48 protein-coding genes and 1 pseudogene (1 of these 49 cut by a window edge) are annotated in these 57139 nt (G+C 65.5%); 19 read left to right on the forward strand and 30 right to left on the reverse strand.

The window, feature by feature from the left end; genetic code table 11:
- Nucleotides 1-234 precede the first annotated feature (234 nt).
- The 3 genes from IQ16_RS27605 (at nucleotide 235) to IQ16_RS27615 (ending at nucleotide 6088) form a co-directional block, all read left to right on the forward strand.
- Nucleotides 235-1440: an efflux RND transporter periplasmic adaptor subunit gene (locus tag IQ16_RS27605; RefSeq protein ID WP_018644419.1), complete on the forward strand. Its 1206-nt coding sequence runs from the start codon at nucleotides 235-237 to the stop codon at nucleotides 1438-1440.
- Nucleotides 1437-4604: an efflux RND transporter permease subunit gene (locus IQ16_RS27610; RefSeq protein ID WP_018644420.1), complete on the forward strand. Its 3168-nt coding sequence runs from the start codon at nucleotides 1437-1439 to the stop codon at nucleotides 4602-4604. Before IQ16_RS27605 ends, IQ16_RS27610 begins: the two co-directional genes overlap by 4 nt.
- Nucleotides 4605-4894: 290 nt before the next feature.
- On the forward strand, nucleotides 4895-6088 hold the full coding sequence (locus IQ16_RS27615; protein ID WP_018644421.1) for an ABC transporter substrate-binding protein: 1194 nt from the start codon (nucleotides 4895-4897) through the stop codon (nucleotides 6086-6088).
- 116 nt (nucleotides 6089-6204) lie between these two features.
- Here IQ16_RS27615 and IQ16_RS27620 read toward each other — a convergent pair whose 3' ends face one another.
- The 4 genes from IQ16_RS27620 to IQ16_RS27635 form a co-directional block, all read right to left on the reverse strand.
- Nucleotides 6205-6591 (reverse strand): MAPEG family protein, encoded by a 387-nt coding sequence (locus IQ16_RS27620; protein WP_018644422.1) that lies wholly within the window; start codon nucleotides 6589-6591, stop codon nucleotides 6205-6207.
- Between the two features lie 86 nt (nucleotides 6592-6677).
- Nucleotides 6678-7760 carry a lipocalin-like domain-containing protein gene (locus IQ16_RS27625; RefSeq protein WP_018644423.1) on the reverse strand — a complete coding sequence of 361 codons (1083 nt, stop codon included), beginning with the start codon at nucleotides 7758-7760 and terminating at the stop codon, nucleotides 6678-6680.
- The gene (locus IQ16_RS27630; protein ID WP_145831859.1) at nucleotides 7750-10212 is read right to left on the reverse strand and encodes an ABC transporter permease; all 2463 of its coding nucleotides are present in this window, start codon (nucleotides 10210-10212) and stop codon (nucleotides 7750-7752) included. Before IQ16_RS27630 ends, IQ16_RS27625 begins: the two co-directional genes overlap by 11 nt.
- Complete coding sequence (locus IQ16_RS27635; protein WP_026312208.1) at nucleotides 10209-10862, reverse strand: ABC transporter ATP-binding protein; 654 nt, start codon at nucleotides 10860-10862, stop codon at nucleotides 10209-10211. Before IQ16_RS27635 ends, IQ16_RS27630 begins: the two co-directional genes overlap by 4 nt.
- Before the next feature lie 147 nt (nucleotides 10863-11009).
- Between IQ16_RS27635 and IQ16_RS27640 the strand changes: the two genes are divergently transcribed.
- Nucleotides 11010-12356, forward strand: coding sequence for an MFS transporter (locus IQ16_RS27640; protein WP_026312209.1), 1347 nt, complete (start codon nucleotides 11010-11012; stop codon nucleotides 12354-12356).
- Between the two features lie 201 nt (nucleotides 12357-12557).
- Here IQ16_RS27640 and IQ16_RS27645 read toward each other — a convergent pair whose 3' ends face one another.
- The 11 genes from IQ16_RS27645 to soxX all read right to left on the reverse strand — a co-directional run bounded on the left by IQ16_RS27645 (nucleotide 12558) and on the right by soxX (nucleotide 22183).
- A complete protein-coding gene (locus tag IQ16_RS27645; RefSeq protein WP_018644427.1) occupies nucleotides 12558-14276 on the reverse strand; it encodes an N-acyl-D-amino-acid deacylase family protein in 1719 nt (572 codons plus the stop codon).
- A 201-nt stretch (nucleotides 14277-14477) separates the two neighbouring features.
- A complete protein-coding gene (locus IQ16_RS27650; RefSeq protein WP_018644428.1) occupies nucleotides 14478-15686 on the reverse strand; it encodes an MFS transporter in 1209 nt (402 codons plus the stop codon).
- Nucleotides 15687-15969: 283 nt separating this feature from the next.
- A complete protein-coding gene (locus IQ16_RS27655) occupies nucleotides 15970-16140 on the reverse strand; it encodes a hypothetical protein (protein WP_035666839.1) in 171 nt (56 codons plus the stop codon).
- Nucleotides 16141-16228: 88 nt separating this feature from the next.
- Nucleotides 16229-17266 (reverse strand): MBL fold metallo-hydrolase, encoded by a 1038-nt coding sequence (locus tag IQ16_RS27660; RefSeq protein WP_026312210.1) that lies wholly within the window; start codon nucleotides 17264-17266, stop codon nucleotides 16229-16231.
- 287 nt (nucleotides 17267-17553) lie between these two features.
- Entirely contained in the window at nucleotides 17554-18012 is a 459-nt protein-coding gene (locus IQ16_RS27665; RefSeq protein ID WP_018644431.1) for a DsrE family protein, read from the reverse strand.
- A gap of 1 nt (nucleotide 18013) precedes the next feature.
- Nucleotides 18014-19759 (reverse strand): thiosulfohydrolase SoxB, encoded by a 1746-nt coding sequence (gene soxB, locus IQ16_RS27670; protein WP_018644432.1) that lies wholly within the window; start codon nucleotides 19757-19759, stop codon nucleotides 18014-18016.
- Nucleotides 19760-19820: 61 nt separating this feature from the next.
- Nucleotides 19821-20126: a hypothetical protein gene (locus IQ16_RS27675; RefSeq protein WP_018644433.1), complete on the reverse strand. Its 306-nt coding sequence runs from the start codon at nucleotides 20124-20126 to the stop codon at nucleotides 19821-19823.
- On the reverse strand, nucleotides 20123-20986 hold the full coding sequence (gene soxA, locus IQ16_RS27680) for a sulfur oxidation c-type cytochrome SoxA (RefSeq protein ID WP_026312211.1): 864 nt from the start codon (nucleotides 20984-20986) through the stop codon (nucleotides 20123-20125). The genes IQ16_RS27675 and soxA overlap by 4 nt, the downstream gene beginning before the upstream one ends.
- Nucleotides 20986-21297, reverse strand: coding sequence for a thiosulfate oxidation carrier complex protein SoxZ (gene soxZ / locus IQ16_RS27685; protein ID WP_018644435.1), 312 nt, complete (start codon nucleotides 21295-21297; stop codon nucleotides 20986-20988). Before soxZ ends, soxA begins: the two co-directional genes overlap by 1 nt.
- A gap of 15 nt (nucleotides 21298-21312) precedes the next feature.
- The gene (soxY, locus tag IQ16_RS27690; RefSeq protein WP_018644436.1) at nucleotides 21313-21804 is read right to left on the reverse strand and encodes a thiosulfate oxidation carrier protein SoxY; all 492 of its coding nucleotides are present in this window, start codon (nucleotides 21802-21804) and stop codon (nucleotides 21313-21315) included.
- Between the two features lie 25 nt (nucleotides 21805-21829).
- Nucleotides 21830-22183 (reverse strand): sulfur oxidation c-type cytochrome SoxX, encoded by a 354-nt coding sequence (soxX, locus tag IQ16_RS27695; protein WP_018644437.1) that lies wholly within the window; start codon nucleotides 22181-22183, stop codon nucleotides 21830-21832.
- Nucleotides 22184-22454: 271 nt separating this feature from the next.
- Between soxX and IQ16_RS27700 the strand changes: the two genes are divergently transcribed.
- A complete protein-coding gene (locus tag IQ16_RS27700; RefSeq protein ID WP_018644438.1) occupies nucleotides 22455-23129 on the forward strand; it encodes a DUF938 domain-containing protein in 675 nt (224 codons plus the stop codon).
- 160 nt (nucleotides 23130-23289) lie between these two features.
- Here IQ16_RS27700 and IQ16_RS27710 read toward each other — a convergent pair whose 3' ends face one another.
- Both IQ16_RS27710 and IQ16_RS27715 read right to left on the reverse strand, forming a co-directional pair.
- Nucleotides 23290-24096 carry an alpha/beta fold hydrolase gene (locus IQ16_RS27710; RefSeq protein WP_018644439.1) on the reverse strand — a complete coding sequence of 269 codons (807 nt, stop codon included), beginning with the start codon at nucleotides 24094-24096 and terminating at the stop codon, nucleotides 23290-23292.
- Nucleotides 24097-24106: 10 nt separating this feature from the next.
- The gene (locus tag IQ16_RS27715; protein WP_018644441.1) at nucleotides 24107-26176 is read right to left on the reverse strand and encodes a prolyl oligopeptidase family serine peptidase; all 2070 of its coding nucleotides are present in this window, start codon (nucleotides 26174-26176) and stop codon (nucleotides 24107-24109) included.
- Between the two features lie 206 nt (nucleotides 26177-26382).
- Here IQ16_RS27715 and IQ16_RS27720 point away from each other — a divergent pair, with 206 nt between their 5' ends.
- Both IQ16_RS27720 and IQ16_RS27725 read left to right on the forward strand, forming a co-directional pair.
- On the forward strand, nucleotides 26383-27630 hold the full coding sequence (locus IQ16_RS27720) for an MFS transporter (RefSeq protein WP_026312212.1): 1248 nt from the start codon (nucleotides 26383-26385) through the stop codon (nucleotides 27628-27630).
- A 141-nt stretch (nucleotides 27631-27771) separates the two neighbouring features.
- On the forward strand, nucleotides 27772-29010 hold the full coding sequence (locus tag IQ16_RS27725; protein WP_018644444.1) for an MFS transporter: 1239 nt from the start codon (nucleotides 27772-27774) through the stop codon (nucleotides 29008-29010).
- A gap of 225 nt (nucleotides 29011-29235) precedes the next feature.
- Here the strand turns inward: IQ16_RS27725 and IQ16_RS27730 are convergent, their stop codons facing one another.
- Nucleotides 29236-29730 carry a VOC family protein gene (locus IQ16_RS27730; RefSeq protein ID WP_018644445.1) on the reverse strand — a complete coding sequence of 165 codons (495 nt, stop codon included), beginning with the start codon at nucleotides 29728-29730 and terminating at the stop codon, nucleotides 29236-29238.
- 90 nt (nucleotides 29731-29820) lie between these two features.
- Nucleotides 29821-30366 (reverse strand): carboxymuconolactone decarboxylase family protein, encoded by a 546-nt coding sequence (locus IQ16_RS27735; protein WP_026312213.1) that lies wholly within the window; start codon nucleotides 30364-30366, stop codon nucleotides 29821-29823.
- A gap of 139 nt (nucleotides 30367-30505) precedes the next feature.
- On the opposite strand from IQ16_RS27735, the gene IQ16_RS27740 reads away from it, so the two are divergent.
- Entirely contained in the window at nucleotides 30506-31720 is a 1215-nt protein-coding gene (locus tag IQ16_RS27740) for an acyl-CoA dehydrogenase family protein (RefSeq protein WP_018644447.1), read from the forward strand.
- Between the two features lie 155 nt (nucleotides 31721-31875).
- Nucleotides 31876-33015 (forward strand): acyl-CoA dehydrogenase family protein, encoded by a 1140-nt coding sequence (locus IQ16_RS27745; RefSeq protein ID WP_018644448.1) that lies wholly within the window; start codon nucleotides 31876-31878, stop codon nucleotides 33013-33015.
- A gap of 228 nt (nucleotides 33016-33243) precedes the next feature.
- Here IQ16_RS27745 and IQ16_RS27755 read toward each other — a convergent pair whose 3' ends face one another.
- From IQ16_RS27755 to IQ16_RS27805, 11 genes are all read right to left on the reverse strand, one after another.
- Nucleotides 33244-34281 (reverse strand): amino acid ABC transporter substrate-binding protein, encoded by a 1038-nt coding sequence (locus IQ16_RS27755; RefSeq protein WP_018644449.1) that lies wholly within the window; start codon nucleotides 34279-34281, stop codon nucleotides 33244-33246.
- 86 nt (nucleotides 34282-34367) lie between these two features.
- The gene (locus tag IQ16_RS27760; RefSeq protein ID WP_018644450.1) at nucleotides 34368-34961 is read right to left on the reverse strand and encodes a L,D-transpeptidase; all 594 of its coding nucleotides are present in this window, start codon (nucleotides 34959-34961) and stop codon (nucleotides 34368-34370) included.
- A gap of 367 nt (nucleotides 34962-35328) precedes the next feature.
- Nucleotides 35329-36303 (reverse strand): hypothetical protein, encoded by a 975-nt coding sequence (locus tag IQ16_RS27765; RefSeq protein WP_018644451.1) that lies wholly within the window; start codon nucleotides 36301-36303, stop codon nucleotides 35329-35331.
- 92 nt (nucleotides 36304-36395) lie between these two features.
- Entirely contained in the window at nucleotides 36396-37355 is a 960-nt protein-coding gene (locus tag IQ16_RS27770) for a hypothetical protein (protein WP_018644452.1), read from the reverse strand.
- Between the two features lie 80 nt (nucleotides 37356-37435).
- Nucleotides 37436-37999, reverse strand: coding sequence for a thioredoxin family protein (locus IQ16_RS27775; RefSeq protein ID WP_018644453.1), 564 nt, complete (start codon nucleotides 37997-37999; stop codon nucleotides 37436-37438).
- Between the two features lie 31 nt (nucleotides 38000-38030).
- Nucleotides 38031-38729 (reverse strand): cytochrome c biogenesis CcdA family protein, encoded by a 699-nt coding sequence (locus IQ16_RS27780; RefSeq protein WP_018644454.1) that lies wholly within the window; start codon nucleotides 38727-38729, stop codon nucleotides 38031-38033.
- Between the two features lie 459 nt (nucleotides 38730-39188).
- Nucleotides 39189-39800: a sigma-70 family RNA polymerase sigma factor gene (locus IQ16_RS27785; RefSeq protein WP_018644455.1), complete on the reverse strand. Its 612-nt coding sequence runs from the start codon at nucleotides 39798-39800 to the stop codon at nucleotides 39189-39191.
- Between the two features lie 436 nt (nucleotides 39801-40236).
- Nucleotides 40237-40971, reverse strand: coding sequence for a response regulator (locus IQ16_RS27790; RefSeq protein ID WP_018644456.1), 735 nt, complete (start codon nucleotides 40969-40971; stop codon nucleotides 40237-40239).
- 10 nt (nucleotides 40972-40981) lie between these two features.
- Nucleotides 40982-42727 carry an ATP-binding response regulator gene (locus IQ16_RS27795; RefSeq protein ID WP_018644457.1) on the reverse strand — a complete coding sequence of 582 codons (1746 nt, stop codon included), beginning with the start codon at nucleotides 42725-42727 and terminating at the stop codon, nucleotides 40982-40984.
- The gene (locus tag IQ16_RS27800; RefSeq protein ID WP_026312215.1) at nucleotides 42697-44727 is read right to left on the reverse strand and encodes a sensor histidine kinase; all 2031 of its coding nucleotides are present in this window, start codon (nucleotides 44725-44727) and stop codon (nucleotides 42697-42699) included. The genes IQ16_RS27795 and IQ16_RS27800 overlap by 31 nt, the downstream gene beginning before the upstream one ends.
- A 54-nt stretch (nucleotides 44728-44781) precedes the next feature.
- Entirely contained in the window at nucleotides 44782-45777 is a 996-nt protein-coding gene (locus IQ16_RS27805) for a TRAP transporter substrate-binding protein (protein WP_018644459.1), read from the reverse strand.
- Between the two features lie 202 nt (nucleotides 45778-45979).
- On the opposite strand from IQ16_RS27805, the gene ugpB reads away from it, so the two are divergent.
- From ugpB to IQ16_RS27855, 10 genes and pseudogenes are all read left to right on the forward strand, one after another.
- Nucleotides 45980-47305: a sn-glycerol-3-phosphate ABC transporter substrate-binding protein UgpB gene (gene ugpB / locus IQ16_RS27810; protein WP_018644460.1), complete on the forward strand. Its 1326-nt coding sequence runs from the start codon at nucleotides 45980-45982 to the stop codon at nucleotides 47303-47305.
- A gap of 182 nt (nucleotides 47306-47487) precedes the next feature.
- Nucleotides 47488-48446 (forward strand): annotated as a pseudogene (locus IQ16_RS27815) (aminoglycoside phosphotransferase family protein).
- A gap of 355 nt (nucleotides 48447-48801) precedes the next feature.
- Nucleotides 48802-50424, forward strand: a complete 1623-nt coding sequence (locus tag IQ16_RS27820) for an ABC transporter substrate-binding protein (protein ID WP_018644463.1) — start codon at nucleotides 48802-48804, stop codon at nucleotides 50422-50424.
- 257 nt (nucleotides 50425-50681) lie between these two features.
- Nucleotides 50682-51695: an ABC transporter permease gene (locus IQ16_RS27825; RefSeq protein WP_011083857.1), complete on the forward strand. Its 1014-nt coding sequence runs from the start codon at nucleotides 50682-50684 to the stop codon at nucleotides 51693-51695.
- A gap of 9 nt (nucleotides 51696-51704) precedes the next feature.
- Nucleotides 51705-52604, forward strand: a complete 900-nt coding sequence (locus IQ16_RS27830) for an ABC transporter permease (RefSeq protein WP_018644464.1) — start codon at nucleotides 51705-51707, stop codon at nucleotides 52602-52604.
- Between the two features lie 91 nt (nucleotides 52605-52695).
- Entirely contained in the window at nucleotides 52696-54435 is a 1740-nt protein-coding gene (locus tag IQ16_RS27835) for a dipeptide ABC transporter ATP-binding protein (RefSeq protein ID WP_018644465.1), read from the forward strand.
- A 19-nt stretch (nucleotides 54436-54454) separates the two neighbouring features.
- Entirely contained in the window at nucleotides 54455-54634 is a 180-nt protein-coding gene (locus IQ16_RS27840; protein ID WP_018644466.1) for a DUF4089 domain-containing protein, read from the forward strand.
- 7 nt (nucleotides 54635-54641) lie between these two features.
- Nucleotides 54642-56036 carry an AtzE family amidohydrolase gene (locus IQ16_RS27845; protein ID WP_018644467.1) on the forward strand — a complete coding sequence of 465 codons (1395 nt, stop codon included), beginning with the start codon at nucleotides 54642-54644 and terminating at the stop codon, nucleotides 56034-56036.
- Nucleotide 56037: 1 nt separating this feature from the next.
- On the forward strand, nucleotides 56038-56430 hold the full coding sequence (gene hpxZ / locus IQ16_RS27850; protein WP_018644468.1) for an oxalurate catabolism protein HpxZ: 393 nt from the start codon (nucleotides 56038-56040) through the stop codon (nucleotides 56428-56430).
- 4 nt (nucleotides 56431-56434) lie between these two features.
- Nucleotides 56435-57139: the 5' portion of a GntR family transcriptional regulator gene (locus tag IQ16_RS27855; RefSeq protein WP_026312216.1), read on the forward strand. It continues 18 nt past the right edge of the window; the window shows 705 of its 723 coding nt (coding positions 1-705); its start codon is at nucleotides 56435-56437; its stop codon lies off the right edge, out of view.

Here is a 57139-nt window from a genome sequence, read left to right on the forward strand (position 1 = left end):
GAATCATGCGCGCCATTCATGAGCCCCGCGCATAAGTCCAATCGAGTCTTGCCCACTAATCGGTGCGCGCGCGGCCGGCTAACTCCCCTGTCAACCCGCCATCCGGCCAGGGCGCTCGTGCGGGCATTGCGCGCGCATTGGTCTTGAAGTGTTCATCATTGCCGCCCATCCTGTGGGGCCCGCGCGATGGCGAACACCCTGCTTTTTCCGCGGTTTTTTGAGTGAGGACCTGGGATGACTGGACCGGACGGAAGCGAGCGATTTGTCAAAAAGCACGATTTCGTTCAGATGCGGCATTACGCAATAGCGGGCGTCCTCGCGGCTTCATTCGCCCTCGCCGGTTGCGGACAGCCGACCTCGCAGGCCGCCGCGCCGCCGCCCGCGCCGGTGACGGTCGCCCAGCCGGTCAAGCGCACCGTCACCGATTGGGATGAGTTCACCGGCCGCTTCGAGGCGGTCGAGGAGGTCCAGGTGCGCCCGCGCGTCGGCGGCTTCGTCAACTCCGTCGAATTCCAGGACGGCGCCATCGTGCGTCAGGGCGACTTGCTCTACGTGATCGACCCGCGCCCGTTCGAGGCGGTGGCCGAGCAGGCCGACGGCCAGCTCTCCGACGCACGCGCCAAGGTCGAGCTTGCCAAGCGCGAGCTCGACCGTGGCCTGAACCTGGTTCAGACCAGTGCTGTCTCCGAGCAGGCCGTCGACCAGCGCCGCCAGGCCTTGCAGGCCGCGCACGCTGCGGAGACGCAGGCCGCGGGTGCGCTGAAGGCCGCGCGGCTCAATATCGAGTTCACGCATGTAACCGCGCCGCTCACCGGCCGCGTCAGCCGCCATCTCGTCAGCCCCGGCAACCTCGTGCAGGGCAGCGATACCGGCACCTCGACGTTGCTCACCTCGATCGTCGCGCTCGACCCGATCTACGTCTATTTCGACATGGATGAGGCGACCTTCATCAAATACAGCAAATTGTGGTTCGCAGGTAAGCGCCCGAGCTCGCGCGATACGGCAAACCCGGTGCAGGTGACTCTCGCCGGCGAGACCAAGCCGTCGCATGAAGGCACCATCAACTTCCTCGACAACCGCCTCGACGTCTCCACCGGCACGCTGCGCAGCCGCGCCGTGATCAAGAATACCGACCTGTCGATCCTGCCCGGCCAGTTCGGTCGCGTCCGCCTGATCGGCAGCGCGCCCTACGAGGCGCTGCTGATCCCCGACGTCGCCGTTGCGACGGACCAGTCCCGCAAGATCGTGTTCGTGGTCAAGCCGGACGACACGGTCGAAGCGCGCCCCGTCGTGCTCGGGCCGCTCGACGAAGGCCTGCGCGTGATCCGCGAAGGACTGAAGGCCGACGACCGCGTCATCGTCAACGGCATCCAGCGCGCCCGCGTCGGCGCCAAGGTCGCCCCGCAGACCGCGCAAGCCCCGGCTGGTGGCAAGTCATGAATCTCGGCCGTCTCTCCATCAATCAGCCCATCCTGGCGATGGTGCTGTCGATCGTGCTCTTGATCGTCGGCGCGCTCGCCTACACCACCTTGCCGGTCTCCGAATATCCGCAAGTGGTGCCGCCCACCGTCGTCGTCACCACGCAATATCCCGGCGCCTCCGCGCAGACCGTGTCCGACACGGTCGCAGCTCCCATCGAGCAGGAGATCAACGGCGTCGAGGACATGCTGTATCTCTACAGCCAGGCGACCTCGAACGGCCAGCTCACCATCACCGTCACCTTCAAGCTCGGCACCGATCTCGACAAGGCCCAGGTGCTGGTGCAGAACCGCGTCGCGATCGCGCAGCCGCGCCTGCCTGAGGAGGTCCAGCGCAACGGCGTCACGACGCGCAAGAACTCGCCCGACATCCTGATGGTCGTGTTCATGCTGTCGCCCGACGACACGTTCGACCAGCTCTACATCTCCAACTACGCGTTGCTCCAGGTCCGCGACCAGCTCTTGCGCATCGACGGCGTCGGCGACATCCAGATCTTCGGCGCGCGCGATTATTCGATGCGGCTGTGGCTCGATCCCGACCGCATCGCCAATCTCGGCCTGACCTCGACCGAGGTGCTGGCGGCGATCCGTGCCCAGAACGTGCAGATCGCGGGCGGACAGATCGCCGAGCCGCCGATCGCGGACCGTGCCTTCCAGCCGAACCTCACGTTCACGGGGCGGCTCAAGGACCAGAAGCAGTTCGAGGACATCCTGATCAAGGCCGGCTCCGACGGCCGCACGGTGCGGCTGCGCGACGTCGCCCGTATCGAGCTCGGTGCGCTCGCTTACTCCACCAACAGCTTCCTGCTTCGCAAATCGGCGGTGGCCATGCTGGTGACGCAGCGGCCCGGCTCGAACGCGCTCGCGACCGCGAAGCACATCTCCGACACCATGACGAAGCTGAAGGAGAGCTTTCCGAAGGGCCTCGACTACAATATCGGCTACAACCCGACCGAGTTCATCGCACAGTCGGTCCACGAGTTGATCAAGACGATCTACGAAGCGATGCTGCTCGTGGTCATCGTCGTGCTGGTGTTCCTGCAGGGCTGGCGGCCGGCGATCATTCCGATCATCGCAATCCCGGTCTCGCTGGTCGGCACCTTCGCGGTGATGGCGGCGCTCGGCTTCTCCATCAACAATCTCACGCTGTTCGGCCTCGTGCTCGCGGTCGGCATTGTGGTCGACGACGCCATCGTGGTGGTCGAGAATGTCGAACGCCATCTCGAGCACGGCCTCAGCCGGCGCGATGCCGCGCTGAAGACCATGGAGGAGGTCGGCGGCGCGCTGGTCTCGATTGCGCTGGTGCTGTGCGCGGTGTTCGTGCCGACCGCGTTCATCGGCGGCATTTCCGGGCAATTTTTCCAGCAATTCGCCGTCACCATTGCGGTCGCGACCGCGATCTCCTGCTTCTGCTCGCTGACGCTGTCGCCGGCGCTGGCCTCGCAGATTCTCACCCCGCATGAGGAGAAGCGGCCGCCGGCGAGCTGGAATGTCATCGCGCGGGCGTGGGGTGCCTTCACCGGCGTGTTCAACCGCGTGTTCGACCGGCTCTCGCACGGCTATGCCGGCCTTGCCAATTTCGTGATCCGGCATTCGGTGGTGATGCTCCTGATCTATGTCGTGCTGATCGGCAGCGCCGGTTGGCTGATCGTGACCACGCCGCAAGGCTTCATCCCGGCGCAGGATCGCGGCTACGTCATCATCTCCGTGCAATTGCCGGGCGCGGCTTCGCTGGCGCGCACCACGGAAGTCGTGCGCGAGATCGAGCGGATCTCGCTGGATACGCCCGGCATCGTCCGCGTCGCCGCCTTCGCCGGCTTCTCCGGTGCGACGCGCACGCAGGCCGGCAACGCGGCGGCGCTGTTCCCGGTGTTCGACGAGCCCGAGGTGCGGATCAAGAAGGGATTGACTGCGAACGCCATCACGGTCGAGCTGCGCAAGCGCCTGTCCGCGATCCAGGGCGCCTTCATTATCGTGATTCCGCCGCCGGCCGTGCCTGGCATCGGCACCGGCGGCGGCTTCACCATCCGCATCCAGGACCGTCAGGGCCGCGGGCCTGAGCTGCTCGCCGCGGCCACCGACGAGCTTGTCGCCGCGGCGCGCAAATCGCCGTCGCTGCTCGGCCCCACGGTGTTCTCCCCGTTCTCGGCCAACACGCCGCAGCTCTTCGTCGACATCGATCGCACCAAGGCGCAGAAGCTCGGCGTGCCCATCGCCAACATCAACGACACGATCCAGACCTATTTCGGATCGACCTATGTCAACGACTTCAACCTGTTCGGCCGCACCTATCACGTCACCGCGCAGGCTGATTTCCCGTTCCGGAAAGAGCCAAGCGACCTCTCGCGCCTGCGCACGCGCAACGCCTCCGGCGACATGGTGATGCTCGGCAGCGTGGTCGAGTTCAAGGACGTGTCGGGTCCGGACCGCGTTGCGCGCTACAATCTCTATGCGGCGTCCGAGCTGCAGGGCGAGCCGGCGCCGGGCACCAGCTCGACCACCGCGCTCAACACCATCAAGAAGCTCGCCGACGACACTCTGCCGAGCGGCTTCACCTTCGAATGGACGGATCTGTCCTATCAGCAGATCACCGGCGGCAATGCCGGCCTGCTCGTGTTCCCGATCTGCGTGCTGTTCGTCTATCTCGTGCTCGCCGCACAATATGGCAGCTGGACCCTGCCGTTCGCGGTGATCCTGATCGTGCCGATGTGCCTGCTGGCGGCCACCATCGGCGTCCGCATCATGGGACAGGACGTCAACATCCTGACCCAGATCGGCTTCGTCGTGCTGGTGGGACTGGCGGCGAAGAACGCGATCCTGATCGTCGAATTCGCGCGCGACATCGAGAACGAAGGCAAGCCGCGGCTGGAGGCCGTGATCGAAGCCTGCCGCTTGCGCCTGCGGCCGATCCTGATGACCTCCTTCGCCTTCATCCTCGGCGTGCTGCCGCTGGTGATCTCAACCGGCTCCGGCTCCGAGATGCGCCAGGCCGTCGGCGTCGCCGTGTTCTTCGGCATGATCGGCGTCACCCTGTTCGGGCTTCTGTTCACCCCAATCTTCTATGTGGTGGTGCGGAACCTGGCCGAAGGGCGGCGGGACAAGAAGCCGGAGGTGGTGGCTCCTTAAGTGCAAGTGGTGGCCACCGGCATATCCTCACTCGGCGCTGTCGTCCCCGCGCAGGCGGGGACCCATAACCACAGGGCGGAGTTTGGGGCGAAGCTGGTAACTCCTAGTCTTCGTCAAACCTCTCCCTGTGGTTATGGGTCCCGGGCTCGCGTTGCGCGCGCCCCGGGACGACACCATTTTTGTCGCCCCACCTTCATACTAACGACCAACATGCAATGGGTGGGCACGCGCGGGGTTCTTCCCTAATATCCGCGCGATTTCAAAACAGAACACTGCTGGGAGCTAACAGAATGAAATCACCCCTTTTGGCCGCCGTCGCAACCTCGGCCCTGCTGCTGGCAGCGCCGGCCTCTGCGCAAGGCGTCAAGATCGGCATCCTCAACGACCAATCCGGCGTCTATGCCGATTACGGCGGCAAATGGTCGGTCGAAGCGGCCAAGATGGCGATCGAGGATTTTGGCGGCGAGGTGCTCGGCCAGAAGATCGAGCTCGTCACCGCCGATCACCAGAACAAGCCGGACCTGGCGAGCTCGATCGCGCGGCGCTGGTACGACGTCGAGAACGTCGACATGATCACGGAGCTGACGACCTCATCGGTCGCGCTCGCGATCCACGAGCTCTCCAAGGAAAAGAAGAAGGTCGACATCGTCGTCGGCGCGGCAACCTCGCGCCTCACCGGTGACGCGTGCCAGCCCTACGGCTTCCACTGGGCCTACGACACCCGCGCGCTCGGCGTCGGCACCGGCGGCGCGCTGACCAAGGCCGGCGGCGACACCTGGTTCTTCCTCACCGCCGACTACGCGTTCGGCTACGCGCTGGAGAAGGACACCAGCGAGATCGTCACGGCCAATGGCGGCAAGGTGGTCGGCTCAGTGCGCGTGCCGCTCAACTCGTCGGACTTCTCCTCCTTCCTGCTGCAGGCGCAGAGCTCGAAGGCGAAGATCGTCGGCCTCGCCAATGCCGGCCTCGACACCACCAACTCGATCAAGCAGGCGTCCGAATTCGGCATCGTCGCCAGCGGTCAGAAGCTCGCCGGCCTCCTGATGACGCTCGCCGAGGTGAACGGCCTCGGCCTGCAGGCCGCGCAAGGCCTGGTGCTGACCGAGGGCTATTACTGGGATCTCAACGACAAGACCCGCAATCTCGGCGAACGCTTCCTCAAGCGCACCGGCCGGATGCCGAGCATGATCCACGCCGGCACCTATTCGGCGACGCTGAGCTACCTGAAGGCGGTCAAGGCCGCCGGCACCAAGGATCCGGAGGCCGTCGCCAAGAAGCTGAAGGAACTCCCGGTCAACGATGACTTCGCGCAAGGCGGCAAGGTGCTCGAGAACGGCCGCATGGTCCACGACATGTATCTGTTCGAAGTCAAGAAGCCCTCGGAGTCGAAGAAGCCCTGGGACTATTACAAGCTGCTCGCCACCGTCCCCGGCGACAAGGCCTTCTTCACCGCCAAGGAAAGCGGCTGCCCGCTGACGAAGTGACGCGTAGCGTCATTCCGGGGCGATGCGAAGCATCGAACCCGGAATCTCGAGATTCCGGGTTCGGCGCCAATGCGCCGCCCCGGAATGACGGCGCGATTTGGAGCCGCAGCCGCCCCTCACACCAACCGCAACACCACCGCACCCAGCGCCCCCGCCCACAGCGTAATCGCGGCGAGCGCCTGGATCGCAAATCCGGGGCCGCGTTTTGCTGCGGCCTGCGAATACCCAATGAAATAGACGATGCGGCCGACGATCCACACCGCGCCGATCGCCGCTGCAATGGCATCGCTGATATAGATCGCGAACAGCCAGAGCGCCGGCAGGACAATCGGCATCCATTCCAGCGTATTCGCCTGGATGCGGAAGGCGCGCTCGAAATCCGGATGTCCCGATGTCGCCGGCACCTTGATCCCCGTCCTCGACCGCGCGCGCGAGACGTTGATGGTGACGAAGAAATAAAATGCGATCGCCAGCAGCGTGACGAGGGCAGTGAGGTGATACATCGCGAATTTCCCCAGAGCGTTTTCGAGCGAAGTGGATACAGGTTCGCGTAAAGAAAACGCGTCAAAACTAGAATCCAGACCGCGCCTCAATACCCGGTCAGCTCGAGATAGCCAACGCCGTCATGCGTGCCGGCAAAGCTGATCGGCCCTTCCCAATAGGAGAAGCCAGTCCCCATCCAGGCGTCCGGATTGAGCGGCTTGCACAGGATCGAGAACGAGCGCGAGGGGATCGCGATCTGCCACTCCACCGGCAGCTTGCGCCCCGCAACCTCCGCTGTTGCCTTAGGCATCATCTGGATATCGCCACCCGCAATCATCTGCGTCTCGCCCGTGGCGCTGATCCAGTTGCCGAACGGATAATCCTTGCCGTCCTTCTGCCGCAGCCGGTACAGCATCAGCTTGTCGCCGGATGCAAGATGCAGCGACAGCCAGTCCCAGCCGGTCTGGTCGGCGTCGAGCGGCTGGCTGCTCCATTCGCGGTCCATCCAGGCCTGGCCTGTGACATCGACCGGCTTGTCATCGATGCTGAGCGTGCCGCGCGCGCGGTAGAACGGCTGGCTGTAATAGTACGACGCTTGCCCGCGCTCCGACTTGCGGCTGTAGCCGCGATCGCCCTGGAGCACCACCGGACGATCGGCCTCCAGCGTCAGCGCGTAGCTGAAGTCGGTGCCGGAAGCTTTCAGCGTCAGCGGTGCCAACGTGCGATCGTCAGTCCGCTCAATGCCCTTCATCTCCCAATCGTCGATCCAGGCCGCAAACGGCTTTGCCGTGACGCCGGCCTGCCCGATGCCGCCGCGCGAAAACACTTCGCTGAAGCGATGCGTGCCGGCGCGCGTCACCGCCGCATGCGCCATCCAGATCTGCTGATTGGCCCAGCCCTCGCCCTGCGGCCCCGGCTGGGCCGCCTGGCGAAACAGCGTCCATTGCAGGCCGCAGGCCGCGCCGCTGGCATCGACGAGATTCGCCGTGAGATACCACCACTCGATGCGAAACTCCGGATGCGGCCCGTGATCTCCGGGGAAGGTGAATGTCTTTCCCGGCGTCACCTTGGCAAAGCCGTCGGCGGTCTCGCCGAGCCCGGCGTAGCCTTGCGCGCCGGCGCGGCGTGCCACGGCGAGTGCGGCGATGCCGCCGGCAAAAGCGCGCCGCGAGATCTTGTCAGCGCTCATTGGCAAACACCTTGACGAGGCTCGCCGGCTGCATCCGCGCCAGCCGCAGCATCGGCAGCAGCGCCGCAAGCAGCGAGGCCAGCAGCGCGACCGCGACCAGCTCGATCAGCTGCAGCGGAAACACATGGAACGGCAGCCGCCAGCCGAACGCTTTCACGTTCACGATGGCGATCAGGCACCACGCCACCAACAGTCCGAGCGGCACGGCCAGCAGCGCCGTGAACAACGCGACCGACAGCGTCTTGGTCAATTCGATCGCGGCAAGGCGCGGCCGCGTCAGGCCGATCGCCCACAGCGGGGCAAGCTGCGGCAGCCGGGAATTCGCCAGCGTCAGCAGGCTCGTCAGCAGCGCGATGCCGGCGACGCCGAGCGTGAACGCATTGAGGGCCGAGGTCACCGCAAAGGTGCGGTTGAAGATGCGAATCGATTCCGCCTTCACCGTCGCCTGGTCCGCGACGCTGCGGTCGTCGAGCGCAAACTGCTTCTGCAACGCCGCGATCAGGCCCGGGATCTTGTCGTGCGCGACGACCAAGCCGATCCGTGTCTGCGGCGTTTGCGGAAAATGCCGAATCAGCGCCGCGACATTGACGGCGAGCTGGCCCTTTGGATTGCCGTAATCGGCATAGATGCCGACGATGTCGAGCTCCCAGGTCCCGCCCGGTGCCGGCACCTCGATCACGTCGCCGACGCGGACGTTGAGGCGGCGGCTCAGCTGCTCACTGATGAAGGCGGCATTGCCCGGTACGAGTTGCGTCCATGCGCGCGGCGCGGTCTCCAGCAGAGGCCAGCGCTCGCGATAGAGCGCGTGATCGGGCAGGCCGAGCAGCTCCACCGGCTGGCCCTGAACGTGAGTCTCGGCGCGCCCGCCCGACAGGATCGCCTGCACGTCGCTGCGCTCCTTCAGCCAGTTTCGGATCGCGACGCCTTGCGCGTTATCGGAGGCGCTGATGTAGACGTCGGCCGCGAGCCGCCCGTTGAGCCAGCCGATGAAGGTGCGGCTGAAGGTTTCCACCATGGTGGACACCCCGACATTGACGGCGAGCGCCAGTAGCAGTGCCATCAGCGCAAGCGACAGCCCCGAGAGCTGCTGCCGGCTGTCCGCCCAGAACCACAGCGCGATCGGCCCGCGCGCGCTGCGCTGGCCCAGGAGCAGGATGATGTCGAGGAACGCCGGCAGCAATAGCGCCGCGCCGAGCATTAGTGCCGCAAGCACGCCAAAACCCGCGATCAGCGATTGACCGTAGTGAAGCAGCAGCAGCGCGACCGCGAACACGGCGCAGGCCGCACAGCTCTGCAGCACCAGCCAGCGGCGCTGCCGCTGCTGCCAGGCGCGCGGCTGGGCGGTGGCCAGCACCGGCATCCGGATCGCCTTGATCAGGCTGGTCGCCGCCGCAACAAGCGCGCCCGCAACGCTGATGCCGATGCCAGCGAGCCACCATTCAGGCCGCAAGCTGAGTTGCCCGGGGATTTGCGCGCCATAGAGTCCCCGCAGCGATGCCGCGACATCGGGCAGCAGCGCGGCCGCGATGAAATAGCCGCAGACGAGGCCGATCAGGCCTGCGACCAGCGCCAGTGCCACCAGCTCGATCACCAGCACGGTGTTGACCAGCCGCGCCGAGGCGCCGCAGGCCCGCAATGTGCGCAGCATCGGCAGCCGCTGCTCGAAGGCAAGGCCCACGGCCGAATTGACGATGAAGAGGCCGACGAAGAACGAGAGCAGGCCGAAAGCGGTGAGGTTGAGATGGAAACTGTCGGTGAGACGCTCCAGCTCCGTCTCTGCGTTCGGCTCGACCCGCTGCAGCTGGTCGCCGACGACGCTCGCGAGCGGCGCCTGCCTGCCCTTTGGCTTGCCGATCAAGAGCCGCGAGACCTGATCCGGCTTGTTCAGCAGTCGCTGTGCCACGCCGATATCGACCACAAGCACGTCGGGGACCAGCTGCGGCAGCACGCGCAGCGGCGGCAGTTTTGCGCCGCTGCTGATCGGAGGTGCCGCGCCTTCCGTTTCCTGCAAATCGCTCAGCGTCTCCTTCGCCACCAATGTCTGGCCGGGAGGCGCAACAAAGCTGCGCAAATCCGAGGCACCAAGGCGCGGCGCATTGCCGACATCGACCGGCATCGTCACCGGCTCGATGCCGAGCAGCCGCACCGAGCGTCCGCCCACCTGGACGCGTCCCTCCAGCACCGGCGACACCGGCCAGCCGGCGCGGCGGAGTTTTACGAACAGCTCCTGCGGGAAGATTGCCGCATTCGGCGCCACCAGCATCGCCGTGCGCACGCCGCCGAAGGTCGCCGCGGCACGGTCATAGGCATTGCGGGCCTGCTGGTTGATGGCCTGCACGCCGCTCCACAGCGCGGTCGCCGCGATCAGCCCGATCAGCAGCGTCGCGAACTGCATGCCGTGGCGCCGCCAATGGCTCAGGAGCACCGCGAGCACCCAGAGCGCGCGCCTCATGCGATTCGTCCCGCGTGCAAGGTGAGGTGCCGGTCGAGCGTGCCGGCCAGATGCAGGCTGTGCGTCACCATCAGGAAGCCGCAGCCGGTGCGCGCGACGAGGTCGCGCGTCAGCGCCAGCACGTCCTCGGCGGTGTCCTCATCGAGATTGCCGGTCGGCTCGTCCGCGAGCAGCAGCGACGGCTTCGTCGCCAGCGCCCGGCCGATCGCGACGCGCTGCTGCTGGCCGCCTGACAATTGCTCGGGATAACGCTTGAGCAGGCCGCCGAGCCCGAGCCGCTCGGCCAGCTCCTCGCTCCAGGCCGCATCGTGCCGGCCGGCGATCCGCGCCTGGAAGGCCAGATTGTCGGCGACCGACAGGCTCGGGATCAGGTTGAACTGCTGGAAAACCAGGCCGATCCGGTCGCGCCGGAGCTCTGCGCGCCCCGCGTCCGATAGCTTGGTGACCTCGACGTCCTCCAGCCGGATCGAGCCGCCATCGGCGGCGTCCAGCCCCGCAATCAGGTGCAGCAGCGTGCTCTTGCCGCTGCCGGATTCCCCGGTCAGCGCGACGCGTTCGCCGGCCCTGAGGTCGAGGTCGACGCCGCGCAGCACGTGGACCGGCTCGCCGGCCGAGGAGAAGGTCTTTGAGAGGTTTCGGATGCTCAGCAAGATCAATGCGCCGTACGGAATTTAACTCAATGCTGCGTAGCACACCTGCCGTGGAATTGCCGGGGTTGCGTTGGCTTTCAAGCCGTTGTTAGCTCCCAAGACGGCCAAATCAAAAAGTGCCGACAATAAAGACATACGGGGAGAATGATGAGCGCTCAGGGAACGCCCGAAATGGGCAGGACGGCAGGGGACTCCAAGGGTTTGGCAAAGCCAACGCCAAAGGGCGCCTGGACCGTCACATTTCTCCTCTTTCTCTTCATGGTGGTGAACTTCGCCGACAAGATCGTGGTCGGTCTCGCCGGCGTGCCGATCATGACGGACATGAAGCTCAGCGCCGAGCAGTTCGGCCTGCTCGGGTCGTCGTTCTTCTTCCTGTTCTCGATCTCGGCCATCGTGGTCGGCTTCATCGTCAACAAGGTGCCGACGCGCTGGGTGCTGTTGACGCTGGCGGTGATCTGGGCGCTGGCGCAGTTCCCGATGGTCGGCACCGTCTCCTTCACCACGCTCCTGATCTGCCGCATCGTGCTGGGCGCCGGCGAAGGCCCGGCCTTCTCGGTCGCTGCGCACGCGATCTACAAATGGTTCCCCGACGAGAAGCGCACGCTGCCGACCGCGATTCTGTCGCAGGGCTCGGCCTTCGGCGTGATCCTGGCGGTGCCGGCGCTGAACTGGGTCATCGTCAATCACTCCTGGCACTACGCCTTCGGCGCGCTCGGCGTCGTCGGCCTGATCTGGGTCGCGGCCTGGCTCGCGCTCGGCAAGGAAGGCCCGCTGGAGGACACCCAGGTTCTCGCCGTCACCGAGCCGAAGATTCCCTATGTGCAGCTTCTGACCTCGCGCACCTTCCTCGGCTGCGTGATCGCGACGTTTGGCGCCTATTGGGCGCTGTCGCTCGGCCTCACCTGGTTCACGCCCTTCATCGTCAAGGGGCTCGGCTTCTCGCAGAGCCAGGCCGGCTTCATCTCGATCCTGCCCTGGGTGTTCGGTGCCACCATCGTCATCCTCACCGGATGGATCTCGCAGGTGATGATGGCGCGCGGCTACACCACGCGCATCTCGCGCGGCGTGCTCGGCTCGGTGCCGCTGATCATCGGCGGCCTGATCCTCGCCATGATGGGGCATGTCGAGGGCGCCGGCCTGCAGATCGCATCGCTCGTCGTCGGCTCCGGCCTGTGCGGCGCGATCTACGTGGTCTGCCCGCCGATGCTCGGCGAGTTCACCCCGGCCTCGCAGCGCGGCGCGGTGATCGCCATCTACGGCGCGCTCTACACGCTCTCGGGCATCATCGCGCCCAGTGTGATGGGCACCGTGATCCAGCGCTCCGGCAGCATGCTCGACGGCTACCTGACCGGCTTCACCATCAACGCGGTGGTGATGGTCGGCTCCGGCGTCATCGGCCTGCTGCTGCTCTGGCCGAACACGGAAAAGGCGAGGTTGACCCGTGGTGCGGCAGCGCAAGGCACGGCGCTAAAGGGCGCGGTGTCGCCGACGTAAGGGGCGCTTAAGAAGCCTGCCACAAATACAATCGTCGTCCCGGCGAAGGCCGGGACCCCTACGCCGCAGCAATCGTTTTGCGAAGACTCGGAGTTACGAGCTTCGCCCCAAACCACTTCCTGTGGTTATGGGTCCCGGCCTTCGCCGGGACGACACTGAAAGTGAGGCGCGGCTTTCGCGCCTCACATGTATCCCACAGCCCTAGCTCGCCACCCCCTGCGCCCCACGAATCAACTTCCCCGGCCGCCGTCCCGTCGCCTCGCCGTGCCGCCGCGTCACGACGCCCGACACGATCGTCGCCTCGTAGCCGTCGACATCCTGCAACAGCCTGCGACCGCCGACCGGCAGGTCGTAATGCACCTTTGGCGGATGCAGGTGCAGCCGGTCGTAGTCGATCAAATTGACGTCGGCCTTGTAGCCCGGCGCGATCAGCCCGCGGTCGGTGAGGCCGACCGAAAGCGCGGTCTTGCGCGACTGCGCGGCGACGACGAACGGGATCGACAGCTTCTCGCCGCGCGTGCGGTCGCGCGTCCAGTGCGTCAGCAGATAGGTCGGGAAGCTCGCATCGCAGATGATGCCGCAATGCGCGCCGCCGTCGGACAGGCCCGGCACCGATTGCGGATCGATCAGCATCTCGCGCGTCGCATCGAGATTGCCGTCGGAATAGTTGAGGAAGGGCACGTAGAGCATGCCGCGGCCCTCGTCGGACAGCATCGCGTCGTAAGCGAGCTCTTCCGGCTGCCTTCCCTGCTTGCGCGCCTGCGGCCCGAGCGCGTTCTCAGGCGGCTGCTCATAGTCCGGGGGATCGCCGAGCAGGAACATCTTGTCGTAATTGGGCCGGAAGAACAGCGGATCGTCGGTCGCGGTCGCCGTCTCGCTCAGGATCGCCTTGCGGATCTCAGGTTGGTGCAGCCGCGCCAGCCGCTCGTGCAGCGGCAGATGCGCGATCGCCTTGTAGCTCGGATGGGTCTGGAACGGATTGCGCGACAGCTCGAGCCCGAGCAGCAGGCCCACAGGGCGCGCCGCAATCTGCGCCGTAATGGAGAGGCCGCGCTTGGCCGCCGCATTGATCTCGTCCAGCGTCTGGCGCCAGCGGTTTGGCGATTTGTCGTTCTGCGTGATCGAGAACGAGATCGGACACTTCGTGCTGTCGGCGACCCGCAGCATCATCGGCAAATCTTCGTGGATGGTCGAGAGATCGAGCACGAATTGCAGCACGCTCCGGCCCTGCCGATGCATGGCGCCGGCAATCGCGGTGAGCTCGTCCTCGCCGGCCTTCAGGGTCGGCGTGAAATCGCCGGTCGAGGTGCGGTGGTTGAGCGTGCGCGAGGTCGAGAAGCCGAGCGCGCCGGAGCGCACCGCCTCGCCCGCGAGCTTGGCCATCGCCGCGTTGTCTTCCGCCGTCGAGGGATCGCGGCGCGCGCCGCGCTCGCCCATGACATAGACCCGCAGCGCCGCATGCGGCAGCTGCGCGCCGACATCGATGTCGAAATCGCGCCTGGAGAGCCAGTCCATGTAATCGGGAAAGCTCTCCCAGGCCCAGGGAATGCCGGCGCTCAAGACCGGCTCGGGAATGTCCTCGACGCCTTCCATCAGCTGGATCAGCCGGGTGTGGTCGGCCGGCTTGCACGGCGCGAAGCCGACGCCGCAATTGCCCATGATCGCGGTGGTGACGCCGTTCTGCGAGGACGGCGTGATGTCCTGGCTCCAGGTCACCTGCCCGTCGTAATGGGTGTGCACGTCCACGAAGCCCGGCGTCACCAGTTTTCCGCGCGCGTCGATCTCTTCTTGTCCCTTCGCGGAGACCTTGCCGACCTCGCTGATCCTGCCGCCGGTGATGGCGACGTCAGCCTCGAACAGCTCGCCGCCACCGCCGTCCGCAACAGTGCCGCCGCGGATTACGAGATCAGGATTGCTCATGGTGTTTCTTCCCGTTTTGTTGTTCTTGCGCGTTTTATTTTACTCGTCGTCCCGGACAAGCGCGCCCTAAGCGCGCGCAGATCCGGGACCCATAACCACAGGGAGACGTTTGGCGAAGACTCGGAGTTATCAGCTCGCCCTAAAACCACTCCCTGGGGTAATGGGTCCCGGCCTTCGCCGGGACGACGATTGAGTTTGTGGCTACGACTCGGCTTGCCGCTTCCGCTCCGTGAACGGCGAAAGCACCACCGTCGCCAGCATGAAGATCACCGACGCGCCGAACACCCAGTGCGGCGCGCTCTGGTCCATGATCCAGCCGAACAGCAGCGGTGAGACGATGCCGCCGAGATTGAAGCCGGTCGAGACGATGCCGAAGGCGCGCCCCGCTGCACCCGCAGGCGCGGCATTGCGCACCAGCATGTCCCGCGACGGCGCGATCACGCCGGAGAGGAAGCCTGCCGTCGCCATCGCGGCGGTGAGAGCCCAGCCCGGCAGCGTGACCAGCGCGATCAGCAGCACGAGCGCTGCGTTCACGGCAAAGCAGGCGGCGGCGACATAGCCGTGGCGCTCGGTGTGGTCGGCGAGGAAGCCGCCGGCGAGCACGCCCGCGGCGCTGCAGCCGAGGAACGCCGTCAGCATGACGTTGGCCGAGGAATAGGAAGCGCCATAACCGCTCATCAGCGCGACCACGCCGAAATTGTTGATGCCGGCGACCGACAGGCTGAGCAGCATGAACAGCACGGTCAGCATCATCAGTGCCGGCGTGATGACGGCCTGCTTCGGTGCGTTCTCCGCGCCCGGTTTCTTCTTGTGCGCGCCGGCATCGGGAATGTTCATGGCAATCAGCAGCAACGCCACCAGCACGGCGATCGCCCCCGACGCGATCAAAGCACCGGTGCCGCCGGATATCGTGACGAGCGCTGCGACGATCGCCGGAGCCACCGCGCCGCCGAGAAAACCCGCAAAGGTGTGGACCGAGAAGGCGCGGCCCATCCGCGCCTCGTCCATGTGCTCGGCCAGGATGGCGTAATCGGCGGGGTGATAGACGCTGTTGGCGAGCCCGAGCAGCACGGCGCAGGCGATCAGCGAGGCGTAGCTCAGATGCAGGCCGAGCAGGATCAGCGCAAAGCCGCCGAGCGTCAGCCCGGCCAGCAGGATCTTGCGCGCGCCAAAATGGTCGACGAGATAGCCGGTCGGCGCCTGCGTCAGGCCGGACACCACCGCGAACACGGTCAGCGACAAGCCGAGCTCGACATAGCCGACGCCGAGCTTGTCCTTCAGGAACGGGAACAGCATCGGCAGGACCAGCAGATGGAAATGGCTGACCCAATGCGCGATCGAGATCCCCGTCAGCGTGCGCAGCGCACTGTCCGCCTTGCCTTGCTGCGGTGCGGCGAGAACGTCGACCATTGCAGTTCCGTTTCACTCCCGATGGACGCGCAAACTATCGGGGAGGGCGGTTATTTGTCCATGAACGCAGGCGCATGGCAGGTAGCGCGGGCGGGGATTCCATCCCCGCTGTCGTCCCTGCGAACGCAGGGACCCATACCGCGTGATATCTCGATTGTGACAGGTCGCAGTACCGAACGGCGATCCCCCGCCAAACTTCTCCCTGGGGTTATGGGTCCCTGCGTTCGCAGGGACGACAGCGGAGAGTGGGGCGCTAGCGTCGGATCAGAACCAGTAGTCCCCCTCACAACGGCTCGTCATCCGCCCCATACCGATCACGCTTCGGCGTTGCGATGTCGCCGTCCTCGTAATCGTCGTCGTCGATGGCGCGCGGCGGCGGTGGCTTCTTCGCCTTGTCGTCCGCTGATTTGGGCGGCTCGCCCGGCTTGGCGGTCTTGTTGGCAGTCTTGGCCATGGCTGGTCCCGGATGGTGATGCTGCATCCGAATCTACCTGCACAATATGTGCGGTTCCTGACTTATCTCAAGGGACGCGCCGAGCCCGTCAGTGCACGATCGGCCCGCCCGCCTTCTTCCAGGCATCGATGCCGCCGGCGATATGGGCGGTGTTGAGCAAGCCAGCGTCCTTGGCAGCCGCGACCGCCATCGCCGAGCGTTCGCCGAAGGCGCAGAAGAACACCACGCGGCGCCCCGTGGCGGCCGCGACCTCGCGCAGCATGCCGCCGGGCTTCAGGCTTTCCTCGACCGAGGGATAGGGCGTGTGCAGCGCGCCTTCGAGCATGCCGTGCTTCATCCGCTCATTGGTCTCGCGCAGATCCACCAGCAGGATGTCGGGCCGGTGGAGCGAGCGGATCGCCTCGACCGCGCTGAGCGCGCGGCCCTCCTTCTCCAGCTCCTCCTGATGCAGGCCGACCCGCATGTTGGCGGGCACGGCCACGTCCATCATCTTCGGATTGGGCAGCTTCAGGTTCGCCATCAGCTCGATGTATTCGTCGACCGAGCGCACCTGGAGCCGCGGGTTGTAGCGCTTCTCCTCGCCGATGGTGGAGACGGTGTCGCCCTTGTAGTCATGCGCCGGAAACACCATCGTCTCGTCGGGCAGCTTGAGCAGGCGATTGAAGATCGACTCGTACTGCGCGCGCGACGAGCCGTTCTGGAAATCGGTGCGGCCGGTGCCGCGGATCAGTAGCGTGTCGCCAGTGAAGACGCGGTCGCCCATCAAATAGGAATAGGAATCGTCGGTGTGGCCCGGCGTGTACATCACGTCGAGCGACAGGCCCTCGATCGTCACCTTGTCGCCGTCCGCGACCCGCATCGCCACCACGTCGGCCTTGGTCTGGTCGCCCATCACGGTCATGCAATGAGTGCGGTCGCGCAACTCGCCGAGCCCGGTGACGTGGTCGGCATGCAGATGCGTGTCGACGGCCTTGACCAGCTTGAGGTCGAGCTCGCGCAGCAGCTGGCAATAGCGATCGACCTTCTCCAGCACGGGATCGAGGATCAGCGCCTCGCCGCCGGGGCGGCTGGCGAGGACGTAGCTGTAGGTGCCCGAAACGCTGTCGAAGAGCTGGCGGAAGATCATGGCAGGACCCGGCTTGGAACTGATGTCCAAGATTCTACTACGGCATGGGTCGGAAAGAGAAGCAATTCACTGTGTGAATGGTAATATTTGGAAGATTTTTGTTTCGAGTGATGGGTGGGGGCTGTTGCCCCCAATCTCGGTGTCGTCCCGGCGAAGGCCGGGACCCATACCGCGTGATCCTTCGGGAGGGGCGGTGGGAGTACCGAACGACGGATCTTCGCCAAACTCCTGCCTGGGAGTATGGGTCCCGGCCTGCGCCGGGACGACAGGGGAGGGTGTGGCTCAGATTACGGCCGCACCACCGTGTACCCGTTCTCCGCCAGGAACAGGATCTGCCCGACCCCCACCTGCACCGGCGTCGCGCCCGGGATGAACTCCGGCCGCTTGCCGGTCTCGCGCTCGAGCGTGTCCACCGTGTTGAGGCAGATGTCGAAGCGCACGCCCTGGGCGATCAGGCTTTCGACCTGCTTGCGGCGCTCGCTGCCAGCGAGCAGCAAATCGATGCCGGGGCCGAACGCCACCACCTCGATCGCGACCTTGTCGGGATCGTAGGCCTTCAGCAGATTGTTGGCGACGCTCAACACCAGCGCCTGCTTTTTCGCATCGCCGTCGGAGAGCTGGAGCACGATCTTGTGCTCGGCGAACGGCTTGTCCTGGAGCGGCACCTGCTGCGCCGACGCCGGCAGCATCGCGGCCCAGCCCAGCAGCGCCAGCAGCATCGCGCGAAACACCTGCAACCGCATCATTCTATCCCGCAATGCCTGGGTTGCCGTCGACGCCTTTCAGCGCGATGCCGGTGCCGAGCCGCTCCTGAAGCATCCGGCCCGAGCGCAGATATTTGCCGACGACGTCCCACACCGGTGCGCCCTGCCGGCCGTTGACCGAGGCCCAGCCTGCCACCTTGTAGCGGTGGCTGGCGCTGATCGCCTTGCCGCCATCGAGCCTCAGCTCCGAGATGCGGCTGCCGATCGCATCCGTCGGCGTGCAGGTGTAGCTGAGCCCGCCGGCGCGCACCATGTCGCCGCCCTGCTGGTAATAGGGATCGGCGTTGAAGAGATTGTCGCAGACATCTTCCAGCACGGTCTTGATCTCTGCGCCGGTCATCTCCTGCACGTAGGTCTCGGGATAGGTGATCGCGGTTTCCGCGAGCAGGTCCTCCATGGTCAGCGCCTGGCCCGACAGCGCGGTGACGCCCCAGCGGAAGCCCGGCGACAGCGCGATCTCGGCATCGAGCTCGGTGCGCAGCGCGGTGCAGATCACCTCGTCCATGGGACCGGTGAAATTGCCGCGGCGATAGAGCAGGCGGTCGGGCGTCGCGATCTTCTCCGACCAGTCGGAGACATGCGGCGCGCGAACCCGCCCGATCAGCTCGGCCATCGCGGGATCGGGCTTCAGGAGCTCCGAATAGACCGGCAACAGGCGATACCTGACGTCGCTGACCTTGCCCTTGTCGAGCGCGAGATCGAGCACGCCCAAAAATTTTCCGTTGGAGCCGGCATTGGTGACGAGCGTGGTGCCGCCCGCGTTCTTCACCGCAATCGGCTGCGGCACGGCATCATGGGTGTGTCCGCCGAGGATGACGTCGATGCCGCTGACGCGGCTGGCGAGCTTGAGGTCGACGTCCATGCCGTTGTGCGACAGCAGAATGACGGCATCGACCTTGTCGGTGCCGCGCAAGGCATCGACATGCTTCTGCAGCTCCTCCTCGCGGATGCCGAAGGTCCAGTCCGGCGTGAAACGCTTGGGATGCGCGATCGGGACGTAAGGGAAGGCCTGGCCGACGATCGCGACGCGATGACCGCCGAGCTCCTTGATGAACGAAGGCTTGAACACGCGCCCGGTCGCGGGGTCGAAGGCGCGGGCGTCGTTGAACGCGGCTTCCTCGGTCAGGAACACGTTCTGAGCCAGAAACTCGCCCTTGAAGCGCTCGAGATTGTCGCGCAGCACCTGCTCGCCATAGGTGAATTCCCAATGCCCGGTCATCGCCTCGATGCCGAGCAGATTGGCGACCTCCACCATGTCGCGGCCCTGCATGACGTTGGCAAGCCCGGTGCCCTGCCAGAGGTCGCCGCCGTCGACGAGCACGGAATCCTTCTCGCCGACATCGCCGCGCAGGCGGTCGACCAGGGTCTTCAGATGGGCAAAGCCGCCGAGCTTGCCGAAGCGGCCCGCGGACTTCTCGAACTCGAAGCAGGTGAAGGCATAGGCATCGGCGCTGTCGGGCCTGATGCCGAACCGTTCCAGGAAGGCGCGTCCGACCAGATGCGGCGGCCGTCCCGCCATCTCACCGATGCCGATATTGACGCTGGGTTCGCGGAAATAGACCGGGTTGAGCTGCGCATGCGCGTCGGTGATGTGCAGGATCCGCGCATTGCCGAACCGTTCGAGCTCGTAAATGCTTGCGGTCTCAGTGCCGCGCGCAAGCCGGGGCAGGCTGAGCGATGCGGCGGCAAGACCTGCCCCCTTCAGGAAATCGCGGCGGCGGATGGCCATCTCGAATCTCGAATTCTCCGCGCCCCTTCAACGACGGTCCGACAGTTCCAATAGGCCCAGTCTAGCGGATTTCCATCGCCTTCCAGGCTTCTTTTTCGGACGTCGCCTGGAAGATCGACGCCTTCGCCAGCGCTTCGGCTTCCTTGGCTGCGGCCAGCGCGCGGTCGAAATCGCCGCCGTCGGCCGCCTTCTTGGCGGCTGCCAGCGCAGATACGGTCACGGTCCACTGGTTGCGCATCCCGGCTGCCTCCTTGGAGGCGGCCTCGGCGGCGGCATAGGCCGCCTTGTAGTCCGCCTCGTTTGCCGCGCGCGCGGATGGCGCAAGGCTCAGGGCGAGCAGCATGGCGAGAGGAAGTGACAGCTTCATGGCCGCGCTCCCGGTCCCGAAATCGGCAGGCCGTTGGCGACGTAGGACAGGAAATATTCGACGTCACGATATTCATCCGCCTGCGGCTCCAGCGGAACCGCGCGGGTCTGGCTGTTGCAGGTGACGAAGCGGCGGCTGGTCGTGCCCATGCCGCTCCATTCGGAGCGGTAGATCGGCATCGCGTTCAAGATGCCGAGCGCCGGCGCCAGGATCTCGGCGCGGATGCGCTCGCCCGGGCTCTGCACATGGCAGCTCGCGCAGGAGAAATTCATCTGGCCGCGGCGTGTGTAGAAATAGCGCTTGCCGTTCTCGAACGCCGCGAGCGCACGGGGATCATCGGGGATCTTGATGTCCATCAGCTTGCCGCGCGAGGTGTAGGCCATGTAGGCGGTCAGTGAGGCCATCTCGTCCTTGACGTAGGAGTAGGGTGCTTCGCCATTGGCCTCGCGGCAGCGGTTGAGCGCGAGCTCCAGCGTGACGACCTTGCCTTCCTTCTCGTCGAAATAGGGATAATTCTGGCGGATGCCGATGCCGCCGTTCGGGAAGCAGTCGGCATAGGACTTGCCGTTCTTGAACGGGGTCGAGAACATCTCCTTGCCGGCATCGAGCGCGAACTCGTAAGGCGGGAATTCCTCCTTCTCCTGCCACTGCCGCTTCATGTCCTCGTTCATGGAATAAGGACCGTTGACGAAATCCTCGTGCTTCACGTTCGGAAACTTCTGGAAGAAGAAATTCTGAAACGCTTTTGCGTCGGCGACAGGGTCGACCTTGTCGGCCGCAACCACGCCTGGAGAAGTCAGCACGAACGCGACCAGCGCGGCGCTGAGCGAGCCAAGCAGGAGGGGGATGCGGGGCTTCATCACGCGATCTTCGCGGTGGTCGTGTCCGAGCCGCCCTTGTTGTCGGTCCAGGAGATCTTGAGCTCGTCGCCCTTCTTGGCGCCCTTGAAGCTGAACTTGACATAGGGGTCCTTGGAGACCGCGGTGCCCCAATCGGCGACGAACACGTCCTTGCCGTTACATTCGAACTTCAGCTGCTGGATGAAATGCGCAGGGATCACCTCGCCCTTGGAATCCTTGACGAGGCCGGTGTCCATGGGGTGCTGGATCAGCGCCTGTACCTCGGTGATGTCGCCGTTGGATGTTGCGCGCACGCGAATGCTGGATGCCATGTCGAACTGCCTCGCTTAACCGCCGCAACCGCCGACGGTGACCTTCACTTCCTTGGTCGCGCTGTAGAGCTTGCCGTCGGCTTCCACGAGCGCAGTCACGTTGGTGGTCTTGGCCATCTTCAGCCGGTTGGCAACGCTCGGCAGCGTACCGTCCGGAATCCTGTAGCTTGCTGCGAGCGCGAACGGGTTCTCGGCGACGAAGAACGAGATCGAGGTCACCTTGTCGAGCGTCGTCGTCACCGAGATCGGCACCACGCCGCCATTCTCGGCAATCTCGGGTGCGTCGAGCTTGACCTTGTCCGAGGGCTCGGCGGTCTTGCCGTAGAGCGCCTTGATCGCGTCGGCTTCGTTCTTCTGCTTGAACGCCTCGTCCGGATATTTGTCGTTGGCTGCGGCGCGCGCAGGCGCGGCTGTGAACGGCAGATTGCCGAGGCCCAGCAGCGCGACGGAGGCCGCACCTTGAAGGATCAGGCGCCGCGTCGGATGAGGGCCGGTGGTCGTGGTCATCTCGGGTCTCCTGGGCCGCCGGCCGTTACAGGGTCTGCAGGAAATCAACGATCGCGCTGATCTCCTGTTCGGTCAAAATCCGGTTCCGGCCGAACGGCGGCATCATGGTCTGGGGATTGCGCTTGGTCTCGTCGAAGATGATCGCCACCAGCTCGTTGCGATCAGGGTATTTTGATTTGATGTCCTTCAGCTCGGGGCCGATCGTTCCCGGCAGGTCTCCGCCCTTGATGACATGGCAGGTCAGGCAATTGCCCTTGCCGCGGTCGAAGGCGAGCTTTTGACCCTCAGTCACGGCGGATTGCGCCCGCGCCGGGCTGGCGAGGCCGGCGGCGATGGCCAACAGGATGAACAGGACGGGCGTCCGGACAAGAGCGGTCAAGGCGTCATTCCGAGGCGTTATGGCGATGATCTCGATCGCGGAAATAGGAGCGTTCCAAAGCACAAAGGGCCGCCCCTGACAATCAGGACTATGCACGCGGCTAAATGGAGTTAATATCTTCCGCATTGCAACTGAAGAGATTATTTGTTCGGTCGATTTGGCCCCAGGAGTCCCCAGGCGTTAAAGATCGTGGGTGCGGGCCGGCTGTTTCGAGGCGTTTGGGCGCTCATCCTGTTTTCATCGCGTTCTCGTTTTTTCAAGGGGACCTCACTTGGCTGAATATGTCGTCGAATTTGGCAGGGACGGCGGACGGGTCGAGCCCGACGGCCGGCTCGATGCGCCGGCCTTTCATCGCAATCACGAGCCGATCTGGGCGGCGCTGGAGAAGCATCTGGCCGGGCTGACCGGCAATGTGGTCGAGGTCGGCAGCGGAACCGGCCAGCACGTGGTCCATTTTGCCCGGCACACGCCCGGCCTGATCTGGTGGCCCAGCGACCTCAACCAGCGGCATGTGAAGAGCATCGAGGCCTGGCGCGTCCATTCGGGCCTGCAGAACATCCGCTCGCCGTTGCGGATCGACCTCACCGATCCCGACTGGTGTCCGGAGATGAAGAGCGGACAGGGGCCGAGCAGCCTTGCCGCCGTGTTCTGCGCCAATGTCATCCACATCGCGCCGTGGACCGTGGCCGAAGGCCTGTTCGCCGGCGCCGGACGATACCTGCGCGCCGACGGCAAGCTGTTCCTCTATGGCCCGTTCAAGCGCGACGGCAAGCACACCGCGCTCAGCAACGCCGTGTTCGACACCTCGTTGCGCGAAGGCAATCCCGACTGGGGCGTCCGCGACGTCGTCGATGTCGAGAAGCTGGCGAAGGCGGCGGGCCTTCGCCTCGTCGACACGATCGAGATGCCCGCGAACAATCTGACGCTGGTGTTCGCGCGAAGCTGAGGAGGCGGTGCGCTCCCTCCCCCGCTTGCGGGGGAGGGTTGGGGAGAGGGTGCTTCCGCAAGCGAGAACCCCCAAGAGGAGAAAGCCCTCACCCGCCGCGCGGGACGATGCTACGCAACGCCCGGGCGCGTCGACCTCTCCCGCAAGCGGGAGAGGTAACTCATCCCGCATGCCGTGCGACGAATTCGGCAATGAGAGCTGTGGTCTCTGCCGGGCGCTCCAGGCTCGGCAGATGCGCTACGCCGGGCAATTCACGCCCTTCCGCGCCCGGCACGACCGCCGCAACATGGCGGCAGCGGTCCTGAACGTAGGGGAAGTCGAGGTCGCCCCACGCCACGAGTGTCGGCACCGCGACATCGCCGAGCCGGTCGAAGAAGGGCCGAATGTCGACATCCGTTCCGAACGGCGGCGAGCGAAGCGCGATGCCGTTCATGTCGAGGAACAGATCGCGCGCGGGACCTGTGACGCGGCCTTCGTTCGCCAGCGCTCCATCCAGCAGGAGGCGCGCCTTCAACGCGTTCAACCGATCGAGATCGCCGGATGCCTCCGCCTCTTTCGACTGCGCCATCAGACTTGCGATGTCGGGCGTGTAGGTCGGATCGGGCGCGCCGGCGACATTGGGCGCGATCAGGACGAGCGCACGAACGCGCGACTTGTGACGGATGGCGGCATCGAGCGCGATGCGGCCGCCGAGGGAGCAGCCGACGAGAATTGCGGGCTTGCCGTCTGCGGTCGCCTCCAGCACCGCCATCAGGTCCGACAGGGCGGAAAAGTCCTCCGGCTCGGCGCGCGTTTCGCCGAACCCGCGCCGGTCATAAGCGACCGCCTTGTGAGTGGCGCCGATCGCATCCAGTTGGGCGCGCCACATGCGCCGGTCGCACACATTGGCATGAAGAAAGACAATTGCGGTGCCGTCGCCCACGATTTCGGTCGCGAGCCCGGCGCGACCGGACGCAATGAATGGCATATTCGTCCCCTCAGCCTTCGCCGTCCTTCCAGCCGATCTTCTCTTTCAAGAACCGGAAGCCGAGCACCTCGAAACCGGCGCGCTCCCTGTTGTCCTTGCCGTAGCCATGGCCGCCTGCGGCCGGCTCGTAGAACCAGGCCTCATAGCCCATCGCCTGGAGCTTGGCCGCCATCTTGCGCGCATGGCCGGGGTGGACGCGGTCGTCGCGCCGCGTCGTCGCGATCAGGATCGGCGGATAGGCCTGGCCGGCGTTGACGTTGTGATAGGCGGAGTAGGTCTTCAGCCACTCCCACTCCTCCGGCTTGTCGGGATCGCCATATTCCGCGATCCAGCTCGCGCCGGCGAGCAGCTTTGTGTAGCGGCGCATGTCGATCAGCGGGATGGTGCAGAACAATGCGCCGAAGTGCTCGGGGTAGCGCACCAGCATGTTGGTGATGAGAATGCCGCCGTTCGATCCGCCTTGCGCGGCGATGCGCTTCGCGCTCGTCACGCCGCGGCGGACGAGGTCGGCGGCGACGGCCGCGAAATCGTCATGCGACAGCTTCTTGCCCGCGAGGCGCCCGGCATCGTGCCAGCGCGTGCCGAACTCGCCGCCGCCGCGCAGATTCGCCTGCACCGTGGTGCCGCCGCGCTCCAGCCACAGCTTGCCGAGCGAGGCGTTGTAGTACGGCTTCACGGCGACGGCGAAGCCGCCATAGGCGCTCATGAAGACCGGCGCATCGCCGGTCTCTTTTGCGGGGCCGGTCAGCACATAGGGAATGCGCTCGCCGTCAACAGAGATCGCCTCGTGCTGCGTCACCACGAGGCCGTCGGCGGTGAACGTCTTCGGCGCCTGCTTCAGCACGGTCGGACTTGCGACGCCGCGCGCGATCAGCAGCAGCGACGGCGGCGTCAGCGGGTCCTGCACATTGGCGAGCAGATCGCCGTTGCTTTCGGACGGATGGCGATCGAGCGCCCAGACGTCGACGACGCCGATCTGCGGCAGGCCGGGAAGCGTCTCGCGGCTCCAGCCCGTAGCGGATGGCGTCCAGATCTCGAATTGCGGTTTGAGCTCGTCGAGAATCGACAGCACCAGCTTTCCTGCGGCCCAGAACAGGCCTTGCAAGGCGCGCCGCGGTGCAGGTTCGAACAGGACGACAAAATCGCGGCTGCCGGCGAGGAAGGCGGAGAGCGAGATGCCGAGCACGGTGTCGGTGGCATAGGCGCGGCCTCCGGCCGTCCAGTCCTTGCGCAGCTTGATCGCGAACCAGTCGCCATGCGCCTGCATCCAGACGCCGGTCGGCAGGTCGAGCTTCGTCATCGTGCCGGCGGCATCGCGCAGCCAGATGGCGTGATTGAAGAAGTCGATCTGATCGATGATCCAGGTGCGCGGCGCAGGTCCCGTGTCATCGACGCCGCCGTAGATCACCATGTGATCTTCCGTGGTCTCCGCGATCACCTCGGCCTGTTCGACCTTCCGGCCGCGCCGCCACAGGCGAACCGTTCGCGCATAGCCCGAGCTCGTCGCCATGCCCTCGCCATGCGCGCTCGACAGCAGCAGCGTGTCGGCATTGAGCCAGTCCGCGCCGCCCTTGGCCTCCGGCAGCGTAAAGCCGTCCGCAACGAAGCTCTTGGTGGCGAGGTCGAACTCCCGCAGGGTAACGGCGTCGCTGCCGCCGCGCGACAGGCTCAGGATGGCGCGCGAGCTTCCGGGCGTCGTGGCGATCCCGCTCAGCAGCCAGTCCTCGCCTTCCTTTGCCGCGAGCTGGTCGATATCCAGCATGGTCTCCCACACTGGTGCGGCTTTGCGAAATTCCGTCAGCGTCGTCCGCCGCCACAGGCCGCGCGGATTGCTGGCGTCCTTCCAGAGATTGTGCAGGTCGGTGCCGCGGCGGCTGACATAGGGAATGTTGTCGGGACGATCATAGATCGCCGCGAGGGTATCGCGATCGCGCGCGAAGGCCGCGCCGCCGAAGGCTTGAAGCGTCAGCTCGTTCTGCCGCTCGACGAAATCGAGCGCCTGCCGCCCTTCGATCTCCTCCAGCCACAGCCAGGGATCGTCGTCGGGAGCGCTGAGCGTGGGCCTGTCGTCGACGGACATGAACGAAACTCCGTAAAATTCGCGGCGGATAGGATTTGATCGAGCGCAAGCCGTCAAGGGCGCGCGTCGCTATCATCCAACTGATTGCGTCAGAGGCATGGCCCGCGCCCGTTTGCGTCGGTTGCCCGTCCTTCCGCGCCCCTCCATAGTGCCGGGAATCAACAAGGCCCTCGAAAGCCTCAAATGCCCTTGGGGCGGAAGTGCCGATGCTGGACGTAACTGCAGCCAATGAGATCGCCGCCGATGCCCGCGTGCGTGCCAATGTGGTGCGCCTTGCCGCCGCGCAGGCGCTGACCGGCGCCAATTCGGCGGTCATCTTCGCCACTGGCGCGATCGTCGGCGCCACGCTTGCGCCCGACATGTCGTTCGCCACCGTGCCGATCTCGATGTATGTGGTGGGGCTTGCCGCCGGCACGCTGCCGACCGGCGCGATCTCGCGCCGCTTCGGCCGCCGCGCCGCCTTCATCACCGGCACGGGTCTCGGCACGCTCACCGGCTTGCTCGGCTCGTTCGCGATCCTGCGCGGCTCGTTCGCGCTGTTTTGTCTGGCGACCTTCCTCGGCGGCCTCTACGGCGCGGTGGCGCAGTCCTATCGCTTCGCGGCCGCCGATGGCGCCAGCGCCGCGTATCGCCCGAAGGCGGTGTCCTGGGTCATGGCCGGCGGCGTGTTCGCCGGCGTGCTCGGTCCGCAGCTCGTGCAATGGACCATGGATGTCTGGCAGCCTTATCTGTTCGCCTTCAGCTTCCTGGTGCAGGCCGCCGTAGCCTTGGTCGCGATGGGCATCGTCGCCGGCGTCGATATGCCGAGGCCCGCTCCCGCCGATCTGCACGGCGGCCGGCCGCTGCTCACCATCGTCAGCCAGCCGCGCTTCATCGCGGCGGCGCTGTGCGGCGTGATCGCCTATCCCATGATGAATCTGGTGATGACCTCGGCGCCGCTCGCCATGAAGATGTGCGGCCTCAGCCTTTCCGATTCCAATTTCGGCATTCAGTGGCACATCGTCGCGATGTACGGTCCGAGCTTCTTCACCGGCGCGTTGATCGCGCGCTTCGGCGCCCCGAAGATCGTCGCCGCCGGATTGCTGCTGGAAGCGGCCGCCGCCACCATCGGTCTCTCCGGCGTCACGGCGATGCATTTCTGGGCCACGCTGATCGTGCTCGGCGTGGGCTGGAATTTCTCCTTCATCGGCGCCTCCGCGCTGGTGCTGGAGACGCACCGCCCGCAGGAGCGCAACAAGGTGCAGGCCTTCAACGATTTCCTGGTGTTCGGCATGATGGCGATCGGCTCGTTCTCCTCCGGGCAATTGCTCGCCAATTACGGCTGGTCCGCGGTGAACATGGTGGTGTTCCCGCCGGTCGTGCTCGGCCTTGCCGTGCTCTCGCTGGTCTCCTGGGCGAAGCGCCGCAAGGCGCGGCTCGAGGCGGCGATGGGTGAGTTCCCGGACGCGGTCTAGATTGGCGGGAGGCTGTCAGCAGTGTCGATGCTTCGATCGCCGTCGAAGTGATTTTCGGAAGTCGCGTTGTTACATGATGCTCGTCAGCGACAGGCGAGCGTGAAGCCAGGCGCTTGCGGGGGAACCTCAAGGAGAAGCGCAATGCTCGACAACCCCCGCCATACGGTTCCCGTCGACGAATCCTCGCTCCGCTACGAAGGCTGGCGCATCGTCGCGGTCTGCTTCCTGCTCGCCACCTTCGGCTGGGGGCTCGGCTTCTACGGCCAGAGCGTCTATGTCGCCGAGCTGCAGCGCGCGCGGGGCTGGCCGGCCTCGCTGATCTCCTCCGGCACGACGTTCTTCTATCTGTTCGGCGCGCTGCTGGTCGTCTTCGTCGGCGAGGCCGTGCGAAAATACGGTCCGCGGCTCAGCCTGATCGCCGGCACGCTGGCGATGGCGGCTGCCGCGGTCGCGATCGGCGCGGTGCGCGAGCCCTGGCAGCTCTATCTCGCCGACGCCGTGCTCGCCTTCGGCTGGGCCGGTACCAGCCTTGCCATGATCACCAACACGATCAGCCTGTGGTTCGACCAAAAGCGCGGCATGGCGATCAGCCTCGCGCTCAACGGCGCGAGCTTCGGGGGGATCGTCGGTGTGCCGCTGCTGGTGACGCTGATCGGTCATGTCGGCTTCGCCGGCGCGATGTACGCCGCCGCCGGCGCCATGCTCGTGCTGCTCGTGCCGGTGATCCTGCTTCTCGTCGGCCGCCCGCCCGATCTTCACGCCTGGCAGGCGGCAGCGGAGGCAAAGCCGCAATCGTCGACGCAGATCCGCGCCTGGGCGCTGCGCGACGTCGGCTTCCTCACGGTGACCATTGCATTCGCCCTGGTGCTGTTCTCGCAGGTCGGCTTCATCGTGCACCTGATCTCGTTCCTCGATCCCGTGATCGGTCGCGAGCGCGCCGCGGTTGCCGTCGCAGTGCTGACCGCGATGGCGGTGGTCGGCCGCGTGCTGTTCTCGCTGGTGATCGACCGCCTCAACCAGCGCCTCGCATCGGCGCTCTCGTTCCTCAGCCAGGCCGCAGCGCTCCTCGTCGTCATCAACCTGCACAACGACTATGTGCTGATCGCGGCCTGCGCGGTGTTCGGCTTCTCGGTCGGCAACCTCATCACGCTGCCGTCGCTGATCGTGCAGCAGGAGTTCGACAGCGCCGCGTTCGGCGTGCTGATCAGCCTCAACACCGCGATCAACCAGGTGACCTATGCGTTCGGCCCCGGAATCGTCGGGGCCTTGCGCGATTGGTCCGGCAGCTACGTGCTGCCATTCTATCTCTGCATCGCGCTGGAGGTGATCGCTGCGGCGCTGATCATGGTGCGGGGGAAGCCCAAAGCGAAGCTCTCGTAGGGTGGGCAAAGGCGCAAAGCGCCGTGCCCACGCATCTGTCTCTATATCGCGAGATTTGGTGGGCACGCTTCGCTTTGCCCACCCTACGGCATCGCGCCTGGCGCCGTCGCGACACCGCCTCGACACACTCCGTCATTGCGAGCGCAGCGAAGCAATCCAGACTGCCTCCGCGGAAAGATTCTGGATTGCTTCGCTGCGCTCGCAATGACGGGGAGAGAGCGGAGTTTAACCCTCCCGCTGCCGCAACAACGCCTCCACATCCAGCCGCTTGGTGAACATCGCGAGCTTGCCATCCGGCCCGAACGGCCATTGTTCGCGCGGCTTGTCCCAATACAGCTCCACGCCGTTCTCGTCGGGATCGCGCAAGTACAGCGCCTCGCTGACGCCATGGTCGCTCGCGCCATCCAGCGCAATCCCCGCCGAGAGCACCCGGTGCAGCGCATCCGCCAGCGCGGGGCGCGTCGGATACAGGATCGCGGTGTGGAACAGTCCCGTCGTGCCCGGCGGCGGCGGCGAGCCGCCCTTGCTCTCCCAGGTGTTGAGCCCGATGTGGTGATGATAGCCGCCGGCCGAGATGAAGGCCGCGCCCGAGCCCATCCGCTGCATCAGCTCGAAGCCGAGCACGCCGCAATAAAAGCCGAGCGCGCGATCGAGGTCGGCGACCTTGAGGTGGACGTGGCCGATTCGGGTGCCGGCGGCGACGGCCTGGGTTTGCGACATGGGAATGCTCCGTTGAAACCATCCACATAACGCCGGCTCCGGGGCCGCGCTATGGGCCGATCCCGAAACCCATCGTTTCCGGATGGGAAACTAGGCGAGTTCCGACACCTCGCCCTCGGGCAGGCCGAATTCAAACGTGTTCAGCGTCATCGACACCAGCGTGTAATAGCCGCACAGCCCGATCACCTCGACGACGCCGCGTTCGCCGAGCAGCTTCACCGCCTCATCATACAAACCCTTCTCGACGCCGTGTCCTTCATGCAGCGACTTCGCGACGTCGTAGATCATCTTCCCCTTGGCATCGTCGAACTCAGGCGTGCGGCGATCGCGGATCGCTTCGATGATCTCCGGCCTCATGCCGCCCGCAAGCGCCAGGCGCTTATGCGCATACCATTCGTAATGCGCGGTCCAGTGCCGCGCCGTCACCAGGATCGCGATCTCCGAAAGCCTTGCCGGGAAGATCGTGTCGAAGCGCAGCACCTCGCCGAGCCGCGTCGCGTGGCGCGCCATCTCCGGGCTGTTCAGCCAGGCCATCATCGGCGCCGGCGGCTTGCCGCGCTTGCCGGCAATCGACTCGTCATAGGTCTGCCGCTGGCTCTCGTTCATTTCGCCAGGCGAAAGAAGTTTCAGGCGCATTCTGGTTTCCTCTTTGTTTTCAAGCACCGTCGTGAGCTGCGACTATAGCCGAATGCGGCTCGCGGAAGTGGTTGAATTCCGCCGGAGCTTGGCCCAGAGTCGCCGCCAACAAGTCGATTTTGAGTGATGGAAACGACCAATGACTGACTCTCAAACCAGCGATTCTGAAACCGCCGAACTCGAAACATTCCGCGTTGAGACGCGCGCCTGGCTGGAAGCCAATTGCCCGCCGGAGATGCGCAAGCCCGCGACGTCGGACGCCGACGTGTTCTGGGGTGGGCGCAACGCAAAGTTCTCGTCCGAGCCGCAGCGCATCTGGTTCGAGCGCATGCGCGACAAGGGCTGGACCGTGCCGGACTGGCCGAAGGAGTATGGCGGCGGTGGCCTCAGCGCCGCCGAGCACAAGGTGCTGCGCGCCGAAATGGCCAAGATGGGCGCTCGCCCGCCGCTGTCGAGCTTCGGCATCTGGATGCTCGGGCCGGCTTTGCTCAAGTATGGCAATGAGGCGCAGAAAAAGGAGCATCTACCAAAAATCGCCGCGGGCGAAATTCGCTGGTGCCAGGGCTATTCCGAGCCGAACGCCGGCTCCGATCTCGCTTCGCTGCAGACCCGCGCCGAGAGCGACGGCGATGATTTCCTCATCACGGGCTCGAAGATCTGGACGTCCTACGCCAATTACGCCGACTGGATCTTCTGTCTCGTCCGCACCGATCCCGCTGCCAAGAAGCACGACGGCATCAGCTTCATCCTGTTCGACATGGCCTCGAAGGGCGTGACGACCAAGCCGATCCTGCTGATCTCCGGCTATTCGCCGTTCTGCGAAACATTCTTCGACGGCGTCCGCGTGCCGAAGTCGCATGTGGTCGGCACCGTCAACCGCGGCTGGGATGTCGCAAAGTATCTGCTCCAGCACGAGCGCGCGATGATCTCAGGGATGGGCGAACGCGGCGTCGGCCGTCCGCTCGGCCAGATCGCGGCCGATTCCGTCGGCTCCGATGCGCTGGGGCGGCTCGATGATGCCATGCTGCGCGGCCAGATCGCGACGTTCGACGTCGATGAGGCCGCCCTTGCCGCTTGTGCCGAGCGCGCGGTCGATCTCGCCAAGGCGGGGCAGGCGCATCCGGCGTTCTCCTCGGCGATGAAATATTACGGCACCGAGCTCAACAAGCGCCGCTACGAGATCCTGATGTCGGCCGGCGGCGTCGACGCGCTGGAATGGGAGAGCGAGCGCTCGAAGCAGGGCGCCCGCCCTCGCGCCTGGCTGCGCACCAAGGCCAACTCGATCGAGGGCGGCACGTCCGAGGTCATGCTCGGCATCGTCGCCAAGCGCATCCTGGATCTGCCGGGGGCGTGAGGCACGCTCTCACAACCCGTCATTCCGGGGCGCGCGTAGCGCGAGCCCGGAATCCATCTTACCGCGGAAAAGCCGCCTGATGGATTCCGGGCCTGGCCCTTCGGGCCATCCCGGAATGACGACGACAAATAGATTTCGAATCGGAAGCAAAGCACATGGCCCTCGTCCTCACCGAAGAACAATCGATGCTCCGCGACTCCGCGCGCGGGCTGATCAGCGACAAGGCGCCGGTGTCGCACCTGCGCCATCTGCGCGACTCCAAGGATCCCACGGGCTTCTCGAAAGAGCTGTGGCAATCCTTCGCCGAGATGGGCTTCGCCGGCCTGCTCGTGCCGGAAGAATTCGGCGGCAGCGGCCTCGGCTTCATGGAAGCCGGTGTGCTCATGGAGGAGATCGGCCGCACCTTGATGCCGTCGCCCTTCCTCGCCACCAGCGTGGTGGCGGCCTCCGCGCTGAACCGCGGCGGCAGCGCCGCGCAGAAGTCGGAATACCTGCCGAAGATTGCAAACGGCTCGCTGCTCGCGACGCTGGCCATCGACGAGGGTGCCAAGCATCGGCCGCTGCAGACCAGCCTGCAGGCCGTGCGCGCCGGCAACGGTTTCAAGCTTTCCGGCGCCAAGGCACTGGTCGTCGACGGCCATGTCGCTGACTTGCTCATCGTCGCCGCACGCACCGCAGGCGCGGCCGGCGAGCGCGACGGCTTGACGCTGTTCCTGGTCAACCCCAAGGCCAAGGGCGTTGCGATCGAGCGCACCATCATGGTCGACGCCCACAACGCGGCGCGGATCGAGCTTGCCAATGTCGAGGTTACCGCCGACAGCGTGCTCGGCGAGGTCGATCAGGCAGCCAGCCTGCTCGACGGCGTGCTCGATATCGGCCGCGGTGCGGTCGCTGCCGAAATGGTCGGCCTCAGCGACGAAGTCTTTGGCCGCACCGTCGAGTATCTCAAGAGCAGAAAACAGTTCGGCAAGCTGATCGGCGAATTCCAGGCGCTGCAGCACCGCGCCGCCGAGCTCTATGTCGACATCGAGATCACCCGCGCCGCCACCATGAAGGCGCTTCAGGCGCTGGATGCGGACGTCGCCAAGGCCGCCTCAGCCGTCGCAGTCGCAAAAGCCCGCGCCGGCACCACCGCCACGCGCGCGGTGCAGGAAGGCGTACAGATGCACGGCGGCATGGGCATGACCGACCAGTTCGACATCGGCTTCTTCATGAAGCGCGCCCGGGTGTGCGAGGAGCTGTTCGGCGATGCCAACTACCACACCGAGCAGCTGGCGCTGGCGCGGGGGTATTGATTGATCCTGTAGCTCGGATGGAGCGTAGCGAAGTCCGGGTTCTGTCCGCGCGGTGAGACCGCCCCGGATTGCGCTACGCTCCATCCGGGCTACGGCAGTTGAGAGTGTGGAAAGCGCTCGCCCCAAGCTCGTCATTGCGAGGAGCGCAGCGACGAAGCAATCCAGACTGCCTCAGCGGAAAGACTCTGGATTGCTTCGCTTCGCTCGCAATGACGGCGGAGGGACCCCCTACCGCATCGGCGGCGCGTACTGCACGCCGCCCGCGTTCCACAGCTGGTTCATGCCGCGCGGGATCTTCAGCTTGGACTTCTCGCCGATGTTGCGCTCGTACATCTCGCCGTAATTGCCGACGGTGCGGATGATGCGGACGACCCAGTCCTTGGTGAGGCCGAGCTGCTCGCCGTAATTGCCCTCGGTGCCGACGAGGCGCATCACTTCCGGCTTTTTCGACTTCAGGGCCTCGTCGATGTTCTCCGAGGAGACGCCGAGCTCCTCGGCGTTGATCATGGCGTAGAGCGTCCACTTCACGATCATCATCCAGTCGTCGTCGCGCTGGCGCACGACGGGGGCGAGCGGCTCCTTGGAGATCATGTCCGGCAGGATCATGTGCTCGCCGGGCTTCGACAGGTTCAGCCGCAGCGCGTAGAGCTGGGAGACGTCGGCTGAGAGCGTATCGCACTTGCCGGTGTCGTAGGCCTTCACCACGTCGTCGAGCTTGTCGAACTTTACCTCCTCATACTTCATGTTGTTGGCACGGAAGTAGTCGGAGACGTTGAGCGCCGTCGTGGTTCCGGTCTGCACGCAGACCTTGCTGCCGGTCAGGTCCAGCGAGGTATCCTTGTTGCGCGAACGCGGCAGCATGAAGCCCGCGCCGTCGTAATAGGCGACCGCCGGGAAATAGAGGTCGTAGTCGAGCTCGCGCGCCATGCTCCAGGTCGAGTTGCGCGAGAGGATGTCCACCTTCCGGCTCTGCAGCTCCTTGAAGCGCTCGCTGGCGTCGAGCGCGACGAACTTCGCCTTGTTCGGATCGTTGAAGATCGCCGCCGCCACCGCGCGGCAGAAATCGACGTCGAAGCCGGTCCAATTGCCCTTGTCGTCGGGGATCGAGAAGCCCGGCAGGCCCTTGTTGACGCCGCACAGCACCTCGCCGCGGCGAACCGTGCGCTTCAGGGTGCGGGTGTCATAGAACTCGTAGATGATGGCGAGGACGCCGACCAGTACGGCGACCGCGAGCCCGATCAGCAGGCCGCCTCGAAAAGTGCGCATGATGTCTCTCTCTCGAAATAATCGGGAAAAGGAAATGGGAGGAGGGGCAGAGCATGATCGGTGCGATCATGCTCGAATCATAGCCCTTAGAGCTCGGGCTTCTGCCGGATCACGACCTTGGTGCCGACAGGGACGCGATCGTAGAGATCGGCGACGTCATTGTTGACGAGACGGAAGCAGCCCGAGGACACCTTGGTGCCGATCGTGTCGGGCCGGTTGGTGCCGTGGATGCGGTAGACCGTGGTGCCGAGATACATCGCGCGGGCGCCCAGCGGATTGCCGGGGCCGCCGGCCATGAAGCGCGGCAGATAGGGCTGGCGCTGGATCATCTCCGCCGGCGGCGTCCAGTCCGGCCATTCCTTCTTGTTGGTAATGGTCACCAGCCCCTGCCACTGAAAACCGTCGCGGCCGACGCCGATGCCGTAGCGGATCGCACGGCCGCCGGGCTGCACCAGGTAGAGATGCCGTTCGGCGGTCGAGACGATGATCGTGCCCGGCGCTTCAGTGGTGCGGAAGTACACGACCTGCTTCTGCCATTCCGGCTCGAGCTGGTAGGCATCGTCCGCGATCAGGCCCGGCTCGTCGCCGCGGTCCGGCTGCTGGGCGGAGGCGTATGAGGTGGTCAGAACCAGGCTCAGGGCCGTGATGAACGCCCCGGTCAGGCGACGATAATCCGTCATTTCAAGCTCTCCCCGCTGCCACAGCGCAAATCATTCGGAACCATCAAATCTCAGGGGCATGTTCATGGCAAGTTAATGGCGCGCGCGGCTGATATGTCACGAGAATGCTTTGGTTTTTTGACGGGGCCGGGGCAATGCCACAAACAGGGGATGGCGCGAAAAGCTTAGACCGGTACCGCCGTGGTGGTGGTGGGCTCCCTTTCCCGCTTGCGGGAGAGGGTTGGGGAGAGGGTGCTTCCGCAATGGGACACTCCCCAAGAGGAAAGAGCCCTCACCCGGCGCTACGCGCCGACCTCTCCCGCAAGCGGGAGAGGCTCAGACCGAACTCGCGGTGAGATCAACTTCGGCAATTGAAGCTGGTTGCCTGTCAGATCTTGTTGCTCTCCGCCCCAATCCCGAGCCGCCGCACGATTTCGGTCCCCACGGCGCGGGCCTCGGGCCGCGAGCCGATCCGGGGGCTGCGAAACCGCCGCCCCGAGCGCAGGCGGATCGTGACGATGCAGTGCTCGTCCTCGGAACGACCGCGGCGGTCGACGGTGATCGTCTTCACCTCGTGTCCCCTGATGTGGTCCGTGCGCGGCGTGCCGTCGCCCCACAGGCGCTCGACGCGGATATCGCCCTGCCGGATCACCCAGAACGCGCCGGTCGCGAGGTTGGCGTATCTGTAGACGGCGAACGCCGCGAGCGCGCCGAGCGGCAGCAGCAGGATATCGACATGGCTGGGCGGCCATCCGCGCCAGAGCTTGTAGGCGTAGGGCACGGCCGACAACGCGATGGCGATCAGCGCGACGATGCGGATGTCCCGCGCGGAAAACGCCTCGAGCGGCTCGCCCAGATGCATCTCGGGATTGCTGGCATCGAGCGGATTGCTGGGGGCCTCGACATTGGGGACGTCGAACTGCGCGGCGATGCGCGCCACGGTGTCATGAACATGCGTGACGTCGGAGATCGGCGGCGACGTCAGGCGCTCGCCCGAAACAAGCGTGAAGGCGAGTTGAAAGCGGGCCTTCACCCTCTTGCTGCCGGGAACCTGCAGTCCGCTGATTTCGTCCTTCCCGACCACCCGCGTCTGCAGTTTCCCGAAGGGACGCTGATGCCCGATCAGGATCTCGTCAGGCGTGATGATCCACACCACCGCCGGCGCCATCATGATGCCGCCGACGAACCCGGCTCCCACCAGCAGCGCCACCACCGATATGACGATCTCCAGGGTGTCGTGCGTGAACAGTCCCGGCGTGAAGCACAGCGCAACGGCCGCCGCAAAGGCGGACATGACCAGCCGCTGCGCGATCGAGGAGCCTTCACGAAGGCGGATGTCGGTGCTGGTGTGCGCGTCGGCCATTGCGGGCGGCTGATTCCGATGGCGCGAAACTCCACGGACGGGTCCGCGGAGTCAAGCAACAAGGGCGCGACCCGGGCTGGGATGAAGCGGACTCATCGGCGCACTTTCTCCGGCGCGATCCCCAGCCGCCGGACAATCTCATCGCTGACGGCTCGCGCCTGAGCCTGCGTCCCTATTTCGGGACTCCAGAGTTTCTTCCCGCTACGAAGTTCGATCCTGACAAGACAGTTTCCTTCAGGCGGGCACTCGATCGAGATGGCTTCGACATCGGAACCTGAAATGGTGTCGGCAGTGGGCACGGCACCACGGGACATCCGCTCGATGCGAAGCTCGCCCTGACGGACGATCCACGATGTCCCGGCAAGGGCGTAGGCGTATCGGAAGACCGCGAAAGCGATGACGAGGCCGACCGCAGGGAAGATCATTTCGCCGGTCGAAAGAGGCAGGCCACTCCAGAATTTGTATGCGTAAGGAATGGTGCAGAGGCCAGCGATGATCAGTGCGAGAATTCGCGTCCGGGAACCGGCCGCTTTCCGGACCGGATTGCCGATCCGCATCTCCGTGTTCGCGGCGTCCATGGGATTGGCCGGAGGATTGCCGTGAGGCAGCCGGAGTAGGTCGGCAATCATATTATTCGTCTCGCTGACGCGCGTGACCTCTGCAATTGGTGGCGACAGCAGGCAATCGCCGGATGAAAGCCTGAGCAAGATGCGGAAGTCCGTGGCGTCCGTCTTGTCGCTCTGAACCTGCATCGCCGCGATGTCGTCGCGCCTGATGACCCGCGTTTGAGGTCGGCCAAACGGGCGCATCCTTCCGATCACGATCCCATTGGCCGAAATGCTCCAGAGCACGTCGGTCGCGAGTGCGGCGTAGCCGAGGATCGCCGCGCCAATCGCAATCGACACGAATGTCGAGACGCCTGACTCCGCGTCCGCGAAAAACAGCGCCGCAATCCCAAAACCCGCACCGAGCAGGCGCTCCTGGAGCGAGGGGCCGCCGCGAAGATGAATCTTGTCCCCTCGTGTTGCCTCGTCCATCGCATTCACGTCCATTGACGCCAAACTCCACGGAGGGCCCCGTGGAGTCAAGCGGCAAGCGCGCGAGGGCTTGTCGGCAACTTAAGGTAAGTCGCCTAGCTGCTGGCGTTCAGCAGCTTGGCCACGGTGCGGTCGATCTCGTCGTAGCGGCCTTCGCCTGCGTGCTGGAACACGATCTTGCCGGTCTGGTCGATGATGTATTGCGCTGGCCAATACTGGTTGCTGTAGGCGTTCCAGGTCCTGGAATCGTTGTCCTGCGCCACCGGATAGGTGATGCCGTGACGCTTCAGCGCGGCCTGCACGTTGGAGGCCGAGCGCTCGAACGGAAACTCCGGCGTGTGCACGCCGACCACGACCAGACCCCGGTCCTTGTACTTGGCGTAGAGGTCGGTGACGTGCGGCAGCGTGTTGACGCAGTTGACGCAGCCATAGGTCCAGAAGTCGACCAGCACGACCTTGCCGCGCAGGTCGGAAAGGCTCAGCGGCTTCGAATTGAACCAGTTGGTGATGCCGGTGAAGTCAGGCGCGGTCTGCTGGCTCGCGGCGGCGGTGACGATGGGCGTCGCGCGCGCGGTCTCGTCGCAGATGCCGGGGATGACGGCGCCGGTGACGGTGATGCCGATCAGTGCAGCAGACATTGCGAGCAGTTTGAGAGTCATGGAAGCGTCCTCCGGTGAAGTTTTGGGATGATCACAGGCCGATCTGGCCGGTGGGGTAGAATCCGGTGAGCCACGCCACGATCAGCGTGTCGTACTGGAAATAGGCGGCGACCGCGAAGGCGATCACGACGACGCCAAAGCCCTGCTGCAGCCGCGGCGAGATGCGCGCGAGGCTGCGCACGCGCGTGGTCGCGGCCTGTCCGCCATAGGCTATTGCCAGCATCGGGATCGCGGCACCGATGGCGTAGGCGACCAGCAGCGTGCCGGCCCAGGCCAGGTTCCTCGAGGTCGCCACCAGCGTCAGGATCGAGCCGAGCACGGGGCCTGCACAGGGCGTCCAGACCAGGCCGAGCGTGGTGCCCAGCACAAGCCCGCCGAGCGCGCCCTCGCGCTGCACGCCGCTCGAGCTGCCGAGATCGAGCCAGCCATTGAGCCGGATCGACAGCCACTCGAACGGCGCCGGCCACAGCATCAGCAGACCGAAGCCGAGCAGCAGGATTGACGCCGCCTCGCGCAGCACGTTCGGATCGAAATCGAACAGGCGCGTCAGCGCACCGAGCAGCAGCGCGACCACGGAGAAGGAGACGACGAAGCCGAGCGCGATCATCGCGGGGCGCAAGTGCCCCGCGCGCCCGATCGAGGCGCCGAGCAGGATCGGCAGCATCGGCAGCGTGCAGGGCGCGGCGATGGTGAGGATGCCGGCAAGGACGGCGAAGAGAAGCTCGAGCATGGCGCACTCGTGATGGAGGTCACGAGGCAGTTCGGAACGGATGCGGCGGTCGTTACGCGACGTCACGGCTTCGTGACGAAGTGTCGTCGAGACGGCAGTGCGCTCCCTCCCCCGCGAGCGGGGGAGGGCTGGGGAGAGGGTGCATCCACAACGGGGCAATCCCCCAGAGGAAAGAACCCTCACCCGCCGCATTCTGCGAGTGCGTCGGCCTCTCCCGCAAGCGGGAGAGGCGGGGCCGCGGCGAGAGCCTGGGCCCCAAATACAAAACGACCCGGACGGGGGCATCGTCCGGGTCGCTGGAGGTCTTGGGAGGTTTAACGAAACCGTATGAGAGCTTTATAGGGGGGAAGTTTTTCCGCCTGATGTTGTCGTTTGTTTCAATTGTTTCATCGGTGGTAACGCTTCCGTGTCCAGGGATAGGGCCGAAATTGAGGTCCTATCCCTTTGAAATCATTGTCCTTACGCGGCGAAACGGTCGACGCCGGCGCCCTTAAGCAAGTCGGCGAGTTGCTTGCGGGCGTAGAACATCCGGGTCTTCACCGTGCTCTGGGGGATGCCGATGATCTGCCCGACCTCCTCCACCGACTTCTCGTGGTAGTAGACGAGGTTGATGATCTCGCGATGCGCGGGCGACAGCTTGGCGACGCAGGCGCGCAGGATGGCGCTGGTGTCGCTGCGGTCGAGTGAGGTCTCGGGCGTGTCGCAATCATCGGGGATCTGGCGCACGTCCTCCTGGTCGATGTCCTCGAAGCGGCGCTGGCGCATCGCGGTCAGCGCCTTGAAGCGGGCGATCGAGAGCAGCCAGGTCGAGACCTGCGAGCGGCCCTGGAATTGGCCGGCGGTGCGCCACACGTCGAGGAACACCTGGCTGACCAGATCTTCCGCCGTGGTGGCGTCGCGCACGATGCGCAGGATGAAACGGTAGACCCGCACATTGTGCCGGCAATACAGGATGTGCATCGCGGTCCGGTTGCCGTCGGCAATGCTTTCGAGAAGCATGTCGTCCGAAGTCGCCTGAGCGGCAATGATGCTCTGGCTGGCCTGGGCGTTGATGGCGATGACGTTCGGCATGGACTTGGCTCCCCGTAGCGCCGCAACCGAGCGGCGTTTCCTTGGACCAAAGTGTTAATCAGCCACCGTTTCGGGACGTCTGCGCGAAAAGCGGAAAATGGTTTCGTGCGCGGCCAATTTGTTTCGTCGGACAGGGCGCGACGAAACATTCGGGGCAAAAAGTCGTGGAATTTCAATATACGGGAAATACGGGGTGGGGGATTTTGACGCGGACGGAGCCGAGGGGAACGTATTTCGGGGGATTGCGTTCGGTCGGGCCGCGCCCACCACTGTCGTCCCGGGGCGCGCGCAGCGCGAGCCCGGGACCCATAGCCACAGGATGCAGTTTGACGAAGACTCTGAGTTGCCGGCTCGGCGTCATAACCACTCCCTGTGGTTATGGGTCCCGGGCTCGCTTCGCGCCCCGGGACGACGGCGGTGGGTGCGGCCCGCGCCCCTACGCCTTCTCGCCACCCGGCGAGAACAGATAGCCGCCGCCGCGGATGGTGCGGATCACGGCGGGCTTGGCCGGATCGGGCTCGATCTTGCGGCGGATGCGCATGATGCGCAGATCGACCGCGCGGTCGAAGGCTTCGGCGTCGCGCGCATTGGCGAGCTCCAGCAGGCGCTCGCGCGACAGCACGCGCTTGGGATTGGCCGCGAACACCTTGAGCAGCCCGAATTCGGATGCGGTCAGCGGATGCTCGTTGCCCTCGTCGTCGCGCAGCGCCTGCGCTTCGAGGTCGAGCCATTTGGTGCCGAAGCGCACCAGCTGGTCCTTGTCGGATTTCGCCGCGGCCTCTGCCGCGGCGGCCTTCACCGGCGTGCTCCGCCGCAGCACCGAGCGGATGCGCGCCATCAATTCGCGCAGCTCGCAGGGCTTTGCCACGTAGTCGTCGGCGCCAAGCTCGAGGCCGACGACGCGGTCGATCGGGCTCGCGGTCGCCGTCAGCATGATCACGGGCACGTTGATGCGGCTCTTGAGGTCGCGGATGATCGAGAGCCCGTCTTCCTCGGGCATGTTGAGATCGAGCACGACGAGATCGGGCATGCCGCCCTGGATCGCGGCGCGGAGCGACTTGCCGCCGTCGCACAGCGTCACGGTGAAGCCGTGCATCTTGAGGTAATCGCCGACCATCTCCCGGGCCGGGGCCTCGTCGTCGACAATCATGATGTGCTGGCTTTGGGTCATGGTCTCTAGATCACGGCATCTCGGTCGCAGGGAGGGTGATGGTGAAGGTCGAGCCCTTGCCGGGGCCCTCGCTGTCGGCGGTCACCTCGCCGCCGTGCATGTCGATGATACGCTTGACGATGGATAACCCAAGCCCCGTCGAGCTCTCGCCGGCGGTCGGCTTGGCGGACAGTCGCTGGAACCGGCCGAACAGGCGGCCGAGATCCTCCGGCGACAGGCCGGCGCCCTCGTCGCTGACGCGGACGATGGTGTCGCTGCCCTCATGGAGGACCGCAACGCCGATCTTGCCGCCGATTGGCGAGTATTTGATGGCATTGCTGATGAGATTGTCGATCGCCTCGCGGATGCGGTCGGTGTCGCACATGGTGACGATGTTGGGCGGCGCGGTGACGCTGATCGCCTGCTGCTTGTTGACGGCGAGCGGCTGGTTGGCCTCGGCGACCTCCTTCACCAGCGCCGCGACGTCGACCGGCTCGCGGCGGATGGTGATGTCGAAGGCATCCGCCATCGCGTCCGAGATCAGATGGTCGACCATCGTGGTCAGGCGCTTGGTGGCGTCGCGGATGTGGTCGACCTGGGCGACCACGCCGCTTGCCGACGCGCCGGTCGAGATCAGCTCCTTCAGCATCTCGGTGCGGCCGAGAATGACGCCGAGCGGGTTCTTCAGGTCGTGCGCGACGGTGCCCAGGATCTCGTTCTTGAAGCCGTTGGCGCGCTGCAGCCGCAGCCATTGCGCCGACAGGCGGCGGTTGGCCTGCATCAGGGCGCGGGTGCGCTGGGCGACGCGGTCTTCCAGCTGGGTGTTGGCGTCCTGCAGTTGCTGGTAGAGGATGACGTTGTCGAAGGCGATCGAGAGCCTAGAGGAGAAGATCTCGACCAGCGAGCGGTCGGTCTCCGACAGCTCGCGCTCGGCCTGCAGCAGCACCACCACCTCGCGGCCGGAGCCGGTGCGCAAATAGATCACGCTGCGATGGTCGGCGAATTCGTTCTTGCGGCGCTGGAACGCGGCCTCCACCATCTCGCGCAGCTCGGGGTCGAGCGCCTTCGACGACGTAGTGCCGATGAAGCGGCTGTAGCAGCCGCTGCCGGCGAGCACCGACAGCTCGGGGTCGATGCCGCCATTGTCGCGCAGGACCAGTATACCGGCGCAGTCGACGTTGAGCAGCGAGGCGAGCTGGGTCAGCACGCCCTCGGCGAGCCGCTGCATCGACTTGAAGTCGTACAGCGTGGACGCGGCATCGATGATGATCTCGAGCCCGCGCCGCGTCTGCACCATGCGCTCGAGCTGCTGATAGGAGCGCAGCGCCGCGGTCAGCGAGGTGAACAGCTTGTCGGCGGTGAGCTCGGTCTTGGCCTTGTAGTCGTTGATGTCGTACTGCACGATCACGCGCCGCTCGGGCGCCTGGCCGGGCTGGCCGGTGCGCAGGATGATGCGCACGGTCTCGTTCCTGATCTCGTTGCGGATGAACTCGACCAGCTCGAGGCCGGCCACATCCGTCTCCATGATGACGTCGAGCAGCACCGCGGCGATGTCGCTGTGCGCGGCCATCAGCTTGCGGCCTTCGGCGGCGGAATAGGCGGAGAGAATCTCCAGGCTCTGGCCGTTGAGGCTGTAGTCGGACAGCGCGAAGCGGGTGCCGTCATGCACGGCCGGATCGTCGTCGATGACGGCGATCTTCCATTTCCGTGCGTTCTGGTCCTCCGACGCGGTACCGGTGTCGTCGATCAGGTGGAGGACATCGTCCTGTTCGGCCATTGAGAAGTCCCGTCAATCTCTGTGCTTTGCGCGCCGCCCTTGGCGACCCGGGGCATGATAATGCGAAAAGTGGTGCCTTGTCCCAGCTTGGATTCCAGCATCATGCGACCGCCGAGCTGCTGGGTGACGAGGTTATAGACGATATGAAGCCCGAGTCCCGTGCCACCTTCATTGCGCCGGGTGGTAAAGAATGGGTCAAAGGCCTGGCGCTGCACGTCCGGGGTCATGCCGGCCCCGTCGTCGGTGAAGATGATCTCGATGTCGTCGGCCCCGCGCGGCCGCGCCGAGATCGTGATGGTGCCGGCGCGCCCGTCGGCGAAGGCATGGTTGGCGGCGTTGAGGAAGAGGTTGGTCAGGATCTGGCCGTAGGAGCCGGGATAGCCGTCCAGCAGCAGCCCCTCGGGCACGTCGACCTCGAGCGTGATCGGCGAGCGCTTCAGCACGGGCCGCAGGCTCGCGATGATCTGGTCGGTGGCTTCGCTGAGTGAGAACTGCCGCCGCTCGGCATGGGAGCGGTCGACCGCGACCTGCTTGAACGACTGGATCAGCTCGCCGGCGCGGGTGAGGTTGGCGACGAGCTGCTGCGAGGCGTCGCGCGAGGACTGCACGAACTCCTCGAGCTGCGAGCGGCGCAGGCCGCCGTCGCCCCTGAGCTGGGCCTCGAAGATCTCGGTCCGCCGGGCAAAGCTGGAGGCAACCGTGAGGCTGATGCCGATGGGGTTGTTGACCTCGTGGGCAACGCCGGCGACGAGACCGCCGAGCGCGGCGAGCCGCTCGGCGTCGATCAGGTTCTGCTGTGCGGTATTGAGCTCGAGCAGCGCGCTCTCGGCCTTCTCCTTGGAGGCGCGCAGCTCGTCCTCGGTCTCGCGCTTGGCGATGGCGTTCTCGCGGAACACCTCCACCGCGCGTGCCATGGCGCCGACCTCGTCACGTGCCTTGGTGCCCTGCACCTCGCGGTCGAGGTTGCCGAGCGTGATCGCGCGCATCGCCGCCATGATCTGCTGCAGCGGCAGCCGGATCGACAGCGCGATCAGCACGCCGGCGGTGAGGATGATGCCGAGGAAGATCACCGCGATCGACAGCACCCGCCGCGAGATATCGGCCAGCGTGCGGTCGAAGGTCTCCTGCGCCTTCTGCTCGCGCTGGCGCATCTTGGTGGAGAGATCGTCGATGGCGCCGATCGCCTCGGCCTGGCTGGCGTCGATGGAGTTGCGCAAGAGCTCGGTGCGGCTCGTCAGCTGCTCGGAGAGTTTTGCGAAGCCCTCGCGTAAGGACGCGGTGCGGGCCCCGAGCCGTTGCAGCGCCATGCGCTGGAGATCGTTGTCGGCGAGATCGATCATGACGGGAATGGTCTTCTCGATCGTCTCGGTATGGCGGCGCGCATCGTCGGCGGCGCCCGCCGACTGCGACAGATAGTAGGAATTGGCCGCGACCAGCATCGCAGTGAAGGCCTCGCGCGACTTGCCGAGCGAGGGCCAGATCAGCGCGTCGCGATGGCCGGTGGCGCCCTCGATGATGGAATAGAGCCCGGCCATGTCCCTGGCCGGGCCCTGCACCTGATCCTCATAGGTCTTCGCGATCGTGGCCTGCACGCTGCGCAGCTCGCCGAAGCCGTTGAGGAAGCGCTCGGTGGTGCGCTCCAGCTCCTCGACCGAGCCCGACAGCATCGGGTCCTTGGCGGCGCGGTTGCTCAGCGTGCCCAGCACCGCCTCGCGCAGCAACAGGATCTCGGCGAACAGGTCCGGGCTCGGCTGGTTGATGTAGCGGTGGATCAGATTGTGCAGCCGTCCGGTCTCGCTCTCGAGCAGCGCCAGGATGCGGTCGGATTCGCGCACCTGGCGCACGTCGTCCCAGGCCGAGCCCAGCACCAGCGAGCCGTTCCAGATCAGCGCCACCAGCACCACCACGACGGCGGAGTTCAGCGCCGCGATCGACAGGATGCGCCAGCGGATCGGGACGGCCCGGAGCGCGCCGACGAGCCGCGCGCGCAGCCGCCCGATCGGACCGGGCGGCCTGTCTGCGTTCTCGCTGTGTCCAAGCGCGGGCAACAGGCCTCACTCCACCTTGCGAATGCGTTCGATCAGTATGGCCGCGGCGGGATCCTGGGCGGCCCTGGTGTAGATCGCGGCCATGGCGTCCTCGAACGGCTTGCGGTCGATATCCCTGACGATGCTGACGCCGGCCGCCCGCGCTTTAAGCTGCGACTGCTCCTCGAGGTCGCGCCACTTCTCGCGCATGAACCGGCTGGAGCGCCGCGCAGCCTCCCGGAAGATGGTCTGGTCCTCCGCCGAGAGGCTGCGCCAGGCCTTCAGCGAGATCACCAGCACCTCCGGGCTCATCGTGTGCTCGGTCAGCGTGTAGTGCCCGGCGTGCTTGTAATGGTCGGTTGTCACGAAGGATGGCCAGTTGTTTTCGGCGCCGTCGATCAGGTGGTTGGCAAGCCCGGTGAGCACCTGCCCATAGGGCATCTCGACCGGTTCGGCGCCGAGCGAGCGGATCATCTGGCTCATCAACTCCGACTGCTGCACCCGGATCCGCAGGCCCCGGAGGTCTTCGATGCTCCTGATAGGACGGATACCGTTGTAGATCGACCGTGCCCCGGAATCGTAGAAGCAGAGCCCGACGAAGCCGTAGGGCTCGAAACTGTTCAGGATCTCGCCGCCGATCGGCCCGTCCAGCACCTTCTGCATGTGCTCGATGGACCGGAACAGGAACGGCATGGCGAGCACGTTCATGGCCGGAACGAAATTGCCGATCAGGGCGACATTGGTCCGGTTGAGGTCGATCGCGCCGGCCCGGGTCTGCTCGATGGTCTCCTTCTCCTCGCCGAGCTGGCGGGAGTGGAACACCTTGACCTCGTGCCGGCCGCCGGTGCGCTCGGCGATCAGGGCGCCCATGTAGCGCAGCGCCTGCACGGTCGGGTAATCCTCGGTCTGGGTGTCGGCGGCGCGGAATTCGCGCGCAATGGCGTCCGTCGCGCAGAGCGCGAGCAAAAGCGCGACGAAAACCACCCCGGTCCGCGAGAGTTCGGCACGGCTCAACACTGGCACACTCAGCCCCTTAGTGGTGGAGTCTATGGCGGGAGCAAAAGGTTCAACGCAATCTAGCAGATGGTTAAGAGAAGGCCATCCCGCGCCGGGCCCGCGGGCTGATTGTGCGGCGCGGCCGCCTCTCATTCCCGGTTGAAACCGCAAATGCCGCGCCTTAAGCAGGAGCAGCCGCCTTTCGTCGTGCGACACGGGAAGAGCCATCGTGACGTCAGCATCGCGCCTTTTGCAGATCCTCGCCGTCTTCGCTTCGGTCGCGCTGGCCGCACCGGCGCGCGCCGCCACCGACATTGCGCTGTGGCACGCGATGTCCGGCGAGCTCGGCCGGCAGCTGGACAAGCTCGCCGCCGACTTCAACGCCTCGCAGCCGGATTACCGCATCGTGCCGGCTTACAAGGGCAGCTACACCGAGACGGTGACCGCCGCGATCTTCGCCTTTCGCTCGCGCAGCCAGCCCGCCATCGTCCAGGTCAACGAGGTCGCCACCGCCACCATGACCGCGGCCAAGGGCGCGATCTATCCGGTGTTCAGCCTGATGCGGGACCAGGGCGAGCCGTTCTCGCTCAACGACTACCTCCCCGCGGTCTCCGGCTACTACACCGACGCGGCCGGCAATCTCTTGTCGTTCCCGTTCAATTCCTCGACGCCGATCCTGTACTACAACAAGACCATGTTCCGCGACGCCGGCCTCGATCCGGAGGCGCCGCCGAAGACCTGGCCCGAGCTCGGGCTAGCTGCCAAACGCCTGCGCGACCGCGGTGCGCCGTGCGGCTTCACCACGTCCTGGCCATCCTGGATCCACGTCGAGAATTTTTCCGCCTTCCACAACCTGCCGCTCGCAACCCGCACCAACGGCTTTGCCGGCCTCGATGCCGAGCTGACCATCAACAATCCCGTCATCGTCAAGCACGTCGCCCAGCTCGCCGAGTGGCAGAAGAGCAAGCTGTTCGACTATGGCGGCCGCGGCCAGTCCGCCGAGCCGCGCTTCCAGAACGGCGAATGCGGCATGTTCATCGGCTCCTCGGCGACGCGCGCCGACATCAAGGCGAATTCGAAATTCGAGATCGGCTACGGCATGATGCCGTACTGGCCCGACGTGAAGGACGCGCCGCAGAACTCGATCATCGGCGGCGCCACGCTGTGGGTGCTGCGCGACCGGCCGCGCGAGGAATACAAGGGCGTGGCGCGATTCTTCGCCTATCTGTCTCAGCCTGGCGTGCAGGCCGCCTGGCACCAGAACACCGGCTATTTGCCTGTTACCCGCGCCGCCTTCGAGCTGACGCGGGCGCAGGGCTTCTACCAGCGCAATCCGGGATCGGCGATCTCGTTCGAGGAGATCACGCTGCATCCGCCGACGGAGAACTCGAAGGGCATCCGGCTCGGCTCCTTCGTCCTGATCCGCGGCGTGATCGAGGACGAGCTGGAGCAGGCCTTTACCGGCCAGAAGAGCGCGCAGGGAGCGCTCGATTCCGCGGTCGAGCGCGGCAACAAGCTGCTGCGCCAGTTCGAGCGCGCCAGCCCGGAGCGGTAGGTTTTCAGATTGAGCTCCTCTATGACCGCGAAGAAAGTGCGCTCCCTCCCCCGCAAGCGGGGGAGGGTAGGGGAGAGGGTGTCTCCGCAATGGGGCACTCCCCAAGAGGAGAGAACCCTCACCCGCGCCTTCGGCGCGACCTCTCCCGCAAGCGGGAGAGGCGCACCGCCTGCTTCGCGCGAATGACTATCGTTCCATCGCAAAAGTTGCCGGCTTTCGCCGACGCAGAGAGTTTTCGCGCCTTCCGCGCCGATCCCCCGCAATGGCTTCCGATCGCGCTCGGCATCGCGCGTAGCCATGGTCTCGACGTCGGCGCGCCGCACGTCTTTGCGACCGGCACCAATCTCGTGGTCGGCCTCGGTGAGCGGCTGATCCTGAAGATTTTTCCGCCGCTGCTCCGCTCGCAATTCCTCTCCGAGCGCGGTTCGCTGACGCAGCTCGCCGGCCGGCTGTCCTTGCCGATCCCCGAGATCGTCGCGGAAGGGGTGCGTGACGGCTGGCCCTATCTCGTCATCACCCGCCTTGCCGGCACGCTCGGCTCGGAGGTGTGGCCGTCCCTGGCGGAAGACCAGAAGGAGCGCGTGCTGCGCCAGATCGGCGAGACCATCGCATCGGTGCAGCGCGCCCCGCTCGGACCGCTCGCACATATCGAGCCGCGCTGGGCCGATTTTATGCGCGCCCAGATGCAGGGCTGTCGCGCGCGACATGAACGCCTGGGTCTCGCGCCGAAATTCCTCGAAGGCCTCGACGATCTCCTGCGCGATGCGGCCGCGCTGATTCCGATGGACGCGCCGCCGGTGATCCTGACCGGCGAATACATCCCGAGAATTTCCTGCTCGCCTGCGATGACGGCACATGGTCGCTCAAAGGCCTGTTCGACTTCGGCGACGTGCGCGCCGGCTGGCGCGACTACGACCTGCTCGGCCCCGGCGCCTTCATGGCCGCGGGCCGGCCGGGGAGGGTGAAGAGCCTGCTCGAAGGCTTTGGCTATACGAAGCCGGACTATGCGCTCAAGCGCCGTCTGATGGCCCTGATGCTGCTGCACCAGGCGAGCGACCTCAACAGCCACATCTGCATCGAGGGCTGGCAGGAGAGGGCGGATGATCTGGTCGAGCTGCAGGAGCTGATCTGGGCGGAGTGACGATCCCAGCCGTCATTGCGAGCGCAGCGAAGCAATCCAGACTATCTCGGCGGAAAGATTCTGGATTGCTTCGCTGCGCTCGCAATGACCGAGGTTGAGGCAGAGAGCCTGGATCTTCTCGCGCACCTCGCAAACTGGTGACAAATCAGGCTGCTGAATAAAGCAGCCTATTTTATAATCAAAATCGCAGCTTTGTATGCAAACCTCGAGGGCGACTCGAAAAGATCCCCGCGGCTAAATCTCAATTATATGATTACAAATCAACTGCTTAGGCGTGGTGTAAGCTTCCCTTAAGCCTTGGCACGAACCTTGCGAATCCAGTTCCAACCAGAAACTTTTGTGTTGGAGCGATTTCATGAAGCGCCGCGATTTCCTCAAGTCCGTTTCCGGATTGGCCGCTGGCGCGGCGCTTCCGGCCATGCCGTCGGTGATCTCCTCCGCCAGGGCCGATGCGCGCTCGGAGACGCTGCTGATCGTCTCGGAAGGCGGCCCCAACAATCTCGACATCCACGGCGTCGGCACCAACGTGCCCGGCTATGAGGTGTCCTGGAATTGCTACGACCGCCTGATCAGCCACGAGATGAAGAGCGGCCCCGGTGGCGTGCCCTATTACGACCGCGACAAATTCAAGGGCGAGCTCGCCGAGGACTTCAAGATCGACGACATGTCGGTCACCTTCAAGCTGAAGAAGAATGCCAAATTCCACGACGGCGCGCCGGTCACGGCGAAAGACGTGAAATGGTCGCTCGACCGCGCCGTCAGCGTCGGCGGCTTCCCGACCTTCCAGATGAGCGCGGGCTCGCTCACGAAGCCCGAGCAGTTCGTCATCGTCGACGACTCCACCGTGCGCGTCGATTTCGCCAAGAAGGACCGTCTGACGATTCCCGATCTCGCGGTCATCGTCCCCTGCATCGTCAATTCGGAGCTGGTGAAGAAGAATGCCAGCGAGAAGGACCCCTGGGGTCTCGAGTTTACAAAACAGCAGACCGCGGGCTCCGGCGCCTACAAGGTGACGAAGTGGACTGCCGGCACCGAAGTGATCATGGAGCGCAACGAGGATTGGGTCGGCGGTCCGCTGCCCAAGATCAAGCGCGTGATCTGGCGCATGGTGCCGCAGGCCGGCAACCGCCGCGCGCTCTTGGAGCGCGGCGATGCCGACATCTCCTATGAGCTGCCGTTCAAGGACTTCCAGGAGATGAAGGCGAACGGCAAGCTCAACGTGGTGTCGCTGCCGTTCTCCAACGGCATCCAGTATATCGGCATGAACGTCACCAAGCCGCCGTTCGACAATGTCAAGGTGCGGCAGGCGATCGCCTATGCGCTGCCGTACCAAAAGATCATGGACGCCGTGCTGTTCGGCCTCGGCAATCCCATGTTCGGCGCGGCCAAGGACAAGGCGACCGAGGTCGCCTGGCCGCAGCCGCACAAATACAACACCGACATGGAGAAGGCGAAGGCGCTGCTGGCGGAGGCCGGCTACGCCAACGGTTTCGAGACCACGATCTCGTTCGATCTCAACTTCGCCGGCGTCAACGAGCCGCTCTGCGTGCTGGTGCAGGAGAGCCTCGCCCAGCTCGGCATCAAGACCACCATCAACAAGGTGCCCGGCGCCAACTGGCGCACCGAGCTCAACAAGAAGGAGATGCCGCTGTTCACCAACGTGTTCTCGGGCTGGCTCGATTACCCCGAGTACTTCTTCTACTGGTGCTATCACGGCAACAATTCCGTCTTCAACACCATGAGCTACAAGTCGGGGGAGATGGACAAGTTGATCGACGGCGCGCGCACCGCCGCCGCCACCGGCGACGCCGCGACCTACGACACCGACGTGAAGGGCTTCGTCGACCTCGCCTACACCGACGTCCCGCGCATCCCGCTGTACCAGCCGTTCGTCAACGTCGCGATGCAGAAGAACATCAGCGGCTACCAATACTGGTTCCACCGGAGGCTCGACTATCGCGCGATGGCGAAGGGGTGAGACATGATTGGCGCGAGCGATATGTCCGCGTCTTTCTGGGCATCGTGGTCGAGTGAGGTGAGCGCAACTCTCTCATTCCCTCTCCCCTTGTGGGAGAGGGTGGCTCGCCGCGTAGCGGCGAGACGGGTGAGGGGTAGCCACGAACTCCGATCTCGCTCGGGGCGACCCCTCACCCCAACCCTCTCCCACAAGGGGAGAGGGGGCGCAGCAGGGCGCGCTGCGACAGCGTGCCCACAAGCCGACACGAGGAACTCACCATGCTGACCATGATCGGCAAGCGCCTGATGTTTGCGATTCCCTCGCTGATCGGCGTCGTCATCGTCACCTTCCTGCTGACGCGTGCGCTGCCCGGTGATCCCGCCGCGTACTTCGCCGGCCCCGCCGCGACGAAGGAAGCCGTCGAGCAGATCCGGAAAAAACTCGGCCTCGACAGACCGCTGATCGAGCAGTTCTTCCGCTACACCAACGACCTCGCCCATGGCGATTTCGGCAATTCGCTGACGACGGGCCAGCCGGTCGCCGCCGAGATCCGCAACCGCCTGCCGGCTTCCGCCGAACTGACACTGCTCGGCCTCATCGTCTCGATCGTCATCGCCATTCCGCTCGGTGTGCTGGCGGCAACACGACCGGGGTCATGGGTCGATCACCTCTGTCGTGTTACGACGACAGCCGGCGTGTCGCTGCCGGTGTTCTTCACCGGCCTCGTGCTGGTCTATGTCTTTTATTTCCGCCTCGGCTGGTCGCCGGCGCCGCTCGGCCGCCTCGACGTGTTCTACAGCGCGCCGCCGACAGTCACCGGCTTCTATCTGATCGACACCCTGATCGCGCGCGACCTCGAGGCGTTCCGCTCGGCGCTGAGCCAGCTTATCCTGCCCGCAACGACGCTCGCGATCTTCTCGCTGGCGCCGATCGCGCGCATGACGCGCGCGTCCATGCTGGCGGTGCTCGCCTCCGAATTCGTTCGAACCGCGCGCGCCAGCGGCCTGTCGCCGGCGACCGTCATCGTCACCTATGCCTTCCGCAACGCGATGCTCCCCGTCATCACCACGCTCAGCATGGTGTTCTCGTTCCTGCTGGGCGCCAATGTGCTGGTCGAGAAAGTGTTCGCCTGGCCCGGCATCGGCTCCTACGCGGTGGAAGCGCTGATCTCGTCGGACTTCGCGCCGGTGCAGGGTTTCGTGCTGACCATGGCGGTCATGTACGTGCTGCTCAATCTCGTGATCGACATTTTGTACGGCGTGATCGATCCGCGCGTGCGGCTTGAAGGCTAGGGGTGAAAGATGAGCTCCGTTGCACCTGCTGTTGAACCGGTCGGTCCCGCCCGCACTTCGGGACTCACCGCGGTCCTCGAACAAACCCGCTACGTTCTCAGCGAGAACAAGGTCACGGGCTTCGCCTTCGCGCTGCTGATCGTGATCCTGATCGCCGCGATCTTCGGTCCTTATGTGGTGCCTTATGATCCTCTCGCCTCCGACACCGCAGCGGCACTGAAGCCGCCGTCGGCGGCGCACTGGTTCGGCACCGACCAGTTGGGGCGCGACATCTTCAGCCGCGTCGTCGTCGCGACGCGGCTCGATACGTTCATCGCGATCGCCTCCGTCGTGCTGGTGTTTTTGATGGGCGGCCTTGCCGGCATCGCGGCGGGCTATTTCGGCGGCTGGACCGACCGCATCGTCGGCCGCATCGCCGACACCATCATGGCGTTCCCGCTGTTCGTGCTGGCCATGGGCATCGTCGCCGCGCTCGGCAACACCGTGCAGAACATTATCCTCGCCACCGCGATCGTGAACTTCCCGCTCTATGCCCGCGTCGCGCGCGCCGAGGCCAATGTCCGCCGCAATGCCGGCTTCGTGCAGGCCGCGCGGCTCTCGGGCAACGGCGAATTCCGCATCCTGCTGGTGCACATCCTGCCGAACATCATGCCGATCATGATCGTGCAGATGTCGCTGACCATGGGCTACGCCATCCTCAATGCCGCGGGCCTGTCCTTCATCGGCCTCGGCGTCCGTCCGCCGACGGCGGAATGGGGCATCATGGTCGCCGAAGGCGCCGGCTTCATGGTCTCGGGCGAATGGTGGATCGCGCTGTTCCCGGGCCTTGCCCTGATGATCGCCGTGTTCTGCTTCAACCTCCTCGGCGACGGCCTGCGCGACATCGTCGACCCCCAGCGGAGGACGTGATGGCTGTTCCCGAGTCGAAATTCATCAATGAAATCAATCCCATTCTACTGTGCATGGGGTTGTTTTCGACCTTTTTGATTGGCAGGCACCCATGACCGCCCAGCCCCTGCTCGACGTCCAGGACCTCACGGTTGAATTCACCACCCGCCGCGGCATCGTGAAAGCCGTCCAGCACGTCAACATCTCCGTCGCCAAGGGCGAGACGCTGGCCATCGTCGGCGAGTCCGGCTCCGGCAAGTCGGTGACCTCCTACGCGGTGATGCGCATCCTCGACCGCGCCGGCAAGATCGCCGAGGGCTCGGTGATGTTCTCCGGCATCGACGTCAAGGCTGCGACCGAAGACCAGATGCGCGACCTGCGCGGCCGCGAAGTCTCGATGATCTTCCAGAACCCGCGTGCGGCACTGAATCCGATCCGCAAAGTCGGCGACCAGATCGAGGACGTTCTGCGCACCCATGTGCAGCAGGCCCAGGTCGCCGACCACGGCGAGAAAGCGATCGAAGCGCTGGAGCAGGTCAAGATCGCCCGCCCGCGCGAGCGCTACCACGCCTATCCGTTCGAGCTCTCCGGCGGCATGTGCCAGCGCGTCGTCATCGCGCTCGCGCTCGCCTGCAATCCGCAGCTGCTGATCGCGGACGAGCCGACCACCGGTCTCGACGTCACCACGCAGAAGGCGGTGATGGACCTGATCGTCGAACTGACAAAACGCCGTGCGATGTCGACCATCCTGATCACGCACGATCTCGGCCTAGCGGCGGCCTATTGCGACCGCGTCGTGGTGATGGAGAAGGGCCGGGTGGTCGAGACCGCCAAGGCCGCCGACATCTTTGCGAGCCCGCAGCACCCCTACACCAAGAAGCTGATGCGCGCGACGCCGCGGCTTGGTGTGTCGCTGAGAGATTTGCTGCCGGAGGAGGAGGGCGCAACCACCTCATCTGCATCCGTTGCCGCCGCGCCTGGCCAGCACACTTCTCAAAGCGAAGGGAAGAGCGACCAGCCCCTTCTCCGCATCGAAAAGCTCGTGAAAGAATACCCCCGCCAGGGCGCCACCGCCGTGCTCGGAAAATTGTTCAGCCGCAAGCCGCCGGTCGAGCCGGACGTGTTCCGCGCCGTCGACGGCATCAGCTTTGCGATCGGCCATGGCGAGAGCGTTGGCCTCGTCGGCGAATCCGGCTGCGGCAAATCGACCACGTCGATGATGGTGATGCGGCTGCTCGACCAGACCTCCGGCCTGATCCAGTTCGACGGCGAGGACATTGGCGGCATTCAGCCTGCCGCCTTTGCCCGGCTGCCGCAGCGCAGCCGCATCCAGATGGTGTTCCAGGATCCGACCGACAGCCTCAATCCGCGCTTCACCGCCGCCCGCGCCATCGCCGACCCGATCATGCAGCTCGGCGACATCAAGGGGCGCGACGCGCTCCGCGCCCGCTGCGAGGAACTGGCGACCATGGTCGGCCTGCCGCACAATCTGCTCGACCGCTTCCCGCACCAGCTCTCCGGCGGCCAGAAGGCCCGCGTCGGCATTGCCAGAGCGATCGCGCTGCATCCCAAGCTGGTCATCCTGGACGAGCCGACCGCGGCGCTCGACGTCTCGGTGCAGGCCGTCGTGCTGAACCTGCTGCAGGATCTCAAGGCGCGCCTAGGTATGAGCTACCTGTTTGTCTCTCATGATTTGAATGTGGTGCGCTTGTTGTGCGATCGTGTCATTGTGATGCGGACGGGGCGGATCGTCGAGGAAGGCTCTTCCGAGCGGGTCCTCAGCGATCCCAAGGACGACTACACCAAGGAGCTGCTGACGGCGATCCCGCATCCGCCGTTGCCGGTGCACTGAGAGACTGTTTGGGAGCGTGATGGCCGAGCCGCTGGACGACTATATCGACGCCGTATCAAAAGCGCTGGCGCTGCCGGTCGAGGAGGCCTTCAGGCCCGCGGTCCGCGCCAATCTCGAAGTCTCGCTGCGGCTCGCCCGCCTCGTCGATGAATTCGCGCTGCCGGACGAGACCGAGCCGGCGCCGATCTTCACCGCCTGACGCCGCCATGACCGCCAAGCCAGAGATGAAGGCTGCCGACATCGCGAAAGCGGTGGCCGGCGGCCAATTGTCCGCGCTCGCCGCCACCGAAGCCGCGCTCGCGCGGATCAAGCAGCACGACACGGTCCTCAACGCCTTCACCGACGTCACCGCCGAGCGTGCCCGTGCCAAAGCGCGCGCGATCGATGCCGACATCGCCGCGGGCAAGAAAGTCGGCCCGCTCGCCGGCGTGCCCTTCGCGGTGAAGAACCTCTTTGACGTCGCCGGCCTCTCGACGCGCGCAGGCTCGAAGATCAACCGTGACCTCGCGCCGGCCAAGCGCGATGCGACCTTGATTGAACGCATGGAAGCCGCCGGCGCCGTCCTCGTCGGCGCGCTCAACATGGGCGAATACGCATATGACTTCACCGGCGAGAACATCCATGACGGCCCCTCGCGCAATCCGCATGACACCACGCGGATGAGCGGCGGCTCCTCCGGTGGCTCAGGCAGTGCCGTCGGCGGCGCGCTGGTGCCGATCGCGCTCGGCTCCGACACCAACGGCTCGATCCGCGTGCCGTCGTCGTTCTGCGGCATCTTTGGTTTGAAGCCGACCTACGGCCGGCTGTCGCGGGCGCGCTCATTCCCGTTCGTGGCGAGCCTCGATCATCTCGGCCCGTTCGCGCGCTCGGTCACCGATCTTGCGCTGGCCTATGACGCGATGCAGGGACCTGATGCAGACGATGGCGCCTGCACGACGCGTGGGGTCGAGGCGGTGATGCCGAAGCTCGGCGAGTCCATCTCAGACCTGCGCATCGCGATCGCCGGCGGTCACTTCCAGAAGAATGTGTTTCCGGAAGCCGTCGAAGCCGTCAGCCGCGTTGCCAAGGCGCTGAGTGCAACGCAAGTGGTCGACGTCCCCGAAGCCTCGCGCGCCCGCGCGGCGGCTTATGTGATCACCACCACCGAAGGCGCCTCGCTGCATCTCGACCGCCTGCGCAAGCGCCCGAACGATTTCGATCCGGCCGTGCGCGACCGGTTGATCGCGGGGGCGATGGTGCCTGCGCCGATGGTTGATCGCGCGCAAAAATTCCGCCGCTGGTATCGCGCGCAACTCGCCGAGATCTTCAGATCGGTCGACGTTTTGATCGCGCCGGCGACGCCGTGCACCGCGCCAAAACTCGGCCAGGTCAATTTCAATCTCGACGGCGTCGAGCTGCCGGTGCGCGCCAATATCGGCATTCACACCCAGCCGATCTCCTTCATCGGCCTGCCCGTGGTCGCCGTCCCGGTGCCGCTCGAACCGCTGCCGATCGGCGTGCAGATCATTGCCGCGCCCTGGCGCGAGGACATTGCGCTCCGCGTCGCATATGCCCTGGAACAGATGGGCGTCGTATCCGCGCCCGCGCCGAGAGGATTCTGAAATGGAGATCGATCTCCCCGAGGTGATCGCGGAAGTCAAAGCCGCGTTCGAGCGCTATGAGCAGGCCCTCGTCAGCAACGACGTCGCCGTGCTGGGCGAACTGTTCCGCAACGACCCCCGCACCCTGCGCTACGGCATCGGCGAGAACCTCTACGGCTACGAGGCGATCTCCGGCTTCCGCGCCGGCCGCTCGCCGGTCGGCCTGAACCGCCGCACCGCGAAAACCGTCATCACCAGTTATGGCCGCGACGCGGCCGTGGCCTCCACCTTGTTCTATCGCGACACGGCGCCCGGCAAGGTCGGCCGGCAGATGCAGACGTGGATTCGTTTCCCGGAGGGCTGGCGTGTCGTCGCTGCCCATGTCAGCATCATCGACGAGCCGAAAGAGACCTGACCGAATGACGCTTGACGATCTTCCGCCCGGGACACTGCCGGCCGAGCCGGTGGTGCCCCGCGTCGACCGGGCACTGCCGTCGGTGCAGAAGGTCACGCGCGCCGAGGAGCTGCGTCTTCAGCTTGCCGACGAGATCGTGCGTGGAACCCTGGCACCAGGCTCGCCGCTGGACGAGACCGACATCGCGCGGCGCTTCAGCGTGTCGCGCACGCCGGTGCGCGAGGCGCTGCGGCAACTGGTGGCGAGCGGCCTGGTCGAGGCGCGGCCCCATCGCGGCGCGGTGGTCGCGCAGCCGTCGATCGAGCGGCTGAAAAGCATGTTCGAGGCGATGGCCGAGCTCGAGGCGCTGTGCGCCGGCCTTGCCGCCGAGCGCATGTCCCCCGCCGAGCGCCATGCGCTCGAGGCCGTCCACGAAGAGCTGCGGCTCTTGAGCTACGCCGGCAATCCCGAGCGCTTCCATGAGGTCAACGAGCGCTTCCACAACACGATCTATGCGGGCTCGCAGAACGGCTACATCGCCGAGATCACGCTGGCGACGCGCGTGCGCGTACAGCCGTTCCGCCGCGCCCAGTTCCGCAACCTCGGCCGCCTCGCCAAGTCGCAGGCCGAGCACGACCGCGTCGTCGTCGCCATCATGCGCGGGGACAAGCAGGGCGCCGCCGCCGCCATGCGCGCGCATATCGAGCTGGTGCGCGGGGAGTACGAGATC

The sequence above is a fragment of the Bradyrhizobium huanghuaihaiense genome, assembly GCF_007830635.1.
Taxonomy (GTDB): domain Bacteria; phylum Pseudomonadota; class Alphaproteobacteria; order Rhizobiales; family Xanthobacteraceae; genus Bradyrhizobium; species Bradyrhizobium huanghuaihaiense.

What these genes read in the sequence shown, in the direction of transcription:
- IQ16_RS27795 (WP_018644457.1), bottom strand. Translation starts at nt 42,727, where the DNA reads ATGGCCGAACAGGACGATGTCCTCCACCTGATCGACGACACCGGTACC.
- IQ16_RS27675 (WP_018644433.1), bottom strand. Translation starts at nt 20,126, where the DNA reads ATGAAGCTGTCACTTCCTCTCGCCATGCTGCTCGCCCTGAGCCTTGCG.
- IQ16_RS27845 (WP_018644467.1), top strand. Translation starts at nt 54,642, where the DNA reads ATGACCGCCAAGCCAGAGATGAAGGCTGCCGACATCGCGAAAGCGGTG.
- IQ16_RS27715 (WP_018644441.1), bottom strand. Translation starts at nt 26,176, where the DNA reads ATGTCCGTCGACGACAGGCCCACGCTCAGCGCTCCCGACGACGATCCC.
- IQ16_RS27640 (WP_026312209.1), top strand. Translation starts at nt 11,010, where the DNA reads ATGAGCGCTCAGGGAACGCCCGAAATGGGCAGGACGGCAGGGGACTCC.
- hpxZ (WP_018644468.1), top strand. Translation starts at nt 56,038, where the DNA reads ATGGAGATCGATCTCCCCGAGGTGATCGCGGAAGTCAAAGCCGCGTTC.
- IQ16_RS27780 (WP_018644454.1), bottom strand. Translation starts at nt 38,729, where the DNA reads ATGCTCGAGCTTCTCTTCGCCGTCCTTGCCGGCATCCTCACCATCGCC.
- IQ16_RS27770 (WP_018644452.1), bottom strand. Translation starts at nt 37,355, where the DNA reads ATGGACGTGAATGCGATGGACGAGGCAACACGAGGGGACAAGATTCAT.
- IQ16_RS27765 (WP_018644451.1), bottom strand. Translation starts at nt 36,303, where the DNA reads ATGGCCGACGCGCACACCAGCACCGACATCCGCCTTCGTGAAGGCTCC.
- IQ16_RS27620 (WP_018644422.1), bottom strand. Translation starts at nt 6,591, where the DNA reads ATGTATCACCTCACTGCCCTCGTCACGCTGCTGGCGATCGCATTTTAT.
- IQ16_RS27825 (WP_011083857.1), top strand. Translation starts at nt 50,682, where the DNA reads ATGCTGACCATGATCGGCAAGCGCCTGATGTTTGCGATTCCCTCGCTG.
- soxY (WP_018644436.1), bottom strand. Translation starts at nt 21,804, where the DNA reads ATGACCACGACCACCGGCCCTCATCCGACGCGGCGCCTGATCCTTCAA.
- IQ16_RS27735 (WP_026312213.1), bottom strand. Translation starts at nt 30,366, where the DNA reads ATGCGCCTGAAACTTCTTTCGCCTGGCGAAATGAACGAGAGCCAGCGG.
- IQ16_RS27710 (WP_018644439.1), bottom strand. Translation starts at nt 24,096, where the DNA reads ATGCCATTCATTGCGTCCGGTCGCGCCGGGCTCGCGACCGAAATCGTG.
- IQ16_RS27650 (WP_018644428.1), bottom strand. Translation starts at nt 15,686, where the DNA reads ATGGTCGACGTTCTCGCCGCACCGCAGCAAGGCAAGGCGGACAGTGCG.
- IQ16_RS27660 (WP_026312210.1), bottom strand. Translation starts at nt 17,266, where the DNA reads ATGATCTTCCGCCAGCTCTTCGACAGCGTTTCGGGCACCTACAGCTAC.
- IQ16_RS27745 (WP_018644448.1), top strand. Translation starts at nt 31,876, where the DNA reads ATGGCCCTCGTCCTCACCGAAGAACAATCGATGCTCCGCGACTCCGCG.
- IQ16_RS27610 (WP_018644420.1), top strand. Translation starts at nt 1,437, where the DNA reads ATGAATCTCGGCCGTCTCTCCATCAATCAGCCCATCCTGGCGATGGTG.
- IQ16_RS27625 (WP_018644423.1), bottom strand. Translation starts at nt 7,760, where the DNA reads ATGAGCGCTGACAAGATCTCGCGGCGCGCTTTTGCCGGCGGCATCGCC.
- IQ16_RS27840 (WP_018644466.1), top strand. Translation starts at nt 54,455, where the DNA reads ATGGCCGAGCCGCTGGACGACTATATCGACGCCGTATCAAAAGCGCTG.
- IQ16_RS27740 (WP_018644447.1), top strand. Translation starts at nt 30,506, where the DNA reads ATGACTGACTCTCAAACCAGCGATTCTGAAACCGCCGAACTCGAAACA.
- IQ16_RS27790 (WP_018644456.1), bottom strand. Translation starts at nt 40,971, where the DNA reads ATGACCCAAAGCCAGCACATCATGATTGTCGACGACGAGGCCCCGGCC.
- IQ16_RS27755 (WP_018644449.1), bottom strand. Translation starts at nt 34,281, where the DNA reads ATGCGCACTTTTCGAGGCGGCCTGCTGATCGGGCTCGCGGTCGCCGTA.
- IQ16_RS27605 (WP_018644419.1), top strand. Translation starts at nt 235, where the DNA reads ATGACTGGACCGGACGGAAGCGAGCGATTTGTCAAAAAGCACGATTTC.
- IQ16_RS27835 (WP_018644465.1), top strand. Translation starts at nt 52,696, where the DNA reads ATGACCGCCCAGCCCCTGCTCGACGTCCAGGACCTCACGGTTGAATTC.
- soxA (WP_026312211.1), bottom strand. Translation starts at nt 20,986, where the DNA reads ATGAAGCCCCGCATCCCCCTCCTGCTTGGCTCGCTCAGCGCCGCGCTG.
- soxB (WP_018644432.1), bottom strand. Translation starts at nt 19,759, where the DNA reads ATGGCCATCCGCCGCCGCGATTTCCTGAAGGGGGCAGGTCTTGCCGCC.
- IQ16_RS27820 (WP_018644463.1), top strand. Translation starts at nt 48,802, where the DNA reads ATGAAGCGCCGCGATTTCCTCAAGTCCGTTTCCGGATTGGCCGCTGGC.
- IQ16_RS27645 (WP_018644427.1), bottom strand. Translation starts at nt 14,276, where the DNA reads ATGAGCAATCCTGATCTCGTAATCCGCGGCGGCACTGTTGCGGACGGC.
- IQ16_RS27830 (WP_018644464.1), top strand. Translation starts at nt 51,705, where the DNA reads ATGAGCTCCGTTGCACCTGCTGTTGAACCGGTCGGTCCCGCCCGCACT.
- IQ16_RS27725 (WP_018644444.1), top strand. Translation starts at nt 27,772, where the DNA reads ATGCTCGACAACCCCCGCCATACGGTTCCCGTCGACGAATCCTCGCTC.
- IQ16_RS27665 (WP_018644431.1), bottom strand. Translation starts at nt 18,012, where the DNA reads ATGATGCGGTTGCAGGTGTTTCGCGCGATGCTGCTGGCGCTGCTGGGC.
- IQ16_RS27775 (WP_018644453.1), bottom strand. Translation starts at nt 37,999, where the DNA reads ATGACTCTCAAACTGCTCGCAATGTCTGCTGCACTGATCGGCATCACC.
- IQ16_RS27785 (WP_018644455.1), bottom strand. Translation starts at nt 39,800, where the DNA reads ATGCCGAACGTCATCGCCATCAACGCCCAGGCCAGCCAGAGCATCATT.
- IQ16_RS27730 (WP_018644445.1), bottom strand. Translation starts at nt 29,730, where the DNA reads ATGTCGCAAACCCAGGCCGTCGCCGCCGGCACCCGAATCGGCCACGTC.
- IQ16_RS27720 (WP_026312212.1), top strand. Translation starts at nt 26,383, where the DNA reads ATGCTGGACGTAACTGCAGCCAATGAGATCGCCGCCGATGCCCGCGTG.
- soxZ (WP_018644435.1), bottom strand. Translation starts at nt 21,297, where the DNA reads ATGGCATCCAGCATTCGCGTGCGCGCAACATCCAACGGCGACATCACC.
- IQ16_RS27655 (WP_035666839.1), bottom strand. Translation starts at nt 16,140, where the DNA reads ATGGCCAAGACTGCCAACAAGACCGCCAAGCCGGGCGAGCCGCCCAAA.
- IQ16_RS27630 (WP_145831859.1), bottom strand. Translation starts at nt 10,212, where the DNA reads ATGAGGCGCGCGCTCTGGGTGCTCGCGGTGCTCCTGAGCCATTGGCGG.
- IQ16_RS27615 (WP_018644421.1), top strand. Translation starts at nt 4,895, where the DNA reads ATGAAATCACCCCTTTTGGCCGCCGTCGCAACCTCGGCCCTGCTGCTG.
- IQ16_RS27760 (WP_018644450.1), bottom strand. Translation starts at nt 34,961, where the DNA reads ATGACGGATTATCGTCGCCTGACCGGGGCGTTCATCACGGCCCTGAGC.